At 71.5% G+C, this 56,750-nt stretch carries 49 protein-coding genes and 2 pseudogenes (2 of these 51 cut by a window edge); 37 read left to right on the top strand and 14 right to left on the bottom strand.

Features of this window, described 5'->3' with window-relative positions:
• On the top strand, positions 1-6 hold the 3' portion of the coding sequence (locus tag ACCP09_RS06880) for a hypothetical protein (protein WP_433744125.1). It extends 543 nt beyond the left edge of the window; the window shows 6 of its 549 coding nt (coding positions 544-549); its start codon lies beyond the left edge, outside the window; it ends in the stop codon at positions 4-6.
• Between the two features lie 379 nt (positions 7-385).
• On the opposite strand, the gene ACCP09_RS06875 is transcribed toward ACCP09_RS06880, so the two are convergent.
• The 5 genes from ACCP09_RS06875 to ACCP09_RS06855 all read right to left on the bottom strand — a co-directional run bounded on the left by ACCP09_RS06875 (position 386) and on the right by ACCP09_RS06855 (position 7,216).
• A complete protein-coding gene (locus ACCP09_RS06875) occupies positions 386-952 on the bottom strand; it encodes an RNA polymerase sigma factor (protein WP_433744122.1) in 567 nt (188 codons plus the stop codon).
• Positions 953-1,008: 56 nt separating this feature from the next.
• Positions 1,009-2,427 carry a phytoene desaturase family protein gene (locus ACCP09_RS06870; protein ID WP_433744119.1) on the bottom strand — a complete coding sequence of 473 codons (1,419 nt, stop codon included), beginning with the start codon at positions 2,425-2,427 and terminating at the stop codon, positions 1,009-1,011.
• Between the two features lie 47 nt (positions 2,428-2,474).
• The gene (locus ACCP09_RS06865; protein ID WP_433744116.1) at positions 2,475-4,289 is read right to left on the bottom strand and encodes a DUF3556 domain-containing protein; all 1,815 of its coding nucleotides are present in this window, start codon (positions 4,287-4,289) and stop codon (positions 2,475-2,477) included.
• Between the two features lie 105 nt (positions 4,290-4,394).
• On the bottom strand, positions 4,395-5,867 hold the full coding sequence (locus ACCP09_RS06860; protein ID WP_433744113.1) for a class I adenylate-forming enzyme family protein: 1,473 nt from the start codon (positions 5,865-5,867) through the stop codon (positions 4,395-4,397).
• 137 nt (positions 5,868-6,004) lie between these two features.
• On the bottom strand, positions 6,005-7,216 hold the full coding sequence (locus tag ACCP09_RS06855) for a helix-turn-helix domain-containing protein (RefSeq protein WP_433744110.1): 1,212 nt from the start codon (positions 7,214-7,216) through the stop codon (positions 6,005-6,007).
• Between the two features lie 160 nt (positions 7,217-7,376).
• Between ACCP09_RS06855 and ACCP09_RS06850 the strand changes: the two genes are divergently transcribed.
• On the top strand, positions 7,377-7,625 hold the full coding sequence (locus ACCP09_RS06850; protein ID WP_378337300.1) for an RHS repeat-associated core domain-containing protein: 249 nt from the start codon (positions 7,377-7,379) through the stop codon (positions 7,623-7,625).
• A 429-nt stretch (positions 7,626-8,054) separates the two neighbouring features.
• Here the strand turns inward: ACCP09_RS06850 and ACCP09_RS06845 are convergent.
• A pseudogene (locus tag ACCP09_RS06845) lies at positions 8,055-8,502 on the bottom strand (Lrp/AsnC family transcriptional regulator); the annotation flags it as partial.
• A gap of 311 nt (positions 8,503-8,813) precedes the next feature.
• On the opposite strand from ACCP09_RS06845, the pseudogene ACCP09_RS06840 reads away from it, so the two are divergent.
• Together ACCP09_RS06840 and ACCP09_RS06835 are read left to right on the top strand one after the other, a co-directional pair.
• Positions 8,814-9,538 (top strand): annotated as a pseudogene (locus ACCP09_RS06840) (DUF6537 domain-containing protein); the annotation flags it as partial.
• Positions 9,539-9,560: 22 nt separating this feature from the next.
• Positions 9,561-10,598, top strand: a complete 1,038-nt coding sequence (locus ACCP09_RS06835; protein WP_433744105.1) for a Glu/Leu/Phe/Val dehydrogenase dimerization domain-containing protein — start codon at positions 9,561-9,563, stop codon at positions 10,596-10,598.
• Here the strand turns inward: ACCP09_RS06835 and ACCP09_RS06830 are convergent.
• Positions 10,586-11,230, bottom strand: a complete 645-nt coding sequence (locus ACCP09_RS06830) for a TetR/AcrR family transcriptional regulator C-terminal domain-containing protein (RefSeq protein WP_378336827.1) — start codon at positions 11,228-11,230, stop codon at positions 10,586-10,588. The two genes, ACCP09_RS06835 and ACCP09_RS06830, sit on opposite strands and share 13 nt — an antisense overlap.
• Positions 11,231-11,301: 71 nt before the next feature.
• Here ACCP09_RS06830 and ACCP09_RS06825 point away from each other — a divergent pair, with 71 nt between their 5' ends.
• From ACCP09_RS06825 to ACCP09_RS06760, 14 genes are all read left to right on the top strand, one after another.
• On the top strand, positions 11,302-12,243 hold the full coding sequence (locus ACCP09_RS06825) for a PDR/VanB family oxidoreductase (protein WP_378336826.1): 942 nt from the start codon (positions 11,302-11,304) through the stop codon (positions 12,241-12,243).
• A gap of 15 nt (positions 12,244-12,258) precedes the next feature.
• Positions 12,259-12,933, top strand: coding sequence for an MSMEG_1061 family FMN-dependent PPOX-type flavoprotein (locus ACCP09_RS06820; RefSeq protein WP_378336825.1), 675 nt, complete (start codon positions 12,259-12,261; stop codon positions 12,931-12,933).
• Positions 12,934-13,070: 137 nt separating this feature from the next.
• Entirely contained in the window at positions 13,071-14,078 is a 1,008-nt protein-coding gene (locus tag ACCP09_RS06815; RefSeq protein WP_433744100.1) for an LLM class flavin-dependent oxidoreductase, read from the top strand.
• Between the two features lie 12 nt (positions 14,079-14,090).
• The gene (locus tag ACCP09_RS06810; RefSeq protein WP_433744097.1) at positions 14,091-14,528 is read left to right on the top strand and encodes a nuclear transport factor 2 family protein; all 438 of its coding nucleotides are present in this window, start codon (positions 14,091-14,093) and stop codon (positions 14,526-14,528) included.
• A gap of 2 nt (positions 14,529-14,530) precedes the next feature.
• On the top strand, positions 14,531-15,346 hold the full coding sequence (locus ACCP09_RS06805; protein WP_433744094.1) for an alpha/beta fold hydrolase: 816 nt from the start codon (positions 14,531-14,533) through the stop codon (positions 15,344-15,346).
• Positions 15,343-16,281 carry a DUF1028 domain-containing protein gene (locus ACCP09_RS06800; protein WP_433744091.1) on the top strand — a complete coding sequence of 313 codons (939 nt, stop codon included), beginning with the start codon at positions 15,343-15,345 and terminating at the stop codon, positions 16,279-16,281. The genes ACCP09_RS06805 and ACCP09_RS06800 overlap by 4 nt, the downstream gene beginning before the upstream one ends.
• Positions 16,282-16,729: 448 nt before the next feature.
• Positions 16,730-17,875 (top strand): M20 family metallopeptidase, encoded by a 1,146-nt coding sequence (locus ACCP09_RS06795; protein WP_433744088.1) that lies wholly within the window; start codon positions 16,730-16,732, stop codon positions 17,873-17,875.
• Positions 17,876-17,905: 30 nt separating this feature from the next.
• Positions 17,906-18,988: a DUF917 domain-containing protein gene (locus ACCP09_RS06790; RefSeq protein WP_433744085.1), complete on the top strand. Its 1,083-nt coding sequence runs from the start codon at positions 17,906-17,908 to the stop codon at positions 18,986-18,988.
• Complete coding sequence (locus ACCP09_RS06785) at positions 18,985-20,334, top strand: hydantoinase/oxoprolinase N-terminal domain-containing protein (protein WP_378336817.1); 1,350 nt, start codon at positions 18,985-18,987, stop codon at positions 20,332-20,334. Before ACCP09_RS06790 ends, ACCP09_RS06785 begins: the two co-directional genes overlap by 4 nt.
• A complete protein-coding gene (locus ACCP09_RS06780) occupies positions 20,331-21,935 on the top strand; it encodes a helix-turn-helix domain-containing protein (RefSeq protein WP_378336816.1) in 1,605 nt (534 codons plus the stop codon). Before ACCP09_RS06785 ends, ACCP09_RS06780 begins: the two co-directional genes overlap by 4 nt.
• Positions 21,936-22,015: 80 nt before the next feature.
• Positions 22,016-23,035 carry a glucose-6-phosphate dehydrogenase (coenzyme-F420) gene (fgd, locus tag ACCP09_RS06775; protein WP_433744081.1) on the top strand — a complete coding sequence of 340 codons (1,020 nt, stop codon included), beginning with the start codon at positions 22,016-22,018 and terminating at the stop codon, positions 23,033-23,035.
• Positions 23,036-23,152: 117 nt separating this feature from the next.
• Positions 23,153-24,724, top strand: a complete 1,572-nt coding sequence (locus ACCP09_RS06770) for a PucR family transcriptional regulator (RefSeq protein ID WP_433744078.1) — start codon at positions 23,153-23,155, stop codon at positions 24,722-24,724.
• 578 nt (positions 24,725-25,302) lie between these two features.
• Entirely contained in the window at positions 25,303-26,649 is a 1,347-nt protein-coding gene (locus ACCP09_RS06765; RefSeq protein WP_433744075.1) for a CoA transferase, read from the top strand.
• A gap of 13 nt (positions 26,650-26,662) precedes the next feature.
• A complete protein-coding gene (locus ACCP09_RS06760; protein ID WP_433744072.1) occupies positions 26,663-27,976 on the top strand; it encodes an amidohydrolase family protein in 1,314 nt (437 codons plus the stop codon).
• On the opposite strand, the gene ACCP09_RS06755 is transcribed toward ACCP09_RS06760, so the two are convergent.
• The 3 genes from ACCP09_RS06755 to ACCP09_RS06745 are packed head-to-tail and all read right to left on the bottom strand — an operon-like array spanning position 27,894 to position 30,865.
• Positions 27,894-29,225: an MFS transporter gene (locus tag ACCP09_RS06755; RefSeq protein ID WP_433744069.1), complete on the bottom strand. Its 1,332-nt coding sequence runs from the start codon at positions 29,223-29,225 to the stop codon at positions 27,894-27,896. The two genes, ACCP09_RS06760 and ACCP09_RS06755, sit on opposite strands and share 83 nt — an antisense overlap.
• 28 nt (positions 29,226-29,253) lie before the next feature.
• The gene (locus ACCP09_RS06750) at positions 29,254-29,859 is read right to left on the bottom strand and encodes a TetR/AcrR family transcriptional regulator (protein ID WP_123686430.1); all 606 of its coding nucleotides are present in this window, start codon (positions 29,857-29,859) and stop codon (positions 29,254-29,256) included.
• 46 nt (positions 29,860-29,905) lie between these two features.
• Positions 29,906-30,865 (bottom strand): PDR/VanB family oxidoreductase, encoded by a 960-nt coding sequence (locus ACCP09_RS06745; RefSeq protein ID WP_433744065.1) that lies wholly within the window; start codon positions 30,863-30,865, stop codon positions 29,906-29,908.
• A gap of 154 nt (positions 30,866-31,019) precedes the next feature.
• Here ACCP09_RS06745 and ACCP09_RS06740 point away from each other — a divergent pair, with 154 nt between their 5' ends.
• The 15 genes from ACCP09_RS06740 to ACCP09_RS06670 are packed head-to-tail and all read left to right on the top strand — an operon-like array spanning position 31,020 to position 48,595.
• A complete protein-coding gene (locus ACCP09_RS06740; RefSeq protein WP_433744062.1) occupies positions 31,020-32,522 on the top strand; it encodes an aldehyde dehydrogenase family protein in 1,503 nt (500 codons plus the stop codon).
• A gap of 23 nt (positions 32,523-32,545) precedes the next feature.
• Complete coding sequence (locus tag ACCP09_RS06735) at positions 32,546-33,439, top strand: SDR family NAD(P)-dependent oxidoreductase (protein ID WP_027929302.1); 894 nt, start codon at positions 32,546-32,548, stop codon at positions 33,437-33,439.
• Positions 33,440-33,444: 5 nt separating this feature from the next.
• The gene (locus ACCP09_RS06730; RefSeq protein ID WP_433744059.1) at positions 33,445-34,677 is read left to right on the top strand and encodes a cytochrome P450; all 1,233 of its coding nucleotides are present in this window, start codon (positions 33,445-33,447) and stop codon (positions 34,675-34,677) included.
• 23 nt (positions 34,678-34,700) lie between these two features.
• Positions 34,701-35,471, top strand: coding sequence for a crotonase/enoyl-CoA hydratase family protein (locus ACCP09_RS06725; RefSeq protein WP_017987863.1), 771 nt, complete (start codon positions 34,701-34,703; stop codon positions 35,469-35,471).
• A complete protein-coding gene (locus ACCP09_RS06720; RefSeq protein WP_433744055.1) occupies positions 35,468-36,955 on the top strand; it encodes an acetyl-CoA acetyltransferase in 1,488 nt (495 codons plus the stop codon). Before ACCP09_RS06725 ends, ACCP09_RS06720 begins: the two co-directional genes overlap by 4 nt.
• Positions 36,952-38,583 carry an AMP-binding protein gene (locus tag ACCP09_RS06715; protein WP_433744052.1) on the top strand — a complete coding sequence of 544 codons (1,632 nt, stop codon included), beginning with the start codon at positions 36,952-36,954 and terminating at the stop codon, positions 38,581-38,583. The genes ACCP09_RS06720 and ACCP09_RS06715 overlap by 4 nt, the downstream gene beginning before the upstream one ends.
• A complete protein-coding gene (locus tag ACCP09_RS06710; RefSeq protein WP_433744049.1) occupies positions 38,583-38,891 on the top strand; it encodes a hypothetical protein in 309 nt (102 codons plus the stop codon). Before ACCP09_RS06715 ends, ACCP09_RS06710 begins: the two co-directional genes overlap by 1 nt.
• A 19-nt stretch (positions 38,892-38,910) precedes the next feature.
• Complete coding sequence (locus ACCP09_RS06705; RefSeq protein ID WP_433744046.1) at positions 38,911-40,362, top strand: aldehyde dehydrogenase; 1,452 nt, start codon at positions 38,911-38,913, stop codon at positions 40,360-40,362.
• Positions 40,359-41,186 carry a mycofactocin-coupled SDR family oxidoreductase gene (locus tag ACCP09_RS06700; protein ID WP_027929307.1) on the top strand — a complete coding sequence of 276 codons (828 nt, stop codon included), beginning with the start codon at positions 40,359-40,361 and terminating at the stop codon, positions 41,184-41,186. The genes ACCP09_RS06705 and ACCP09_RS06700 overlap by 4 nt, the downstream gene beginning before the upstream one ends.
• A gap of 21 nt (positions 41,187-41,207) precedes the next feature.
• Positions 41,208-42,359, top strand: a complete 1,152-nt coding sequence (locus ACCP09_RS06695) for an acyl-CoA dehydrogenase family protein (protein ID WP_027929308.1) — start codon at positions 41,208-41,210, stop codon at positions 42,357-42,359.
• Entirely contained in the window at positions 42,356-43,315 is a 960-nt protein-coding gene (locus ACCP09_RS06690; RefSeq protein ID WP_433744042.1) for an acyl-CoA dehydrogenase family protein, read from the top strand. Before ACCP09_RS06695 ends, ACCP09_RS06690 begins: the two co-directional genes overlap by 4 nt.
• A complete protein-coding gene (locus tag ACCP09_RS06685; protein WP_378336803.1) occupies positions 43,312-43,731 on the top strand; it encodes a Zn-ribbon domain-containing OB-fold protein in 420 nt (139 codons plus the stop codon). The genes ACCP09_RS06690 and ACCP09_RS06685 overlap by 4 nt, the downstream gene beginning before the upstream one ends.
• Complete coding sequence (locus tag ACCP09_RS06680) at positions 43,732-44,901, top strand: thiolase C-terminal domain-containing protein (protein ID WP_433744038.1); 1,170 nt, start codon at positions 43,732-43,734, stop codon at positions 44,899-44,901. It begins immediately after the preceding gene.
• A gap of 2 nt (positions 44,902-44,903) precedes the next feature.
• The gene (locus tag ACCP09_RS06675) at positions 44,904-47,120 is read left to right on the top strand and encodes a CoA transferase (RefSeq protein WP_433744035.1); all 2,217 of its coding nucleotides are present in this window, start codon (positions 44,904-44,906) and stop codon (positions 47,118-47,120) included.
• On the top strand, positions 47,117-48,595 hold the full coding sequence (locus ACCP09_RS06670; RefSeq protein ID WP_433744032.1) for a class I adenylate-forming enzyme family protein: 1,479 nt from the start codon (positions 47,117-47,119) through the stop codon (positions 48,593-48,595). Before ACCP09_RS06675 ends, ACCP09_RS06670 begins: the two co-directional genes overlap by 4 nt.
• Positions 48,596-48,605: 10 nt before the next feature.
• Here the strand turns inward: ACCP09_RS06670 and ACCP09_RS06665 are convergent, their stop codons facing one another.
• Complete coding sequence (locus ACCP09_RS06665) at positions 48,606-49,373, bottom strand: SDR family NAD(P)-dependent oxidoreductase (RefSeq protein ID WP_378336798.1); 768 nt, start codon at positions 49,371-49,373, stop codon at positions 48,606-48,608.
• An 81-nt stretch (positions 49,374-49,454) separates the two neighbouring features.
• On the opposite strand from ACCP09_RS06665, the gene ACCP09_RS06660 reads away from it, so the two are divergent.
• From ACCP09_RS06660 to ACCP09_RS06650, 3 genes are read left to right on the top strand one after another with little or no spacing between them, the layout of a single operon-like run.
• Positions 49,455-50,285 carry an enoyl-CoA hydratase/isomerase family protein gene (locus tag ACCP09_RS06660; protein WP_433744028.1) on the top strand — a complete coding sequence of 277 codons (831 nt, stop codon included), beginning with the start codon at positions 49,455-49,457 and terminating at the stop codon, positions 50,283-50,285.
• Positions 50,282-51,205: an acyl-CoA dehydrogenase family protein gene (locus tag ACCP09_RS06655; protein ID WP_433744025.1), complete on the top strand. Its 924-nt coding sequence runs from the start codon at positions 50,282-50,284 to the stop codon at positions 51,203-51,205. Before ACCP09_RS06660 ends, ACCP09_RS06655 begins: the two co-directional genes overlap by 4 nt.
• On the top strand, positions 51,202-52,311 hold the full coding sequence (locus ACCP09_RS06650; protein ID WP_433744022.1) for an acyl-CoA dehydrogenase family protein: 1,110 nt from the start codon (positions 51,202-51,204) through the stop codon (positions 52,309-52,311). The genes ACCP09_RS06655 and ACCP09_RS06650 overlap by 4 nt, the downstream gene beginning before the upstream one ends.
• Before the next feature lie 32 nt (positions 52,312-52,343).
• Here ACCP09_RS06650 and ACCP09_RS06645 read toward each other — a convergent pair whose 3' ends face one another.
• On the bottom strand, positions 52,344-53,186 hold the full coding sequence (locus tag ACCP09_RS06645) for a FadR/GntR family transcriptional regulator (protein WP_433744019.1): 843 nt from the start codon (positions 53,184-53,186) through the stop codon (positions 52,344-52,346).
• A 135-nt stretch (positions 53,187-53,321) separates the two neighbouring features.
• On the bottom strand, positions 53,322-54,554 hold the full coding sequence (locus ACCP09_RS06640) for a cytochrome P450 (protein ID WP_433744015.1): 1,233 nt from the start codon (positions 54,552-54,554) through the stop codon (positions 53,322-53,324).
• Between the two features lie 107 nt (positions 54,555-54,661).
• On the opposite strand from ACCP09_RS06640, the gene ACCP09_RS06635 reads away from it, so the two are divergent.
• Positions 54,662-56,320 (top strand): FAD-dependent oxidoreductase, encoded by a 1,659-nt coding sequence (locus ACCP09_RS06635; protein WP_433744012.1) that lies wholly within the window; start codon positions 54,662-54,664, stop codon positions 56,318-56,320.
• Between the two features lie 56 nt (positions 56,321-56,376).
• Here ACCP09_RS06635 and ACCP09_RS06630 read toward each other — a convergent pair whose 3' ends face one another.
• A protein-coding gene (locus ACCP09_RS06630; RefSeq protein ID WP_433744009.1) for a Vgb family protein crosses the window boundary here: on the bottom strand, positions 56,377-56,750 show its 3' portion. Its footprint extends 787 nt past the window's final position; only the last 374 of its 1,161 coding nucleotides appear in the window; its start codon lies off the right edge, out of view; its stop codon occupies positions 56,377-56,379.

The raw sequence follows: 56,750 nt of genomic DNA, 5'->3' as shown, positions 1-56,750 counted from the left end.
TGCTGAGCAGCTCTCGCGGTTGGCCGTCGCCGTGGCCGAAGTGGCGGTCAGCTCGGGCAATAAGACTTCCAAAATAACGATCAACGCTCATCGGACCGAAAACGATCTAATATGACGCCGATGAGGGTGCCGAGCAGTGGCAGCCAGATCGGGCATAACATCAAGACGAGAAGTGGTGCCATGAACTTTACGATCACCATAAAATCGTGCATATTATTCCAATTCTTGGCTCGCACTATCGGCGCACATGGGCAGGAATTTCAGGCGTACGCAGTCGTTCGAGTAGTCCATTAAGAGGTTGAATATCGCACTTCATGCAATATTCAACGGCATGTCACATGCGGCGAGTTCGTGAGCCATTAGCCGTGCAAGCGAACGCGTGGCTCTATGCTGCAGGGCGCGAATACTGTTGGTATTTCTTGTTCATCATCGTAGCCACCTCTGCGACCGAGAGTCCTGCGAAGAACCGTAGAAGCAGGCACTCTCGCTGAAGGTCACTGAGCTCGCCGAGGTATCGACGAAGAGTGCCGGCTTCGATCCGGGACAACGCGAGCAGATCGACCTCCTGGGCTGGATCAGGCCTGTCGTGGTGCTCGCCGTCGAGTAATTCACGGCGATAGCCGGAAGACTTGCGGTGGTCGCGAACGAGGTTATTCGCAATGGTGTACAGCCAGCCCGTGAAAGAACCTAATTCCGGGCGGAAATCCGGCAGTTTTCGCCATGCCCTCAGAAAAGTTTCACTGGTGAAGTCCTCGGCTGTCGCAGTGTTCGCTAGGCGGATTCGAAGGTAACGAAATATTGACGAGGCGTTGCTGCTTGTATATGGCAGCAAAGGCGGCTGGGTTGCCGGAACGAGCTTGTTCAAGTACATCGTCGAGTGGCGGCATTGCCTCTCTCTTCCCGCCTGATGCCCGGCGTGAAAAACACGAGCTTCTTCGGGTGAACTGTTCATCGGTTCTGCAAAGTCAATGTCGCAGTGAGCCGGTCGCGGCCGACGGATTGGAGTCGTCAGATCTGTCGAAGGTGGCGAAGAGCGCGTTGGGCGGCGTGCGCACCACACATGCCGTGCGCGCCTGGGCCGGGCGGGGTCGCGGCGGAGCAGAGGAAGTGGCCTGGCAGGCCGGTGTCGTAGGGCCGCAGCGTCGCGCGGGGTCCGAAGACGAGTTGTCTCCAGTCCTTGGCTCCGGTGAGGATGTTTCCGTCGGTGAAGTTGGAGTTGTCCGCCGCGAATTGCGCGGGGGACGTGCTGTTGCTGGCCACGATGCGGTCGCGGAACCCGGGGGCGAACCGCTCGATCTGGGCCGTGATCGCTTCGGTGGCATCACCGGTCCAGCCGCGAGGAACGTGGGCGTAGGCATAGACCGGATGGATGTTCCCGGCGGAACGGGAGGGGTCGGCGAGGTACTGTTGTCCGACCAGGACGAACGGGCGTTCCGGCATGCGTCCGGTGTGGACGTCTCGCTCGACCTTCGCAACCTCGCTCGCGCTGCCTGCCACGTGGACTGTGCCGGCTTTGCGCGCCTCGGGTGCGGTCCACGGAACGCCGTCTTCAACGGCGTAGTCGACTTTGAAAGCTGCTGGACCAGAACGGAAGCGCCGGTAGGCGCGGGCGACGCGCGGGGGTAACTGGTCTCCCAGGATGTCGGCCAGGGCCGTCGGGGCGAGGTCCCAGACGACGATGTCGCTGGGCGGCAGCTGGGCCGCCGACCGGATCCGCACGCCGGTCTCGATCTTGGCTCCCAAGTCGAGGAGGAGAGCAGCCAGCGCGTCCGTGATCGACCGTGATCCGCCCTGGGCGACGGCCCATCCGTACCGGTGGCCGGCGGTGAGGATACCCAGGCCGATGGCCGAGGACAGGGGCAGGTCCAGGGGCCGGAACGCATGTGCGGCGGTGCCCATCCACAGAGCTCGTGCCTGTTCGGTGTGAAACGCCCGCGCGAGGACAACAGCCGGCGCGAGCGTCGGAACACCGAAGTGGGCCAGGCGCACCGGGTGACGAGGCACGCGCAGCAGCGGTCCCATGATGTCGTCGCTGAGCTGGTCGTAGCCGGCCGCACTCCGCTCGAACAGCGCCCGCCAACGACCGCCGTCGCCGTGGAGTCCTGCCGCAGTCTGCTCGACCGAGCGGTGGAGGACGCCGGCGGATCCGTCGTCGAGAGGGTGGACGCAGTCGATCTCGGGCAGCATCCAGCGCAGCCCGTACCGATCGAGGCCCAGATCGCTGAGGATCGGCGAGCCTGCCGCCATGGGATGGACCGCCGCACAGTGGTCGTGCAACAGACCCGGGACGAGAGCCTCCACCGTTCTGGTACCTCCGCCGATCGTCTCGGCCGCCTCCAGGACGGTGACCTCGAGCCCGGCGCGTGCCAGGATGGCCGCGGCGACCATCCCGTTGGGTCCGCTGCCGACAATCGTGGCGGTCGTCATCCGATCTTCTCCTTCGACATGACTGGATCCCCGACCTCGCGTGCTCGTCAGGAGGTAGCCGCGGGAGTGGCACCGGCCGAGGTCCCCGGGCGCTTCGGGCTCGCCGCCGCGGCGAAGGCGGTGTTTCCGGCTTCGGTGCGGTGCACGTCGTGCACGGGGTAGTTACGTCCGTCGGTAGGCCACGGCTGGCGTGCGCGCATCTCCGCGACGGTGACAGTGCCCGTCTCCAGCAGCCCGAGCGCGGCATCGTGGATCTCGTAGTGCTGGTCCTGACGCTGGATGGGCTGCCCCTCGAGCGTCACGATCCGCACGTCACCGGGGAGGAACCCGCAGCGCTCCTGGATGGCGCGCAAGAGCTGGTCGTCGTGGAGGTGAGCTTCGCCGAAGTTCCAGCCGATCGCAAAACCGGCGATCAGCTCGCCGTCGATGACGATCACGTCCGGGTCATCGCCGGCCACCCGGTCGACGAGCCCGTTGTGGGCACGGCCGTGCGAGTGCATCGCCCGCCAGCTCTGCACCTTGCCCGCCATGAGGGCGGCCGTACGCGCGTCGTAAAGACGAGCCAGCTGCTCGGTTGGGAGGGCGCAGCTGGTGGTGAGAACCTCGGCCATACGGGCCAGAGCTGCAGGCCGGAACATCCACGAGCTCGTTGCCCAGTTGCCGGCGTAGTACCGCATCGCCGGCAAGAACGACACCAGGTCGGGCCGCACGTTGCCCAGCAGCGGCAGCACCACCAGGCTCGGGAGCAGCACCGCCAGCAGCCACGGGTTCTGCAGCTGCCACACGGTGTGGGTGCCGTGGGCGCCGAACAGGTAGAACAGCGAGAAGATGAAGAAGACGTTCCACTCCAGCGGCACGCCCATCGGGATGGTCGAGAGGATGTGGAGGTGGAAGAGGACCATGTAGATCAGCGCCACCCACGTCAGGATGCCGCCATCGCCAAAGAAGACCAGGAACAGCGGCACGCCGTACTCGGTAGCCGTACCGAGGTGCGCCAGCATCGTCGGCACCCAGGACGGCCGCAGGTCCTTCGGGTAATCGCGGTACATCAGGCGCTTGATCGCGCGGAACCGAATGAGGGGCGCATTGCTCATCATCACGGCCACCACGTACGGGAAGTGGTGGTTGAGTTTGGACGTGGCCGCACCCCACCACAGCGCGAGCATCACCAGCTTGAAGCCGATGAGCTGATCGCCATAGGCGAAGAAGAAGATGAACAGGGACAGCCAGTACTGCTCACCCCGCGCCGCGAGGAAGATCGTCTTGTCGCGCAACCCCAGCACGGCCAGCGCGACGATGAGCGGAACGACGGTCAGCGGATCGAGCAGCCCGGCGCCCTCCGCACCGGCCACCGCCATGCCCCCGGGCTGAAGGAGGGCGTACATGGCTCCGAGCAGCACGACCAAGTACAACGCGACGTCGACGATCGTGCGCCGGCTGCCCTTCGTCAGCGGAACACGCGTCGGCCACGGTGGAAGCCGGATCGTGCCCGGCCGCAGCCAGTAGAGGATCGAGCCGATTGGCGGGAAGAACCGCGAGGTCAGCGGGCCGGAGCCGCAGCCAAGACCGATCACCTCGTACAGCAACGTCCACACGATGAGCTTCTGGTAGACGATGCCCTGATCCCACCACGATGCGATGTCTCCGACGCCACCGATGCCGGGGGTGGCGGCCACGAACGTCAGCGCGCCGCCTACATAGATGACGAGCTTGAGCAGGTAGAAGCTGTACACCAGCACCGGGCTGCCGAAGCCGTGGTCGACCCAGTGGCGAGTCAGGACCTGCAGGCGCTCGCTGCGGGAGCGTTGCTGCCACTCTGTGATGTCGGGGACGTCGGGCAAGGTGGGTTTCAGCAATGCCATGGGAACAACCTCGTTGTTGTGCGGTGTGGACGAGCGCCGCGGGTGCGTCGTCGCCGGGACGCGCAGGGCGGGGATCACCGCGGCAGGGGGAATGTGCCGCCAGGATCAGGCAGTGACAGGTGTCGCGCGAGCGCGCAGAACCGGCTTGTCGATCTTCCCGACCGAATTCTTCGGCATCTCGGCCACGACATCGATGCGGGCGGGGACTTTGTAGGCGGCGAGCCTTGTCCGCAGGAATGCGGCCAGTTCCTCGACTGAGGCGGTGCCGTCACGGCGCAGGGACACGACCGCGACCGGAACCTCACCCAGCACTGGATCGGGAACCCCGATCACGGCGGCTTCCAGCACGTCCGGGTGATCGTGCAGGACGGTCTCGATCTCCTTGGGGTAGATGTTTTCCCCGCCCCGGATGATCATGTCCTTGATCCGGTCGACCAGCACGAGGTAGCCGTCTTCGTCGAACCGGCCGACGTCTCCGGTGTGCAGCCAACCCCCGCGCAGTGTCTCCGCGGTCGCCTCCGGCCGGTTGAGGTAGCCCTTCATCACCGTGGGGCCCGACACCACGACCTCACCGGTTTCGTTCTTCCCGAGCAGCGACCCGTCTTCGGCCATGATCGCCACCCGCTGGCCGGGCATCGGCAGGCCGACGGTGCCGGGCTTGCGCGGACCGTGCACGGGGTTGAGGGTCGACGCGCAGGTGGCTTCCGACAGCCCGTATCCCTCGACGAGGCTGACGCTGTAGCGTTGCTCGACCGCCTTGATGAGCGGCGCCGGCATCGGCGCGGCCCCGCAGATGACGAAACGCAATGAGGACGTGTCGGGCACCTGGTCGGCGGGCAGGTTCACCAGCATCGCGAAGATCGCCGGCACCCCGGAGAAATACGTCGGCCGTGCCCGCTCCACCGACGCGAAGAAGCTGCGTGCGCTGAACTTGCCGACGATCGTGGTGCGTCCACCGGCGCGCAGTGGCGTCAGGATGCTGACCACGATGCCGTTGACGTGGAACAGCGGCAAGATCAACAGGCAGTGGTCGTCGGCATCGATGCCGGTTGCCTCGATCGCCGAGGCCGTCATGGCGTCGAGGTTGGCGTGCGTGAGCAACACTCCCTTCGGACGACCGGTGGTGCCGCTGGTGTAGATGATCAAGGCGATGTCACCGGACTCGGCGCGCGCCGGAGCTACCGAGTCGTCCGGGATGCCTGCGGTGAGCTCGTCGACCGGCACGACCACCGGCCCGTCCGCCGGCACATCGTCGAGGTGATCGGTGACCAGCACCGCCGCGCCGGAGTCGGCCAGCTGGTAGGCGGTCTCGGCGGCCGTGAGCACAGGATTGACCGGAGTGAGCGCCGCGCCGAGTCGCCACGCGGCGAACATCGCCACCACCAGTTCGACTCGGTTCGTGAGCTTCACCGCGACGACGCCCCCAGCGCGGAGCCCGGCATCGTGCAACCGGCTGGCTGCGCTGCTGACCATGGCTGCGAAGTCGCTGTTGGTGACGGCCGGATGTCCATCGTCGGCGAGGATGAGGCCGTCGGGCGCGGTACGGCGACGCTCCTCGGGGAGTAAAGCGAAGTGCATGAGACCCGTCCTCGTTGTCGGGGCGACCCACCTGGGCGGCAGGTGACAGGACCGTACGAGGAGGACTGTGGCGCGCACTATGGCACCGGCTCCGAACTTGACCGGCAGCTTTGTGCGAATTGCACGAAGGAGGCTCGTCAATCGAGAACAGCGGCTCCAAGCCACCCCGCGGCGTGCAAAGCGACCTGCAGATCGTAGGTCGGCTCGGGCAGCGTCTGCCCGGGTAGCAGCTCCACCGCCCGCTCGACGCGGTATTGAACCGAATTGCGGTGCATCGTCAACGTCGCGGCCGCCGCCGACACGCTGCTGCGTGCGCATAGGTAGGTCCAGAGTGTCTGACGGAGGACCTCGATACGGGCATCCGGGCGGGCCAGATCGCCCAGCTGCCTGCGCACGAACGCCCTCAGCTCCTCGACGTCGTGCACCATCAGCGCGACGGGGGTCATCTCACTGAAGCGGGCCCAGCCGGACCGACCGTCGATCCCGGCGGGCGGTTTGCCATCGCCTGAGGTGAGCACGACGCGCACCCGCTCGGCCTGGCGGTAGGAGCGGCGGAAGCCGTCCACGCCGTGTGCGGCCGCGCCGATGGCGACCAAGGCCGCCGGCTCGACGTCGGCGGTGATGCGCGACTCGGCCGTGTCGGACACGGTCAACCACAACGCGGTGACGCCGTCACCGAGCTCGACGGCGAGATGCGCTCGTGCCCGCAACGCCAGGCGAAGGACCTCCACGACTGTGTCAGCGGCACGTGGAGCGGCAGTCTGGATCAACACGCATCGGTGAATACCGTCGAAGCCGTAGCCGAGAACTCGTTCCGCCTGGTCGGCGGTGATGGGCCGGTGCTCCAGCAGATCGGTGACCACCCGGCGGCGGAGCCCCTGACTACCCGACAGCCACGCCTCACGCTCCACCTCATAGGCGCGGGCCACCTGCGAGGTCACCTCGTCGAGCCAGAACGTGCTTCGCCGGACCAACAGCGCCAGTACGTCGGCTCGAACCTCGTCGGGGATCCGCGCCCCGAACCGGAAGACCAAGTCGATGAAGCGTGAGTGACCGACCCGGTAGGCGCGGATGAGCGCGGACAACGGCACCCCGTTGCGCGCCAGTGCTCGGGCGTACGCCAAAGCGGAATCCGGCGCGTCGATCGATCCCGCGTCCTCATCGTGAATGAGCGAGTTCACTCCGCCGACGACGTTCTCGGAGACGCTGGCCTCCAGCAACCGGACGATCGCGGCGTCGTGGTCAAGCTCGGGGATCCGCGCCCGCATTTCGCCGATCAGCTCCGCGATGAATCCCTCGCGGGCCTCGAGGAGACGCCCGACGATCGCGGCCGCATGGTCATCGCTCACCGACTCACCGTACCTTCCGAAACACGCGTGCTCGATTCTCACACCAGGAAGACCCACGACGGGGGTGACTATGGCAGTCCTGATCCCCTCGTGACGGTGAGCCAGCTCGCTGCGGTAGTGCAAGACCTGCCCGATCGCGCCCCTGACCTGCCGCGCTTCGTTGGCCACGACATCGGACCGAGCCACAGGCACGGTCACCGGGTCGCGCGCATACAGCCCGTTCGGCGAGTTCACCGCCACCGACGGCACCCGGACAGCACTCGGATATCAGCACCAATACGCCGACCCGGTCACCGGTAACACCAACATGGGTGCACGGTGGTACGACCCCACCACCGGTGGTTTCACCTCGCGCGACAATGCGGACCTCGACCCGCGCGACTTTGTCAACGGCAGGTGCCAGTTGTGAAAGGAAATCGTGGGTTGTCGGTCTACGGGTGCTGGTAGACGAGGTCGATTGGTCTTCTCGAGTAGTTGTGATCATCCAATTTCCATCGCAATGCAGTGGGGTGGTGTCGAGGGGGAAGGTTCCGGGTGAGCACCCGATAAGACTGGTGGTGCTGTTACACCAGGATTTCGCTCTGTTTCGAGTAGTGCGAGACCGACGGTTGGCGTGGACAGCTTCGCGGAGTGGAGAGATTTGTGTGGTTCGTCAAGCGCCAGTGCAAGAGCGGTCGCTCTGAAGATGATGCCCGTTGGCGCGGCACCACCATTGTGCCGGAACGACCACGGTGGACCGTGGTGCCGCGAGCCACGCCGGACCCGAAGGTGATCCTCCCTCGGGAGGACCCAGATCTTGTCGACACAGGTCCGGTGAGGTCGGGGTTTCGGTGGGCCGTTGCTGCCCGCGCGTCCACGAGTCGAGCACGATCAGGATTTTCGTGCTGGTGATGCGGCGGCTGCGGCGCAGCTCGTCGATCGTATGTTGGAGGTGCTTGCATGTCGCGCACGCGCAGCCACACCAGGGCGCCCGGGTCGCCGGCGATGGTGAACACCGCTTGTGCCTCCGGCATCCGCGTGGTGGTTTGGCGGATTTCCTCGACGTTCGTGGTGCTGAAGAACCGCAGCTGGGTGAACGCTTCGATGCTCCACCCGAGCTTGGTGTGATCGACCTGCACCGTGAAACCGGTGATCACCCCCGATTCCTGCAGGCGGTCGACGCGGCGCTTCACCGCGGCCGTCGACAGCGCGACGCGGGAGGCGATGTCGGCCAGTGTCCGGCGCGCGTCCTCGCGCAGCAGGGCCAGGATCTCGCGGTCGGTCGCGTCCTGGAGTTCATCCGCCATGACGCGCATCGTGCGCAATAGATGCGGCCGGCCCCGTCGTTGTGCGCCGGATTTTTGCGTCCTGTCCCAGAGATAGCTGCCCGTTGTTGCGCGGACTGCTCCGCGGCCGCTGAAGTGATCCACGTCCCACCGGCGCGACGTGGAAAGGCGCGGCATGACCACCTTCACCCTGGACGAGCGGTACGTGCGTGAGGCGGGACCGGTCTACCTGACCGGTGTACAGGCCCTGGTCCGCGCGGTGCTCGACCGCGTCCGCCACGACCGTCGGTCGGGCGCGGACCACGCCGCCTTCGTCTCCGGTTACGAGGGCTCAGCTCGTGGCCGACCCGGACGCGCTCGCCACCGAACCGGCCCCCGCCGTGCCCGCGGCGCCGGAAGCCGCGCGCCGCGTGCGAGCACTCGTCCGCCCCGGCGACGACGAACTGGCGCGCATCCTCGACATCCGGGTCACCGAGCTGATCGCCTACCAGAACGAGGACTACGCCCGCACCACGCCGAGTTTGTCGAGCAGGTGCGCACCCGGGCCGGTGACGGCCCGCTCAACCGGGCGGTCGCGCACAACCTCCACAAACTCATGGCCTACAAGGACTAATACGAGGTCGCCCGCCTGTCACTGGACCCGGCGCTGACCGAGGGGATCGCGGCCGAGTTCGGGGACGGCGCCCGCTACGCCTACCAGCTCCACCCGCCCGTGCTGCGCGCGCTCGGCCTCAAGCGCAAGATCGCGCTCGGCCCGTGGTCGCGTCCCGTGCTGCGCCTGCTGCGGGCCGGCCGGCGGCTGCGCGGAACCCCGCCTCGACCTCTTCGGCTACGCCCGGGTTCGGCGGGTTGAACGCGAGCTCGTCACCGAGTACCGCGAGGCGATCACCCACGCGCTCGCGGGACCCGAAGACGTGGCGCTCGAAATCGCCGAACTGCCCGACCTGGTGCGCGGCTACGAGGAATCAAGCTCGCCAACGTCGACACCTACCGCCGTCGCCTTGCCGAACTGCGGGACGCGGGGAACCGGGACCGCACACCCCGGATCAGCGCCTGATCCCCTGAACGAGGAGAACGTGATGTCCTTCGAACACGAACACCTACGCGTCGCCCGCGGCCCGCGCTCGGGTCTGCCGATCGCGGTCGCCGTGCACTCCACCCGGCTCGGGCCCGCGCTGGGCGGCTGCCGTCTCTGGGAGTACCCGTCCTGGGAGGACGGGATTCGCGACGTGCTCCGCCTGGCCGCGGCGATGACCGTCAAATGCGCCGTGGCCGGCCTCCCCACCGGCGGTGGCAAGAGCGTCATCGCGGTGCCGCCGGGGCACCGCCTGGACGCGGGGCGACGTCGCGCCGCTCTGCTCGACCTCGGTGACCTGGTCGACTCACTGGGCGGTCGCTACCGCACGGCCGAGGACGTCGGGACCAGCACCGCCGACATGGCCGTGGTCCGCGAACGGACCCCGCACGTGCTCGGCCTGGCCGGAGAACCCGCGGAGGCGACCGCGCGAGGGGTGTTCGCAGCACTCGAAGCCACCGTCGAGCGGGTGGCCGCCGGCACTGGCCTCGCCGGGCTGCGCTTCGCGGTTTCGGGGCTGGGACAGGTCGGCTCGCGCCTGGCCCGGATGCTCGCCGCCCGAGGTGCGCGGGTCACCGCCACCGACGTCGACCCGGCGAAGCAGGCGGTCGCGGCCGAGGTGGGGGCCATCTGGGCCGGGCCTCGCGAGGTGCTCACCGCTCCCACGGACGTGTTCGTGCCGGCCGGTGTCGGCGGACTGCTCACCGCCGAGGTGATCGCCGGGCTCCGGTGCCGCGCGGTCGTCGGGCCCGCCAACAACCAGCTCGCCACCGACGACGCGGACCTCCGGCTGGCCGAGCGGGGAATCCTGTGGGCGCCGGACTTCGTCGCCAATGCGGGCGGCGCGCTGTACGCGATCTTGCGCGAGGGGGACGGCGTGGACGCCGACACCCTCGACGCGCGGGTCCGCGGGATCGGAGACACCGTGGCAGAGTTGTTCGCGCGCGCGGAGCGCGACGGAACCACCCCGTTGGCGGCGGCCAGGGCGCTCGCGGCCGAGCGGCTGGGGACGGAACCGGCCGTCGCGGCTCAGGCGGTGTAGCGCCGCACGCCACCCAGGAGCAGCTCCAGCCCGAAGGCGAACCGCGCGTCGAAGTCGAACAGGTGCTGGACCGGGCTGGCGGCCAGGTGGTGGTACCCGCCCGCCGAAACGGCGTCCAGCAGGACGCCGACCTCGTCGCCGCTCGCACCCTGTTGCTCGAGGGCTTCGCCCAGCACGAAGCAGAAGACCGTGCTAGCCGCCCACAATGCCGGCTCCCCGGGAAGGCCCGAGTCCCGCATGCAGCCGACGAGAGTGTCCACGAAGGACAGGTTGTTCCGCTTCGCCGCGTAGTTCCCGCCGACGATGCGTGCGCCGTCGCGTTGCGCGAGCAACGCCGCGCGCAGTCCGGTGGCCAGCCGCCGGGTTCGGGCATCCCAGTCCGTGTCGGCCGGGTCCCGCGACGCCAGAGCGCGCGCCAGGATCGCTTCGGCCATGTCGTCCAGTAGCGCGTCCTTGTCGGCGTAGAGCCGGTAGATCGTCGGCAGGTGGGTGCCGAGCCGCTCGGCCAGCCGTCGCATCGTCAGCGACTCCAGCCCCCCGTCGTTGACCTGGTCGAGCGCCGCCCGCACCAGTTTTCCGCCACGCAGGGCGGCGAGGGTGCCCCGGTCGCTGTCCTTTGGCTTCGTTGACACGTTAACAACGTTATCACTACACTCCCGGGCCAGGTCAGTAACATTGTTAACGAGGAGTGGGTCGGATGGGCGTGGCCGAGCAAGAGGTGATCGTCCGGCAGCTGCGGTGGGAAGCGGACGGCGTGGTGTCGCTGGAACTGCGGTCACGCGCCGGGGATCCGCTGCCGCCGTGGGAACCGGGCGCGCACGTGGATCTGGTGCTGCCGACCGGGATCGAACGGCAGTACTCGCTGTGCGGCCCGCTCGCCGACCGGTCGTGTTACCGGATCGGCATCCGGCGGGAGCGCAGGAGCCGTGGCGGCTCGGAGTACGTGCACGCGTTCCTGCGCCCCGGTCAGCGGCTGCGCATCAAGGGCCCGCGCAACAACTTCGGTTTCCGCCGCGCCGGGTCCTACCTGTTCGTCGCGGGCGGGATCGGGATCACGCCGATCCTGCCGATGGTCCGCCAGGCTGACGCCTGGGGTGCGGACTGGACACTGCTCTACGGCGGGCACACCGAAGCGTCCATGCCCTTCCGAGACGAGTTGCGCGACCACGGCGGGCGCGTGCACTGCTACCCCGCGGACAAGGTCGGCCGCATGCCACTGGCCGAGGCCCTTGCGGAGGTCCGTCCCGGGCTGGAGGCCTACGCGTGCGGCCCCGAACCGCTGATCGCCGGTGTGCGGGAGGCGGCGGCCCACTGGCCGGACGGCACCGTCCACATCGAACGCTTCAAGCCGCGGGCGCGTGCGTCGATCGCGGCGGACGCGCCGGTCGACGTGGTGTGCGCGGCGTCCGGCAAGACGGTCACGGTGCCCGCGGGCCGGAGCATCCTCACCGCACTCGAGGAGGCCGGCGTCGCCACGGCGTCGTCCTGCCGTTCCGGTGTCTGCGGGTCCTGCGAGACCCGGGTGCTCGACGGAGTGCCCGACCACCGCGACGAGATCCTCGGCGAGGCCGGCCGCGCCGCCGGGGACCGGATGTTCATCTGCGTGTCCCGCGCGCACACCCCGAAGCTCACCCTCGACCTCTAGACCAGGAGTGCCGGCATGACCGCAGTCCCTCGAACCGCCGCCGACGACTACCAGCCGATCACCATGGAACGCGTCCGGGAGGTCATCGGGTTCCCGGAACCGTTCATCGCCGACAAGAAGGAACCGCGACTGGGCGAGTTCGCCGCGCGGTTCATCGCCCACAGCCCCTTCTTCTGCCTGTCCACGGTCGGCGCCGACGGCCAGCTCGACACCAGCCCGAAGGGGGACCCGCCCGGCTCCGTGCGTGTCCTGGACCCGTGGACGCTGGCAATCCCGGACCGCCCCGGGAACAAGCTCGCCGACACCTTCGAAAACCTCAGCCGGAACCCGGCCGTCGGTCTGGTCTTCTTCGTGCCCGGGCTGCGGGAAGTGTTGCGTGTCAACGGTGACGCGTTCGTCACCGACGACCCGGAGCTGCTCGGCATGCTCGGCGCGGACGGCAAACCCGCCGTGCTCGCCACAATCGTCCGGATCCGCGAGGTGTTCGGGCAGTGCGGCAAGGCGATCATCCGGTCGAAACTGTGGGAAGGCGACCAGCGGGGACTGGCAGAAGCCGTGCTCCTGGGCGGGGACTACTACACCATGACCATCGCCGAGAACGCCAGGAAGATGAACGACAACCTCGGCGAGTTGGTGGGCGGCGGCCTGCACGCCGTCATCGACGACCACTACAAGCACACGTTGTACTAACGCGAAACCGTGCGCGTCGTGCACCGCGCACAATCCCGCGCTCCCCGGTTCATCACCGCGCACGAAGCGCGGACACCGGCCTGGTTCGTAAGTTCTGCCACAACGTTGTGATCCGGTCCGCACGACAGGAGCCGTCGATGACCCACCCCGTTCGCAGCAGGCTGGGAGTGCTGCTGGGCAGCACCACCCCGCCGGAACAGATCGGCAAGCACGCCGCGGCCGCGGAATCAGCCGGCTTCGGGGAGTTGTGGCTCCCGGAGGACTACTTCTTCCTCGGCGGTGTGGCCGGCGCCGCGCTCGCTCTCGGCGCCACGTCGCACATCCCCGTCGGCATCGGCGTCGTGTCCTCGGTGGTCCGCCATCCGGCGCTGCTCGCCATGGAGATCGGCACCCTCGCCCGCGCCTACCCGGGCAGGCTGATCCCCGGGATCGGGCACGGCGTCCCCGCCTGGACCACGCAGATGGGCCTGACCCAGCAGTCACCGATGAGCGCCCTGCGCGAAACGCTCACCGGGGTCCGGGCGTTGCTCAGCGGGGAGACAGTCGACGCCGAGGGGCGGTTCGCCACCTTCCGCGGTGTCACGCTCACCCACCCGGTCCCCGAACCCGTGCCGCTGTTCACCGGAGTGCTCGGCGACAAGGGACTCGAACTGACCGGGCGCCTGGCCGACGGCTTGCTCGTCAGCGCTCTCGCGCCGGTCGAGTACGTGCGGGCCGCGCGGCGCAAGCTCGACGCCGCGGCCGAGGCCGCCGGACGCGACGAGCGCATCACGATCAGCGTCCTGGCCGCCACCAACGTCACGCGCGACCCGGGCCAGGTGGCCGCCACGCGCGAGGCGCTCAAAGCCGTCCTCGCTTTCTACCTCGCCGCAACGGGTCCCGGCCCGCTCTTCGGCGCGGTCGGCGTCAACGAACACCTCGCGGACATGCTCGCGCGGGGCGGTCCCGAGGTGGTCGCCGCGGAGATGCCGGAGGCGTGGATCGACGTCTTCGGAATCGTCGGCGGCCAGGACACCGCGCGGGCGCGCATCGGGGAGTACCTCGACGCCGGCGCGGACAACGTCGCCATCGCGACCGTCGTCGCGGACGGAGCGGAAGAAACCCTCGCCGCCGTCGGTGAACTGACCGGCGAATTCACCCACTGAAAGGGCACGACCATGAGCAGTGACCTCGAACGGATCCTCGCGGTGCACCAGGGCTGGTACGAGGCCAACGTCGGCCTCGTCGCCGACCGGATGCTGGCCTACTTCCCGGAGGGCGACGGGTACCACCAATTCAACCTCAACGGCCACACCTACCACGGCGTCCTGGACAAGCACCGCCTGTGGGTCAACGCCGCGAAGATCGGGCTGGACATCACCGCGATCAAGGACACCGTGGGCCCCGACGTCCAGATCTTCGGCGACGTCGCGCTGCTCACCGCCGAAGGAGTCGCCGACGTCGTGGCACCGGGGCAGGCCGACGCGGTGCCCACCCCGTTCCGCACCACCGAGTTCTTCCGCCGCGACGACGGCACGGGCAACCCGGACTGGCGGATCTGGCACATGCACGTCAGCGTCCAGGACCCGCAGATGCCCAAGCACGGGACGGAGTGAGGATGGGCCTGGACCGCGTCAGCGTCGCGGGGCCGGCGGGCCGGTTGTCGGTGGTGCGCACCACCGGTGACCGGCCCGGGAACCCGCTCCTGCTCATCCACCCCATCAACTCCGCCGCCGTGGTCTGGGCAGACGTGGCCGCGCTGCTCGACCGGCCGGTCGTGGCGCTGGACCTGCGCGGGCACGGCGACTCCGGGCAGGCCGGGCCGTTCACCGTCGAGGAGGGCTACGTCCCGGACGTCCTGGCCGTGCTCGACACCCTCGGGCTGGACCGGGTGCACCTCGGCGGCGGTTCACTCGGCGGCACGATCTCCGTGGCGTTGGCGGCGCTGCACCCGCGCCGGGTCGCCAGCGTCACGACGTTCGGCTCGACGCTGGGCACCGGAGTGCCGGCCGAGGCGATCGGCGCGATGGTGACCGAACTCGAGGCCAAGGGCACCGCCGGGTACTTCGCCGACCTGGTGCCCGCCATCGTGGGCCGGGCGCACCGGGACTCCGCCCGGATCCGGGAGGTGATGGCGGAGGCGGTCGGGACCCGGCCGGAAACGGTGGTCGCCGACATCCTGCACGGGGCCTTCGGCGCGGACATCCGGCACCTGGCCGGCAAGGTCGCCGCCGCCGGGATTCCCGTGCTGGCGGTGGCGGGCGACGAGGACCCGACGTGCCCGCCCGCCATGTCGCGCGAACTGGCCGAGGCCACCGGCGGCACCGCGGCGGAACTGGCCGGGACCGGCCACCTGCCGATGCTGGAGGAGACCGAGCGGGTGGCGGACCTCCTCCGGCAGCACATCGCGAGCGCCGGGGAAGGACAGCCGTGACGTACTCGATCGTGGCGCGCGATCCGGCCACCGGTCAGCTCGGCGTCGGCGCCCAGACCCACTTCTTCGGTGTCGGCGCGTTGCTGCCCTGGGCCGAGGCGGGCGTCGGCGCGGTGGCCACCCAGGCGTTCGTCAACGTCGGCTACGGCCCGCGCGGCCTGGAGTTGCTGCGGGCCGGTGTTCCCGCGGCGACCACTGTGGACCTCCTGGTGGCCGAGGACCCGGACGTCGCCTACCGCCAGGTGGGCGTGGTCGACGCGCGGGGCTCGGTGGGCCTGCACACCGGCGGGTCCTGCGCGCCGCACGCCGCGTTCGCCCGGGGACACCAAGTCGCGGTGCTGGGGAACATGCTGGCCGAGCCCGGGGTGTGTCAGGCCGCGCTGGCCGCCTTCGAGTCCGCTGACGGGGACCTCGCCGACCGCATCCTCGCCGGGCTCCGGGCCGCGGAGGCGGCCGGGGGAGACGTGCGCGGTTCGCAGTCGGCCGCGCTGCAGGTGGTGTCGGGCCGCCGCGGTCCGGCGCCGTGGGACGAAGTGGTCGTCGACCTGCGCGTCGACGACCATCCCGACCCGCTGGCCGAGTTGTCGCGGCTGCTGCCCCGGTCGCGGGCGTTCGGTGCCGTCGGCGGCGTGATGTTCACGCGCGGGCTGACGCTCGGGCCGTTCGAGGGGGTCGAACCGGACGAGCTGGAGGAACGCCTGCGAGCCCTGGCCTCGGCGGCGGAGGTCATCGGGCCGGACAACCGCGAAGCCGACTTCTGGCGCGCGGTGCTGCTCGCCCGCGCCGGGCGGCACCGGGAGGCCGCCGACCTGTTCGCCGACGTCGTGGCGTTCCGGCCGGCGTTGCTGCGGTTCGCCGAAGGGCTGGCCCCGCTCGGGTTTCTCGACAGCGAAGCGCTCGCCGCGATCACCGCGCGCGCCGGGGAGGCGGCCTGATGTTGGTGTCGAGCGGCTGTGATCGTGTTGGCGGCAAAGTCGGCCTGGTAGGGCTGGCGGGTGCGCAGGATCGCGTGCGGGACGTTGATCCGTCGTCGGGCGGGTGCGATGAGGGCTTGGTGGTGTCGTTTGCCCTCGGCGCGTTTGCGCCGGTAGAAGGCTGTGCCGGCGGGGTCGCACTGTTGCGGGACCGGTGCGAGACCAGCGGCGGGAGCGAGCGGGTCGGACTTGGCCGCACCACCCTTGGTGGCGCGTCGCGGCCGGTTCACGACCGAGCCGGGCACGTGGACCAGCCGGATCGCGGCCTCCCGCAACATCGCGGCCAGCAGGGCGGCCACGCCGCCCACCGCGTTCGTGCGGCGCGTCCCTGTTCCGCCGTCAACCCTGCCGTGCCCGCGCACCGCGATCATTCCGGACAATCAGGGGCACACCTGGAAGGAAGGGCCGCATGAACGCCGCGGCCGCCGTGCGCGCCGACCGGGTGACCGACCTGGCCGCGGAGCTGATCCGGTGCGACACGCGGAATCCGCCCGGCGGCGAACGGCCGGTGGTCGAACCGCTGTCGGCCGTGCTGCGCGAGCTGGGTGCGGAGGTCGAGATCTTCGAGCCGGAGCCGGGCCGCCCGTCCGTGCTCGCCCGCATCGGCTCCGGTGACGGCCCCACGCTGCTGGTCAACGGACACGTGGACGTCGTTCCCGTGTCCGAAGCGGACTGGTCCGTGCCGCCGTTCCGCGGGCAGGTGCGCGACGGCCTGCTCTACGGTCGCGGCGCCTGCGACATGAAGGGCGGGATCGCCGCGGCGCTGGAAGGGATGCGCGCCTGCCGGGACGCGGGCGTCGTCCCGCCGGCCACCATCGCCTTCCACTTCGTGGCCGACGAGGAGACCGGTGGCCGCGCCGGCACCGGGGCGCTGGTCGCCGCCGGGCTCGTGCACGCCGACGCCGCCGTTGTCCCCGAACCCAGCGAGCTGCGAGTCGGGGTGGCCGAGCGGGGTTCGTTGATGGCGGAGATCGTCGTGCGCGGCCGGGCGGCGCACGGCAGCGATCCGGCGGCCTGGCACTCGGCGGTCGCCGACGCGGCGCGGATCGCCACCGCGCTCCACCTCGCCGACTTCGGCACCGACGCGCACCCGTTCCTGGGTTCGCCCACCTGCAACGTGGGGACGATCGAGGGCGGCACCGCGGCCAACATCGTGGCCGCGCAGTGCCGGCTGCGCGTCGACCGGCGGGTGCTGCCCGGCCAGACCCGCGAGCAGGCGCTGGCGACCCTGACCGGGTTGATCGACGCCACCGGCGAATTCGACTATCAGGTCGAGGTCCTCGCCTTCGCCGAGGGGTCCGAGGTGGACGTCGGGCACCCCTTCGTCGCCGAAGTCCGGCGGGCGGCCGGGGACGCACCGGTCCGGGGACTGAAACTCGGTACGGACGCGCGCTTCCTGCGCAACCAGCTCGGTATCCCGTCCGTGGTGTACGGGCCCGGTTCGATGAGCGTCGCGCACACCGCCGACGAGTACGTCCCGGTCCGCGACCTGGTCACCGCCGCCCGCACGTTCGCCGGGCTGTACGCGACCTTCCGGGGTGTCACAGCCTCGTGAGCAGGCGCGATGGCGGTTAGGGTCTCCCGTATGGACCAGGTGGCCGAAACCGCGATCGACGACGTCGTGCACGGGGCCGTGCACTTCGGCAGCGGTGGCGGCGGCGATCCGTACCTGGGGCAGCAACTGCTGACCGCGACCATCCGGCGGCACGGGCCGGTGCCGCTCGTGCGGGCGGACGAACTCGCGCCGGACGCCCTCGTGCTGCCGGTGGTGTCCGGGGGAACCCCGCACGCCCTCATCGAGAAGGCGCACAGCGCCGCCGAAGCGGAGATCCTCCGGTCGGCGGTGGAAACCCGCGCCGGCCGGAAGTGCGCGGCCGTCCTGCCGGTCCAGCTCGGCAGCGTCAACGTCGCCGTTCCCCTGGCCGTCGCGGCCGAACTCGGGCTGCCGTGCCTGGACGTCGACCTCATGCGCCGCACCCTGCCCTCGATCGACATGACGCTGCTGCGGCTGGCCGGGCTGCCCGTGCCGCCCATCACCGTCGTCGGGGGCGCCGGGGTCGTGGCGGAGTTCAGCAGCGGCGCCGACACCGTGCTCAGCGAACTCGTGCGCGCGGTCATGCCCGCGCTGGGCCTCGTCGCGCTGATCAGCGCGTACCGGGTGACCGCAGGCGACTGCGCCCGGCTCGGCGTGGCCGGCTCGATCAGCGAGTGCGCCCGGATCGGTGCGGGTCTCGCCGATGTTTCCCCGGCACACCCGGACGGGTACGAGCCGTACCTGCGTGCCTGCGGCGGACGTCTGGTGTGCACCGGAACGGTCGCCGAGATCGTGCAGCATTCCGCCGACGGGTGGCCCCGTGGCGTCGTTTCCGTGCGGACACCCGAGGGCTTCGTCCGGATCGACTTCCAGAACGAGAACCTGGTCCTCAGCCGGGAGGGCACGGTGCTCGCCACAGTGCCCGACCTGATCGGCCTGGCCGACGCGGAGACCGGCGCCCTGACGCAGACCGTCGACCTCGCCGTCGGTCAGGACGTGCACGTGATCACCAGCCCGGTCGACGACCGGTGGCACACGCCCGAGGGACTCGCGGTGGTGGGTCCCCGCGCCTTCGGCTACGCCGTCGACCCGGTTCGGTTCGACGGTGCGATCCCCGCGGTGGGCACGCGATGACGACGCCGGCGCGACCTCGGCTGCGGGTGGGCGTAGACGCCGTCACCGCCCGCGCGGTGGCGGTGGACGAGCGGAACCGGATCGTGTCGTCCCACCGCGGACGTCCCGGCGACTCGCCGGGGCGGCTGCACGACGCGCTGATCGCCGGGGGGCTCGACACCGCGGCGATCGACCGGGTCGTGGCGATCCTGCCCGAGCCGACGGTCGCCGACGTGATCGCCGGGTCCCGCGTCGGCGTCCTGCGCATCGGTGCTCCGGCCGCGACCGCGCTCCCGCCGCTCGCGGGGTGGCCCGTCCGCCTCTCCGCGGCGCTCGCGGGACCGGTGGCGATGGTGCGCGGCGGGCACGAGTACGACGGCCGGGCCTCCGCACCCCTGGACCTCGCGGCCGTGGCCGGGTTCGCCCGCAGGTGCGCCGGGAACGTCGGTGCCGTCGCGGTGGCCGGAATCCACGGGCTGGAGAACCCCGAGCACGAACAGCGCGCCGCGGCCGTGATCGCCGACGAACTCGGGCCGGACGCGCCGGTGATCCAGGGGGGTGCGACGGAGGCGCTCGGCCTCCTGGAGCGGGAGCACACCGCCGTGCTCGACGCCGCACTGGTCGCGACCGCGCGCGCCCGGATCGGCGAACTGGGCACGGCGGTGCGGGCGCGGAACCCGGGTGTGGAGCTGTACGTCGTCCGCGGCGACGGGACAGTACTGCCCGCGCTCGACGCGCTCCGCCGGGCCACGGCTGCCACCGGGGCGGCGCGGGCGGCGCTGATCCACGGCGCGGCCCGGCTGGCGGGCCTGACCTCGGCCACGGTGGTGGAGGTGAGCGCCGACCGCGCGATCGTCGGCGCGACACACGCCGGGTTGCTCCCGGAATCGGGGCTGCGCCGCGAAATCGGCGGTGTCCGGACGGGCTTGCGCACCCCGTCGACGACCACGGTGCACCGCGATGACGCCTTCCCGTCCCGGCTGCTCGCGGCGCTCGCCCGGGCGCGGCACGGGTTCGACGAAATGCCGGTCGTGATCGTCGGCGAGCGGGCGGACGTCCTGCCCGATCCACCGGACGTCCCCGTGGTCCGGCCGCCCGACGGAGATCTCGCGGCGGCGGTGGGTGCCGCGACCGCCGAGGCGGCGGGTTCGATCGACCGCATCTTCTGGCAGGGCAGCGGTGGGCGGGCGGACTCGGTGGCTCGTGCCCGGCGGCTCGCCCGGGACGCTGCGGTCCGGGCGGGCGCCGATCCCCGTGCACTGCGGGAAACACCGGTGACGGAGGCGTTGATGACCTACGTCCCGGTTCCCGCCGCGCGCCTGCGGGTGACCGCCGTCGGGCCGCTCCTGGAACCGGTGTCACCGTGACCACGTCCGCGACGGTCACCCTCGGCCAGCTGCTGGACCTCGACCTGCTCCCGGACCACGAGGTGCTCGGCGGGGAAGACGGGCTGCGGCGGCCCGTCGGCCGGGTCGTCGCCGGCTCCACCGTCGGCGAGATCTCCGAGCTCGCGCCGCGCAGTGTCGTGGTGTTCGGCCGTGAGCAGCTCACCCTCGACGACCTCGCGGCGGATCTCGCGATCCGGCTGGCCGGCAGCGCGGGGCTGTCCGGGATCATCGCCGCGCGCCCGCCCCGGCCGATCCCCTTCGCCACCCGCCGCCTCGCCGACCGGCTGGCGCTGCCGCTCATCGGTGTCGAGGACATCGTCCCCGCCCGGGTGATCACCGCGTTCGACCCCTACGTCCGTGCCCCCGAGATCGCGGGCCTGCGCGTGCTGGGCGATGCCGCGCGCCGCTTCCAGCGCCCGCCCGCCACCGCGAACGCACTCACTTCGCAGCTCGCGGCGATGCTCGCGGAACCGGTCGCCCTCCTCGACGCCGAATCCCGTTTCGTGGCAGGCGATCCGGCGGTGCACGCGCTGCTCGCCGCCGGTGCCGGAACCGCGGAGCTGGGCGATCCGCGTCCGGTGGCCGTGATCGTCGAGACCGCCCGTGGTGACGTGATGCTGCAACCGGTCCAGGTCGACGCGGCGGGGCCGGCGGTCTACTGGATCGCCGTGCGGCGGCCCCGCTCGGCCGCCGGGGTGCTGCTCGAACCGGTCCGCCGCGCGATCGCGATCGCATCCCTGTCCTTCGCGGTCCACGTGGCGGGGGAGGCCATCCGGATCGAACGGGAACACCGGCGGCGGTCATTGCTGCTCAACGAAATCCTCGAACAGCCGGAGGAGCCGGGACGGCGCACGGTCGAGCGGGCAGGCGCACTGGGCTGGCGGCTCGCCGGCTGGCACACCGCGGTGCAGGTCCAGGTCTCGGCCGCGCCCGCCGCGGTCCGGATGTCCGCACTGGGCGTGGAACTGGAAGAACACCTCACCCGGCACGGCCTCGGCGCGACGCTCGTCGAACGCGCCGAAGGCTGGGTGTTCTGGTCGACCACCGAGGCGGAGGCCGACGCGGCGGACCCCGGTCCGCTGGTGGAACGGCTCACGAGGACGCTCACCGCCGTCGAGGCGGAGCACCCGGGGCTGCGCCTGTGCGCGGGGGTGGGCCGTGCGCACGAGGGCACGGCCGGCATCGGCCGCTCCGCCGACCAGGCTCGCCGGGCGGCCCTGCTCGCCCACACCGCGCACCGTCCCGCGGCTGTCGAGCACATCGACGCCGGCAGCACGCGGAGGCTGATCGCCGGGTGGTACGGCTCGGCGCCCCTGCGCGGTGCCGCGGCCGACCTGCTCGCTCCGCTCGCCGAGGCCGACCCGACCGGGGAACTGGTCCGCACCCTGCGGTGCTACCTGGACTGCCAGTCGTCGGCGAAGGCGGCCGGAGCGGCCCTCGGGGTCCACCGCAACACGGTCATGCAGCGCATGGAGCGGATCGCCGGGCTGCTGGCCGCCGACCTCGGCGATCCCGACGACCGCCTGGCCGTGCACCTGGCCACGCGCGCCGTCGACGTCGACTGGGACGACCCGGACTGACGGCGCGCACAGAACGGCGGGCCGAGGTTCGGCCACCGTGCACCATGACCTGGCCGCGTCCGGCCGGTTGACTCTCCGGAATGGACACACACACCGCGGGAATCACCGTCGGTTACAAGGCGTCGGCCGAGCAGTTCGGGCCGCGTGAACTGGTCGAGCTGGCCGTGCTGGCCGAAGCGCGGGGGTTCGACTCCGTGATGGTCAGCGACCACTACCAGCCCTGGCGGCACCGCGGTGGGCACGCACCGTTTTCGATGGCCTGGCTGGCCGCGGTGGGGGAGCGCACCGAACGGGTCCGGCTCGGGACCAGCGTGCTCACCGCGACGTTCCGGTACAACCCGGCCGTGGTGGCCCAGGCCTTCGGGACCCTGGGCGCGCTCTACCCCGGGCGGATCGTGCTCGGTCTCGGTACCGGCGAAGCGCTCAACGAGGTCTCGGTCGGCCGCGAGGAGTGGCCCGGGTTCCGCGAACGGTTCGCGCGCCTGCGCGAGGCGATCGACCTCATCCGTCGATTGTGGACCGAGGACCGGGTGAGTTTCGACGGCGAGTACTACCGGACGGAGAACGCGACCGTCTACGACCGGCCGCCGCGACCGGTTCCGCTCTACGTCGCGGCGGGCGGTCCGGTGGTGGCGAAGTTCGCCGGCCGGGTGGCGGACGGCTTCATCTGCACCAGCGGCAAGGGCATGGAGCTCTACACGGAGAAGTTGCAGCCCGCTGTCGACGCCGGTGCCGAGCAGGCCGGCCGCAAGCCCGCGGACGTGGTGCGTTCCATCGAGATCAAGGTTTCCTACGACACCGACGCCAGTGCCGCGGTCGCGAACACCAGGTTCTGGGCGCCGCTGTCCCTGACCGCCGAGCAGAAACACGGCATCTCCGATCCCGTCGACATGGAGCGCGTCGCCGACGAGCTGCCGATGACCCAGGTCGCGTCCCGGTGGATCGTCTCCGCCGACCCGGACGACGTCGTGGCGCGGATCCGGCCGTACGTCGACGCCGGTTTCACCGATCTGGTGCTCCACGCTCCCGGTGGCGACCAGGCCCGGTTCCTCGAGCTGGCCCGCAAGGACCTCCTGCCCAGGTTGCGAGCCTTGGCCTGAGGGGTGCTCATCGCCCTGCCGAGCGGTCCGGGCAGGGCGATGAGCACACTGACGGCCTTCCGCTCGGTCCTTAGCCTTACGCCAACGCGACCCGGCGTGGACGGAAGGAGCGGTCCGATGACGACGGTTGAGGATCGGCCGGCAGCACCGGTTACCCCCGTGGAAGCGGTGATCCGGTTGCCGCTCCTCGTCGGCGCGCGGCGTGGCTGGTTCAGCGTGCTGGCGCCGGCTTCGGGGCTGGACCGGCCGCTGAAGGGGGTCACGAGGTGGGACGCCACCCCGGCACCGGGCCGGGATCAGCTGGTGCTGCTGCCCCGTCGAACCGGGCCCGAGTTCGCCGCGGCAGTGGCCGAGGCCGGTCGTGCGGGCGCCGCCGCGGTGGTCGTGCGCGAAGGCTGCCTGCCTCCGGAGTGCGACGTCACGGCGGCCGCCGCACGGGCCGGGGTGCCGGTGCTCGCGGCGGACGACCGGGTCAGCTGGGCGGAGATCGGCACACTCGTGCGGTCCCTGCTGCACGGCACCCGGTTCGGCGCGCGCGGTGCCACGCCCACCGCAGGCGGGCTCTACGAACTCGCCGAGAGCGCGGCTCTCGCCTTGGACGGCGCGGTCGTGGTCACCGACGCCGCCCTGCGCGTGCTCGCCTTCGGGTGCCGGGACGCGGTCGACGACCTTACCGGCGAGACGATCCTCGCCCGGCGCGTCCCGGCGGCGTTGCGGACCCAGCTCGCGCGGGTGCGCGGCGTGGCACGCCTCGACGTACCCGGGGCGGGACCGCGGTGGGCCGCTCCGATCCGCGTCGGCGGGGTGGTCGGGGGGTACGTGCTGTTCGCGCCCGGTCCGGACACGCCCGGGGCCGCGCCGCGGGTGCTGAGCGAGTTGTCGGTGGCCGCCGCGGCCTGGTTCATCGACGAGCCCACCGGGCGCGATGACGAAGACGCTATTCGCGCCGAGCTGTTGCGCGGGCTGCTCACCGGCACGGGGTCGCTGGAAGCGCTGTCCGAGCGGCTCGGTATGCCTGCCACCCAGGGGTGGCACCTCACGAGCCTCGGCGCCCATGCAGGCGCACTCGCGGTCACCCCGGACCTCGAAGGAGCGCTGGCACGCTGCGCGCGCATGTTGAACCCCGGCACGGCGACCGTGGTACTGGGCCACCTCGTGTTCGTGTTGTTCCCCGCGGCGCCCGGCCCGGGCCCGGCCGGCTTCGCCGAGCGCCTGCGGCGGCGTGCTTCCACGAGCGCCGGGGTGCCCTTGGTGGCCTGCGTCAGCCGGCCGTGCGGCAGCAGTGAAGAGGTCCGTACCGAACGCGGGGCTCTCGGGCACGCCGTAGCCGTGCTGGCCGCGCGGCCCGCGCCGGTCACCGCCGATCTGGCCGACCTGCGCCCGCACGTGCTGATGACCGAGCTGGCGGACCTGGCCGGTGAGCATCCCGGCCTGCTCACCGGCGCACTCGACGTGTTGCGCCGCGACCGGTCGCCGCGCGGCGCTGAATACCTGGACACACTGCGGTGCTGGTTCGACGCCGGCGGCGACGCCACCCGCGCCGCCGCCGAGCTCCAGGTGCACCGCAACACCTTCCGCTACCGGCTCCAGCGCATCGAAGCGCTGTGCGGGGTCGACCTCGACGACCCCGTGCAGCGCTTCACGCTCGAGCTGCAGACCCGTCTGCTCGCGCTGCGCGGCGGCTGGTGAGCGCCACCGGAGGACATTCCGGCTCGCGGCCGTTTCGCCCGCGTGCCCTCGTCATCAGGAGCTCCTGTGCTCCACGGCAGCCTCATCCAACTCGACACCCGCGCGGCGTCTACACGCGGCCCCTGTGCGGCATCTACGCCGTCCTCGCCCTGGCCGCGCTCGTCCGCAACCGCCGGCACATCCTGCCCACCCTCGCCGCACCGTTCCGGCGGCACCGGGATCAAAGCCCGGCCGACGAGCAGCAGAGGCTTACCCCGTCGCGATGAGCGAGGATGAGGCCATGAATTGGCGGGATGAGCTTGTGCAGGGAGTTGACGACGTGCTCAACGAGGCCGGCCAGCGACACGGTTGCCCATCACTGAGGTGGGATCTCGACGCAGGGGGCGGGTAGGCCAGTAACGGGAGTAGGATGACCGACTATTGGACATATGAGTATCTGCGATCCAGCTCACTCTGCTCATGGGTCGCATCCCCGGGTCTGAACGAGCGTTTCCCATGCGTGGTGAATCCCTTCGCAAGCGGACGGAGGACCGCACGGAACACCGGTGGCGCTGCGACATGTGTGTGACGATGTCCCGGTGCGAGGACTTCTTCCCCTGGCGGGTATGCGCCTGCGCGTGCCCGGCACCGGGGCGGCGGCATGGCATGCGGCGCGGATGCTGGGCGGGCTGGGAGCGTCCGTGGTCTGCGAGGCGGAGAACCAGGGCTCGGCAGCGGATTGGGCGGCCTCCGGCGTCACGGCGCTGACCGGGACCCGGGACGGCGATCCGGTGCTGCCGCCGGGCCAGGCGGCCAGCGCGGTGCGTGGGGCGTTGCTGGCGCTCGAGTCGCTCTGCGCGCAGGCGGGACGCCCGGTGGCGCTGCCGGGCGTGGGCGTGTTGTCGGAGCGGGCCGCGATCATGGGGTTGCGCCGCGACGCGCCACGAGCGCCGCGCGGGGCGTTCCGGGTGTTGCGGGCTGCTGACTCCTGGGTGGGGCTGAACCTGGCCCGGCCATCGGATGAGGAGTTGCTCCCGGCGTGGCTGGAGGATGCGGACCCGGTGCTGGAGGAGGTGGTCGCGCGGCGAACGGCGAGCGAGCTGGCCGAGCGGGCCCGGTTGCTGGGGTTGCCGTTCGCGGTGCTGCCTTCGGGGCCTGACGAGCAGTTGATCGCGCGTGGGCAGGTGCCGGAGGTGCGGCCGTTCGTGCTCACTGGCGGGCCGGGGACGCGGCGGGGATTTCTGCCGCCGACCTTGGTGGTGGATCTGTCGGCGTTGTGGGCGGGGCCGTTGTGCGGGCACCTGCTGACCCTGGCGGGGGCGCGGGTGGTCAAGGTCGAGAGCCTGTCCCGTCCGGACGGTGCCCGCTCGGGGGAACGGGAGTTCTACGACCTGCTGCACGCGGGGCAGGAGTCGGTGGCGCTGAACTTCGGGTCGCCGGAGGGGCGGGCGTCGCTGGCGCGGTTGGTCGAGGCGGCGGATGTGGTGATCGAGGGGTCGCGGCCGCGGGCGTTGCGGCAGCTGGGCATCGACGCCGACGAGGTGCTGGCGCGGGCGCGGGACAAAGTGTGGATCAGCATCACCGCATACGGGCGGACGGGGCCGTGGGCGAACGTGCCGGGGTTCGGAGACGACGCGGCACTGGCGGCGGGGTTGCTGGCGTTCGATCCGGTGACCGGGGTGCCGTCGCCGGTCGGGGACGCGATCGCGGATCCGGTGACGGGGGTGAACGCGGCGCTGGTCGCGGTGGCCTGCCGGATGGCCGGCGGGACGTGGCTGGCGGACCTGGCGTTGCGGGAGCAGATCGCGGCCACCCTGGAGTTGCCGGGGGAGCCGGGACCGCCGGGAGAGGTGGCCGCTCCGGTGGCGCGCACCCCGGCCGGGCGGGCGCCGGAGCTGGGTGCGGACACCGGACGGGTGCTGGCCGAGCTGGGGGCGCGGTGCTGATTCAGCGCGCGGCGTGCGCGGGCGACGAGCGGGCGGCGTCGTGCTGATCCGGCGGGCCGAGGTCGAGGGGCGCCTGACCGACGTCCGCGTCCGGGTGGAGCAGGTGGCGGAGCTGGGCGACCTGCGGCCCGAGCCGGGGGAGGAGGTCGTCGAGGCGCGGGGCGGGGCGCTGTTGCCGGGGCTGCACGATCACCACCTCCACCTGCTGTCCCTCGCGGCCGCGGCGTCGTCGGTGCGCTGCGGCCCGCCGGAGGTGCGTGATCTCGACGGGCTCGCCCGGGTGCTGCGCGCGGCCGAGGGACCGGTCCGGGGGATCGGCTACCACGAAAGCGTGGCCGGGATTCTCGACCGGCATGCGCTGGATCGGCTCGTGCCGGACCGGCCGGTGCGGGTGCAGCACCGTGGCGGGGCGTTGTGGATGCTCAACACCCCTGCGCTGGCCGAGGCGGGGCTGACCGAACGGTTCCCGGACGGGCGGCTCTGGCGTGCCGACGAGGAGCTGCGAGGGTCGCAGCCGCCGCCGGATCTCGCGGTGGTCGGCAGGCGGTTGGCCGCGGTGGGCATCACCGGGGTCACCGACGCGACGCCGCGGCTGTCCGAGGACACGGTGCGCCTGCTGACGGCGTTGCCGCAGCGGGTGCGCCTTCTGGGGGTTCCCACCGGTGCCCGGCTACCGCCGGGGTTCGAGGTGGGGCCGTGGAAGATCCTGCGCCCCGACCACGAGCCACCGGACTGGGAGGCCCTGCGGGACGAAGTCGCGCGGGTGCACGCCGAGGCCCGGGCGGTCGCGATCCACGCCGTCACCCGCGAGTCGTTGGTCGTCACGCTGGGCGTGCTGAGCGAGGTGGGCACGATCCCCGGCGACCGGATCGAGCACGCCGCGATCGTGGGTGCGGAGGCGATCCCGCTGCTCGCCGAGATCAATCCCGTGGTGGTGACCCAGCCGGGGTTCGTCACCGAGCGCGAACCCGAGTACCGGCGGGACATCCCCGCCGACGAGCACGCCGACCTCTACCGCTATGCCAGCCTGCTCGACGCCGGCCTCCGGGTGGCGCCCAGCAGTGACGCGCCCTTCGCGGACGTGGACCCGTGGCGCACCATCGCAGCTGCCGCCCGTCGCGAACTGGGCCAATTCGAACGGGTGTCTGCGCAGCGCGCGCTGGAGGGCTACCTGGCCCCGCTGTCCGACCCCGGCGGCGCGCCCCGGCGCGTCACCGCCGGGGCGCCCGCCGATCTGTGCCTGCTCAGCGTTCCGCTGAGGGAAGCGCTGACCTGTCCCGACTCGGGGTTCGTGGCTGCGACGTGGTGTCGTGGCCGGCGCGCGTGATCGCCACCCCGGTCAGGCCGACCAGGGCGAGCACGACGAGCATGACGCTGAGCGCCGTCGTCTCCCCGTCCACACCGGCCAGTTGCACGGCGAGCAGCGGGATGCAGGCCGCGCCGAGCATGTTGCCGAATTCGCGCGCCAGGCCCATCCCGCTGTAGCGGTACTGGGTCGAGAACAGCTCGGTCACCAGCGTGCCGGCCGGAGCGACGATCGCCGAGGCCGCGACACCGTTGCCCAGGAACATCGCCAGCCACAGCCCGAACGGCCAGTCCGGCTGCAGCAAGACGAAGAACGGGAACGCCAGCACGCCCGAAGCCACCATGCCGAAGGTGATGACCGGACGGCGGCCGACCACATCGGACAGCCAGCCGAACACCGGGATCAGCAGGCCGCATGAAATCTGCGCGACGAGGAGTCCGGTGAACGTCTCGGTGCGGGAGAACCCGACGTGCGTGCCGGCGTAGGAGACCACGAACACGAGGTAGAAGTAGCCGAACCCGGTCTGCGCGGTCACGATCGCGATGATCGCGAGCACCGATCGGGCCTGGTGGCGCAGGATGTGCCGGATCGGGGTGCGCGCGGTGCGGCCTTCCTGGTCGGCTTCGCGGAAGCTGGGCGTCTCCGGCAGCCGCAGCCGGACCCACAGCCCGTAGGCGACGAGCACGGCGCTGAGCAGGAAGGGAATCCGCCAGCCCCAGGCGAAGAACTGCTCGCCGGTGGTCGCCGACGACGCGGCGAGCAGCGCGAGCGTCCCGAGCATGCCGCCGAACGACGCCCCGGCCGCGGGAAGAGAACCCAGCAACCCGCGCCGCCGGTCCGGGGCGAACTCGACGGCCACCAGCGTGGCACCGCCGAACTCGCCGCTGGCGCCGATGCCCTGCAGGATGCGCAGCACGACGAGCAGGACCGGGGCCAGCCAGCCGATCGTGCCGTGGCCGGGCACGAGTCCGATGCAGACGGTCGCGAACCCCATGAGCAGCAGGGTGAAGACGAGGACGCGCCGGCGGCCGAAGCGGTCTCCGATGCTGCCGAGGATCGAACCGCCGATCGGGCGGACGAGGAAGGCGACGGCGAAGGTCGCCACGGACTGCATGGTGGCCAGGAACGGGGACGCGCCGGGGAAGAAGACCCTCGGGAAAACGGTCGCGGCCGCCGAGGCGTACAGGCTGAAGTCGTAGTACTCCAGCACCGAGCCGGCGAATGCGGCGGTGCTCGCGCGCCTGCGCGCGCCGGACTGCTCAGTGTGCATCGTTGCTCCACTTCGGGGGACGGGGAACTCATCGGGCGATCAGGTAGGGGGGAAGCACGTCGCGGAGGCGGACGGCCAGCGCCTCGGCGCTCACCGGGCGGCCGTCGCGCAGCCATTGCGCGATCACGCCCATCACGCCGGCGGCGACGTAGCGCGCCGTCACGTCCACGTCCACTTCGGGCGGAAGATCGCGAACGCCCCGCAGGGTGTGGCGGTTCCGCTCGGTGAACGCGTCCTCGACGGCGGTGAAGAACGGTGTGGCGCCGGAGCCCAGCAGTCGCTCGTAGACGGTGGCCCGCTCGGCGAGATACTCGATCACCGCGCGGAGCGAATCCAGACTGGCTTGTGCGGGGTCGCCCGGGCGGCTCGCCGCGTCGGCCACCGCGACCACGTCGAACAGGTCGGAGGTGGCAGCCACGGCCAGCGCGTCGAGGTCCGGGAAATGGGCGTAGAACGACGTTCTGTTCACGCCCGCCCGCGTCACGATCTCCTTGACCGTGACATCGGCACCTCCTTCGGCTGCGAGCTCCTGGAACGCGTTGACCAGGCGTTTCCTGGTCCGCTGGGCGCGTGCGTCGGTGCTGCCGCGCATCCGGCCGCGCAATTCGTCCTGAGGTTGCCTGCCCTGGGCCATTGCGCGAGCCTACAACTTAACGGACACTGTCCGTTAGACAGAGTCGTCAGAGATCGAGGACCAGGCGAGCACACTTCGCGCGCGACACGCAGATCATCATGGTCTCGTTCGCCTCCTGCTCCTCGGGTGTGAGCAAGGAGTCGCGGTGATCAGGTTCGCCGCCGAGCACGACGGTTTCGCACGTGCCGCAGGTGCCTTCCTGGCACGAGGACGGCACGTCCAGGCCGGCGTCCTCGAGGACTTCCAGGATGGACCTCTCCGGGGGCACGGTCAGCACCTGTCCGGACTGGGCCAGCTCGACTTCGAAGGAGTCCCTGCGCACCGGTTCGCCCATCTCCTTCGGCGCGAAGCGCTCGACGTGCAGGGTGCCCGACGGCCACCGCTCGCACGCCTGCTCCACCGCCTGCAGGAGTGGCTCCGGCCCGCAGCAGTAGACCGCCGTGTCCGGCCGTGGCTCGCCGAGGAACGCGGCGAGGTCGAGCAGTCCGGTCTCGTCCTGCGGGCGGATGCTCACCCGGTCGCCGAGCGCCGCCAGTTCGTCGCGGAACGCCATCGACCCGCGCGTCCGCCCGCCGTAGAGCAGGCGCCAGTTCGCGCCGGCGCGTTCGGCCTCGCGGACCATCGGAACCAGTGGTGTGATGCCGATGCCGCCGCCGATGAACAGGTAGTTCGCGGCCGGCGCGAGCTCGAAGTGGTTGCGCGGCCCGCGAACCCCGATCTGCGTGCCCTCGGTGAGGTGCTCATGGGCGAACGCGGACCCGCCGCGGCTGTCCGGCTCGCGCAGGATGGCGACCTGCCACGTGCCGGTGTCGTCCGGGTCGCCGCACAGCGAGTACTGCCGGACGAGGTCCTCGCCGAACTGCAGGTCGATGTGCGACCCCGGGGTCCACGTCGGCAACGCCGCGCCGCCGGGGTCGGTCAGGTGGAGGCGGACGACGCCTTCGGCAAGCGTCTCCTTGCGGCTCACCAGGAGCTTCAGGTCCACCTCGTCGTGTGTGCTCTGCACTGGATCCTCCGCCGATCGACAGTCCTGCGGGCACCTTAATCCTTGCAATCTTATACGTCTATAGCAGCTCGGTCGAATACTTCTAATCCTTGATAAGATTGCATAGTTGTGTCAGGATCGGGCACCGAGTCGACGAGGACGAAGGGAAACGCCCGTGGATGTGCTCAACTTCGTGAGCAACTCGTGGACCCCGGCGCAGGCCGGCCGGACCACACCGTTCTTCGATCCGTCCACCGGGTTGCGGCTGGGCGAGCTGGCCGACAGCTCCACCGGGGACGTCGACGCCGCGGTCGCCGCGGCCGTCGAAGCCGGGCGGACCTGGCGCGAGACGCCGCTGGCCGAGCGGGTCGCGCTGATGCACCGCGCCGCCGACATCGTCGACCGGCGCGCCGAGGAGTTCACCGGGCTGCTCGCCGCGGACACCGGGTGCGCGGTCCGCATGTCGGCCGCCCTGCAGGTCGCCGGCACCGCGATGCTGTTCCGGGAGTGGCCCAAGCTGGCGCCCTACCTCGAACGCCCCGCGGCCGCACCGATCGACGCGTCGGTGTTCCTCGGCCAGTGGGAGGTGCACCGCGAACCGCTCGGCGTGATCGCCGCGCTGACCCCGTTCAACGTGCCGATGTACGTGGTGGGGCAGAAGGCGATCCCGGCACTGCTGGCAGGCAACACGGTGGTCGTGAAGCCCTCGCCCCTGGCGCCGGTCGGGGCGCGGTTGTTCGCCGAGGTGATGGCCGAGGCCGGCCTGCCCGCCGGGTCGCTGAACATCGTCAACGGCGGGGTGACGCCGTCGCAGCACCTTGTCGCGCACCCGGACGTCGCCGGGATCTCGTTCACCGGCAGCACCGAGACCGGCAGCAAGGTCATGGCCACCGCGGCCGCCTCCCTCAAGCGCCTCCAGCTGGAACTGGGCGGCAAGTCGCCCGCGGTGATCCTGGAGGACGCCGACTTCGAGCTCGCCCTGCCCGGCGCGGTGTTCGGCTCCGTGCTGCACGCCGGCCAGATCTGCGTCGCGACCAGCAGGCTGATCGTGCCGCGCAGCCGCTACGACGAGGCCTGCGACCGCCTGGCCGCGCTGGTCGGCGCGCTGCGCGTCGGACCGGCCACGGACCCGGACACCGACGTCGGCCCGGTCGTGTCGGCCGCCTCCGCCAAGCGAGTGCACGACATGATCGCCCGGGCGCAGGACCAGGGCGCGAAGATCGCCGGACGGGCGCGGACGCTGGGCGAGCTGCCCGAGGGCGGCTACTACGTGGTGCCCACGGTGTTGCGCGACGTCACCTCCGACATGGAGATCGCCCAGGAGGAGACCTTCGGCCCGGTGATCACCGTGCTGGCCGCGGATTCGGTCGATCACGCCGTGGAGATCGCGAACTCCACCCGCTACGGGCTGGCGGCCTCGGTGTGGGGCTCCGACCTCGTCGCGGCGCGCGCGATCGGCGCCCGGATCGAGTCGGGCACCGTCTGGATCAACGAGTACGGCATGGCGAGCGTGTCGGACTCGCCGATGCAGGGCTGGAAGGCCAGCGGCATCGGCGCCCAGTACGGCACCGCCGCCCTGGACGACCTGACCCGCACCAAGAGTTTCTACACAGCACTGGACCCCGACCCGGCGCGGCGGCCCTACGGGCTGCTCGGCGCGCAGTGGACCCGCAACTGAGAACCCCAGGAAGGACAGCAACGATGCGTCTGGCGAACAAGGTGGCGATGATCACCGGTGCGGGCTCCGGCCTCGGCCGGGTCTCGGCTCAGCTCTTCGCGCAGGAGGGGGCGAAGGTCGTCGTCACCGACATCCAGGAGTCCCGGGCGAAGGAGACGGTCGCGCTGGTGACGGAGGCCGGCGGGGACGCGATCGCGGTCAAGGCCGACGTCACCGTCGAGTCCGAAGTGGAAGCCGCGGTCAACGCTACCGTCGAGCAGTACGGGAAGCTCGACGTGATGTTCGCGAACGCGGGCATCCCGGCGAAGGGCTTCGGGCTCACCCCGTTCGAGGACATCACCGAACAGGAGTGGGACGAGACCCACGACGTCGTGCTCAAGGGCGTGTTCTTCGCCGTCAAGCACGCCGTGCGCGCGATGAAGAACAACCCGGACGGCCCGGCGGGCAGCTCGATCATCTGCACCTCCTCGGCGGCCTCGCTGGTCGGCTACCCCGGCTTCCCGCAGTACGGTGCGGCCAAGGGCGGCATCAACGCGCTGGTCCGCATCTGCGCGGCGTGGGAGATCGGCAAGTACGGGATCCGGATCAACGCGATCTGCCCGACGCACGGCATGTCGGCGAACTTCATCCTGCCGCCGGAGGCGCCGGTGCTGGGCAAGTCGCACGAGGAGATGGCGCCGGAGTGGATCCCGGAGCACTCGCCGATCCCGCTCAAGCTGCCGCGCCCGCCGCGGATCCTGGACAACGCCTATCCCGCGTTGTTCCTGGCCTCCGACGAGTCGATGTACATGTCGGGCGTGAGCATCCCGGTGACCGACGGCGGCACGCTCGCCCAGGTCGCGATCCCGTTCGGCGACAACTGGCGGGAAACGATGACCGAACAGGCGGCCAAGGGCATCATGGGCGAAGGGCAGTGACCACAATGGACAAGACCATCGAGCAGCTGCGCGAGCAGCACCGCCGCGACTACGACGTCTACGCGCAGACCACCATCGCCGAGCACCTGGCCGAACTGGCCGACCGCCGGGAGAAGTGCCCGGTGAGCTTCTCCGCCGACGGCGGCTTCTGGGTGCTCTCCAGCTACGACGACATGAGCAGCGTGCTGCGGCGCAACAACCGCGGCTTCATCAGCTTCCCCAACATGCCCGACGGTTCGCAGGCGTTCGGGCAGAAGCGGATGATCCCGCTGGAGATCGACGGCTCGCTGCACCGGCAGTACCGCCAGATCCTCGAACCGTTCTTCTCCCCGGACGCGGTCGCCAAGCTGGAGCCGCGGATCCGGCGGGTGGCCAACGACCTGATCGACAACTTCATCGAGAGGGGCCGCTGCGACTTCGATCCCGAGTTCGCCTTCCCATACCCGGGCACCACGTTCATGGCGCTGATGGGCTGGCCGCTCGAGGACGCGGCGAAGCTCACCAAGTGGGTCGACATCTTCCTGCACGGCATCCCCGGCGCGCCGCAGGAGGAGACCGACAAGGCCCGCGCCGAGGCGAGCGCAGGCGTGCACGGCTACGTCATGGAGCTGATCGAGAAACGCAGGACCAACCGGACCGACGACATCACCAGTCACCTGCTGGAAGCGGAGATCGACGGCGCGCCGATCCCGTTGGAAGACCTGTTCGACCTGTTCCTGGTCATGATGCTGGCCGGGCTGGACACGGTGCAGAGCGTGCTCGGCCAGAGCATGGCCTACCTCGGCCGCAACCCGGACAAGTGGGCGGAGATGTTCTCCTCGCCGGAGAAGCTGGAGCCGGCGGTGGAGGAGCTGCTGCGGTGGTCCTCACCCGCTGTGCCGACCCGCAATGTCGCCGCCGAATCGGCGAAGGTGGGCGACCTGGAGCTGCCGAAGGGGGAGCGGGTGCACTGCCCGCTCGGCGCGGCCAACCGCGACCCGAAGTACTTCGAGGACCCGGACGAGGTCAAGTTCGACCGGCAGCCCAAGCCGCACCTCACGTTCGGGCTCGGCGCGCACCGCTGCATCGGCGTCCACCTTGCCCGGCTCGAGCTGAAGATCGCCTTCACCGAGCTGCACCGGCGGATCCCGGAGTTCCGGCTGGCCGACGGCGTGGAGATCACCGAGCACCTCGGGCTGACCTGGGGCGTGGAGAACGTCGAGCTGGTCTTCGAGCCGGGCCGCCGGGAAAACGCCTGATCTCTTCGAAAGGTACGCACATCATGGGAGTCCTGTACGAGGCCGATCCGCGCACGCACGTCGCGCTGATCACCATCGACCGCCCGGAGGCCCGCAACGCCGTCAACGGCGAGGTGGCCACGGGGATCGAGGAGGCACTCGACCGGATCGAGGCGGACGACGACATCTGGGTGTCGATCCTCACCGGCACGCCACCGGTGTTCTCGGCGGGCGCCGACCTGAAGGTGGTAGGCGCAGGCAAGGACCGGGAGATGCGGACCCGCAAGGGCGGCTTCGCCGGCCTGATCCGCCGGGAGCGGACCAAGCCGTTGATCGCCGCTGTCGACGGGCCCGCGCTCGCCGGCGGCACCGAGATCATCCTGGCGTGCGATCTGGTCGTGGCCTCCACGGCGGCCACCTTCGGGCTGCCCGAGGTGCGCCGGGCGCTGGTCGCCGGCGGTGGCGGGCTGTTCCGGCTGGGCCGGAAGATCCCGATCACCATCGCGATGGAATGGGCGCTTACCGGCGAGGCCTACTCCGCGACCAGGGCGTACGAACTGGGCCTGGTCAACGAGCTGTGCGAACCGGGCGAAGCGGTGGCGGTGGCGCGCAAGCTCGCCGAGCGGATCACCGTCAACGCGCCACTGGCCGTGCAGTACTCCCGTCAGGTCGTGCTCACCGCCACCTCGCTGCCGGACAGCGAGGCCTGGCAGATCTCGAACGAGGCGACCCGGAAGGTCGGCAAGACCAACGACGTCAAGGAAGGCGTCCGGGCCTTCATCGAGAAGCGCCCGCCGAAGTGGACGGCCTCATGAGCGCCCGGGACGTGGTGATCATCGGCGTCGGCCAGCTCCGCAACAACCGGGAGCGCGACCTGGCCCAGGCCGCCGAACCGCTCGACCTGATCGAGCGGGCCGCCCGTGCGAGTGCGGACGACGCCGGGATCGGCGCGGACCACCTCGCCCGGGTCGACGCGGTCGCGGCGGTGCAGATCGTGTCGTGGTCCTACGCCGACGACGCGAAGGCGGTCGCCGACCGGCTCGGCGCCACCGGGGCGCGGTGTGTCACCTCCGGTGCCGGCGGGCACCAGCCGGTCGAGATGCTCACGCGCCTCGCCGAGCAGGTGGCCGCCGGGGAAGCCGACCTCGCTCTGCTGTGCGGCGGGGAGGCGCAGTCCTCGCTGGAGCTGTTCCAGCGGGCGGAGGCCGACATCCCGTGGTCGCGCGAGCCGGGCGGTCCGGGCAAGTTCAGCCGGGACGTCGGCGGCACCGAGCGGATGTGGGACCTGGGGCTGGTCGGGCCGATCCGGATCTACCCGCTGTTCGAGAACCGGCTGCGGTACGAGCTGGGCCAGTCCTTCGCGCAGGCGCAGGAGTGGTCGGCCCGGATGTACTCGGAGTTCAGCGCGGTCGCGGCACGCAACGACGCGGCGTGGCACCCCACGCCGCGCACGCCGGACGAGATCGCGACGGTGGGCCCGAAGAACCGGATGATCTGCTTCCCGTACCCGCTGCTGATGAACGCCACCGCGAAGGTCGACCAGGCCGCGGCGATCCTCGTCGCCAGCGCCGAGGAGGCGGACCGGCTGGGCGTGCCGGAATCCAAGCGCATCCATCTGTGGTCGGCCGCCTCCGACCGCGACTGCGAGGACGTGCTGGAACGGCCGGCCTTCGGGGCCTCGGCCGGCCTGGCGAAGGCCCTCGACCAGGCGCTGGACGGCGCCGGGCTCGCCGCGGGCGACGTGGACGTGCTGGACCTGTACAGCTGCTTCCCGGTGGTGCCCAAGCTCGCCGCGCTGCACCTTAAGGTCACGGACCGGCCGTTGTCGGCGACGGGCGGGCTGACGTCCTTCGGCGGGGCGCACAACAACTACTCCTCGCACGCGCTGGTCGCGGTGACCCGCGAGCTGCGCCGGACCGGCGGCACCGGCCTGGTGTACGCCAACGGCGAGTACGTCACCCGGCACTCCGTCGTCGTGCTGTCCGGCCGGGCCCGGCCCGAAGGTTTCGTGTCCGCGGCGGCCACCGGGGAGCCCGAGACGGTCACGGTGGTCGACGACTACACCGGCGAAGCCGTGGTGGAGACGTTCACCGTCGAGTACGACCGGGAGGCCAATCCCGCGCGCGGGTACGTCGTGGCCAGCCTGCCCGGCGGCCGCCGGACCGGGGTGCGCGTGTCCAAGAAGGACACCTACACGCTGGGCGAGCTGGTCCGCGAAGACACCGAACCCATCGGGCGAAGGGGCCGGATCACCGAATCGGGCGGCCGCCGCACCTTCGCCCTGGAGGGATCCGCATGACCGCCACCGTGGAAGCGCAGACCGGCACGTTCGGCTACCTCGCGCTGTGGGACGCCATCGCCGGGGTGGTGGGCGAGCGCGACTGCCTCGTGCAGAACGGGCGACGGCAGAGCTGGGCGCAAACCCGGGAGCGCACGCTCGCACTGGGCTGGTGGCTCACCGCGCGCACCGAAGGCCGTCGCGCGGGTGAGCACCAGCCGTGGGAGTCGCCCAACGATCTCGTCGGCGTCTACGTGCGCAACCGGCCGGAGTTCCTGGAGACCGTTCTGGGCTGCTACCGCGCCCGGTGCGCCCCGTTCAACGTCAACTACCGGTACCGCGCCGCCGAGCTGGCCTACCTGCTGCGTGACGCCGCCCCGGCGGTGCTGGTGTACCAGCAGGAGTTCGCGCCCGTGCTGCGCGAGGCTCTGGCCGGTCGGCCCGCGGCGCCGGTGCTGGTGTGCGTGGCCGACGACTCGGGCGAGCAGCCGGTCGCCGGGTCGGTGGACTACGAGCAGGTGATCGCCACCGCGGTGGCGCCCCCGGTGGAGCGGGTTCCCTCGGGCGACGACGTGCACGTGCTCTACACGGGCGGTACCACCGGCATGCCCAAGGGCGTGATCTGGCGCCAGCGCGACGCGATCCCCGGCCCGTGCGGGATCACCGTCGGCTCGATCGCGCAGGCGGTCGAGGGCGCGCCCCGCCGGGAGTGGCTGCGGGCCCTGCCCGCGCCGCCGCTGATGCACGGCACCGCGCTGTGGTACGCGTTCAACGCCTGGTCCAGCGGCGGCACGGTGGTGCTGGGGGACAACCCGGTGCACTTCGACGCCGCCGAGATGGTGGGCACGCTGCGGCGGGAGCGGATTTCGTCGCTGGCGATCGTCGGGGACGTCTTCGCGCGGCCGTTGCTCGACGCGCTGGCCGCCACGCCGGAGCCGCCGGAGCACCTGCGGTTCGTGTTCTCCAGCGGCGCGGTGCTCTCACAGCGGTCGTGGGCCGGGTTCCGCGAGCGCTTCCCGCGAGCGACGATCATCAACGCGCTCGGCTCGTCCGAGACCGGCCCGCAGGCCAACCAGACCGGCGGGGACGCGACCTTCACGGCCGGCCCGAACACGTTCGTGCTCGACGAGAAGACCGGCGTCCTGCGCGACCGGACCCGGCCCGGGCAGGGCCTGCTGGCCAACGGAGGGTTCCTGCCGCGGGGCTACCTCGGCGATCCGGAGCGCACCCGCATGACGTTCCGCACCATCGGCGGCCGCTACCTGGCGGTGTCCGGCGACCGCGCGGAGATCGACGCGGACGGCGCGGTGACGTTCCTCGGCCGGGACGCCACCGTCATCAACACCGGCGGCGAGAAGGTCTACGCCGAGGAGGTCGAGTCCGTCCTGCTGGCCCACCCCGGCGTCGCCGACGCCCTCGTGCTGGGCCGCCCCAGCGAACGCTGGGGAAGCGAGGTGGTCGCGCTGCTGGTCGCCGACGGCAGCGACGACACCGTGTCCGATGCCGCCTTGACCGCCGCCGTGAAGGCGCAGCTGGCCGGCTACAAGGCACCCAAGACGTTCCTGCGCGTGGAGAAGATCCGGCGGTACGACAACGGAAAGCCCGACTACGCCTGGGCTCGCGCGCAACTCGAGCGAGGAGACGAATGATGTTGGTCAGGGTTGGCGACCGGCTGGCGAGCGCGGTGTGCGGCACGCAGGTCATCGTGGTGCGCCCGCCCCGCAAGGCGGTCACGATCACCTGCGGCGGCGAGCCGATGCGCCCGCTCGCCGAGGCGCCCGCCGAAGGGCAGGGCACCCCGGTGGACACCGAACGCGGCACCCAGCTCGGCAAGCGCTACATCCACCCCGAGTACGGGCTGGAACTGCTGTGCACCAAGCCCGGCGACGGAACGCTGCGGGCCGACGGCGTGATCCTCGAGATCAAGGAAGCCAAGTCGCTCCCGTCCTCGGACTGAAGCGCGGAGGGAGGGAGACATGAGCACCGTCATCGAGCACCTGCTGGTCGACGGCCGTCCGGTCCCGGCGACCGGCGCGGAACGGGTCACGCTGGTCAACCCGGCCACCGAGGAGGTCCTCGGGTCGGTCCCGGTCGCCTCGGCGTCCGATGTGGACACCGCGGTGCGGTCGGCGTCGGCGGCGCTGGCTTCGGCGCAGTGGCGCAAGCTCGGCCCGGCCGACCGGGCCGCGCTGCTGCGGCGGCTCGCGGAACTCATCGAATCGCGGGCCGGTGAACTGGCCGCGCTGATCTCGCGGCAGAACGGCATGCCGGTCAAGATGGCCCGCTGGGGCAACGCGTTCGGCGCCGCCGCGGCCTACCGCTACTACGCCGACCTCGTCGAGGGGATCGCCGAGGAGGAGGACCGGCCCGGACAGCCCGCGCACGCCGTCGTCCGCCGCGAACCGGTCGGCGTGGTCGGCATCATCGCGCCGTGGAACGGCCCGCAGATCCTGGTCGCCTGGAAGCTCGCCCCGGCACTGGCCGCGGGCTGCACCGCGGTGCTCAAACCGGCCCCGGAGACCAGCCTCGACGCGCACTGGCTCGCCGAGGCGGTGCTGGAGGCCGGGTTCCCGCCGGGCGTGCTCAACGTGGTCACCGGCGGCCGCGACACCGGCATGGCGCTGGTGGAACACCCGCTGGTCGCGAAGGTCGCCTTCACCGGGTCCACCGCGGCCGGACGGGAGATCGCCGCGGCCTGCGGGGCGGCACTCAAGCCGGTGACGCTGGAGCTGGGCGGCAAGAGCGCGGCGATCCTGCTCGACGACGCCGACCTCGACGCGTTCAGCGGCCAGGCGGCGCGGCTGTGCGCCCCCAACTCCGGGCAGGTCTGCTACTCCTGCACCCGGGTGCTTGCGCCCGAAGACCGCTACGACTCGGTGGTCGACGCCGTGGTCGCCGGGATGCGTGCCGCGCGGCTGGGTGACCCGGCCGACCGCGGCACCGACTTCGGCCCGCTGGTGAGCGCACGGCAGCTGGACCGGGTCGCCGGATACGTGGAGACCGGCCGTCGCGAAGGCGCCGAGGTGGTGCTGGGCGGGTCACGGCCGTCGGGGTTCCCGCGCGGGTTCTTCTACGCGCCGACGGTGTTCCGCGGGGTGCACAACCGGATGACGATCGCCCGCGAGGAGATCTTCGGCCCGGTGGTCGTCGTGATCCCCTACCGCGGCGAGGACGAGGCCGTCGAGATCGCCAACGACTCCGAGTACGGCCTCGGCGGCTCGGTGTTCACCGCCGACCCCGGGCGCGGCATGGACGTGGCCCGGCGCGTGGAGACCGGCACCATCGGCATCAACGGCTACGACCTCAGCATGGCGGCGCCGTTCGGCGGGTACAAGGCCAGCGGGCTGGGCCGGGAGCTCGGCCCCGAGGGCCTCACCCCGTATTACGCGGTCAAGTCCATCTACAACGCACCCCGGGTGGGCTCATGACCGACCTCACCGGCAAAGTCGCCTTCATCACCGGCGCCGCGCGCGGGCAGGGCCGGTCACACGCCCTCGCGCTGGCGCGCGCCGGCGCGGCGGTCGTCGCCACCGACTGCTGCGCGCAGATCCCGACCGTGCCCTACCCGATGTCCACTCCGGACGACCTCGCCGAAACCGTCGCGGGTGTGGAGGAAGCCGGCGGGCGCGGGATCGGCGTGGTCGCCGACGTGCGGTCCCGCGACCAGCTGGACGACGCGGTGCGCCAAGGCGTGGACGCCTTCGGTCGCATCGACGTCGTGATCGCCAACGCGGGCGTCGCGCAGGGTTTCCCCGAAGAAGAGACCCACTCGCCCGGTCAGATCTGGGACGACTACCTCGCGGTGAACCTGACCGGCGCCTGGAACACCATCCAGGCCACCGCCCCGGTGCTCGTCGAGGGCGGCCGCGGCGGCAGCGTCATCCTCATCAACTCCACCTCGGGCCTGAAGGGCATGTCCCGGGGCGACGCCCGCAGCGACGCCTACACCGCGGCCAAGCACGGCCAGCTGGGCCTGATGAAGGCCTACGCGCTCGAACTCGGCCCGCACGGGATCCGCGTCAACTGCGTCCACCCCACCGCGGTGGCGACGCCGATGATCGAGAACCCGGCGATGAAGGCCTGGGTCGAGCACAACCTGCCACGCGTGCCGAGCCGCTTCGGCGACGCGATGCACGCCGGGCGCCTGCAACCCGAAGAGATCAGCGCGGCCGTCCTGTGGCTCGCGTCCGACGCCGCGAAGCACGTCACCGGTGTGAGCCTGCCGGTCGACGCGGGCTTCGCCGTCGTGTGAATTCCCGATACGGAGGATCGTGTGGATTTCCAAGATTCCGAGCGCGGCGCGGCTTTGCGCCGCGAGCTGCGCGACCTGGTGCGCTCGGCGATGCCGCGCGAGTACCTCGGCGCCTTCACCACTGACCCGCGCGATCTGGAGCTGGCGCAGAACTTCTGCAAGCTGCTCGCGGACAAGGGCCAGCTGACGCCGGCCTGGCCGGTCGAGTACGGCGGCGCCGCGTCCAGCCCGTGGGAACAGGCGATCATGCGCGAGGAGATGTGGGCGCACTTCGAACCCCGCGGCGCGCAGTACATGGGCGTCAACTGGGTGGGCCCGGCGATCATGCGCTTCGGCACCGAGGCCCAGCGCGCCGAGCACCTCGAGCGCATCGCCCGCGGCCAGGTCATCTGGTGCCAGGGCTTCTCCGAGCCGGAGGCCGGTTCGGATCTGGCGTCACTGCGCACCGCGGCCGTGGCCGACGGCGACGGCTGGCGGGTGCGCGGCCAGAAGATCTGGACCTCCTACGCGACGATGGCCGACTGGTGCTTCCTGCTCGCCCGCACCAGCCGGGGCGACAAGAAGCACCACGGCATCACGGTGTTCCTGGTGCCGATGGACCGCCCGGGGATCCGGGTCGTGCCGATCAAGGCGATGGTCGGCCCGCACCACCTCAACGAGGTCTACTTCGACGACGTCGTGGTGACGCGCGAGGACGTGCTCGGCGAGGTCGACCAGGGCTGGTCGATCGTGCGGGAGGCGCTGGCGTTCGAGCGCGTCGGAATCGCGCGGTACGCGCGGTGCGACCGGCTGCTCAACCTCGCGCCGGTGATGCTCGCCGACCGGTGGGACGCGCTGCCCGCCGAGCTGAAGCAGCGGTGGGCCAAGGCGCTCGTGCACACCCGGCAGGCGCGGCTGCTGGCCTACCGGGTGATCGAGAAGCAGGAGACCGGGACGGTCGACCCGGCGGACGCGGCCGCCTACCGCATCGTCGCGACCCAGGTGGATCAGGAAGTGGCAGAGGTGCTGATGGACATGATCGAGGAACGAGCCGTGGGCGCGGGCGACGCGGCCCGGCTGTTCGAGCGCGCGGTGGACGACCACTGGCGCTATGCCCAGGCCGCGACCGTGGCCTCGGGCAGCATCGAGGTGCAGCGGATGCTGCTCTCGCGCACGCTGCTGGGGGCGAAGTGAAGACCGAACTGAGCGCCGAGGCGCTCGAACTGGAGCAGGTGGTCGAGGCAGCGCTGCGCAAGGCGGGCGGGTTCGAGCTGGTGCGGCAGGCCGAGGCGGGCGAGCCGTCCGGCACGGTGCGGACCCTGCTCGCCGAGATCGGGGTGTGGGAGCTGCGGCCCCGGGAGTCCGCGGTGGACGGTGAAGCGGCGGCGGCCGTCTGCCGCGCCGCCGGGCGTTTCGCGTTGCCGTACCCGGTCGCGCAGCGGCTCGCCGGGGACCCGGAGTCCGGAGTGGACGCGGTGGCCGTGGTGCCGCTGCCGTCCCCGCGGATCAACCTGGCCGACGTGGACCCCGCGCTGAGCTGGTTCGCCCTGGACGGCCGGGGCCGCCGGGCCCCGGTGGTGTCCACCGGGGCGCGGGTGGGCTCGAAGCTGGGTGCCCTGGCGTGCCCGGTGGAGCTGGGGGAGTGGTCCGGCGACGGCGGGCTCACCCCGCTCGCGCTGACGCTGCCCTGCTGGGTCCTGCTCGGCATGGTCGACGAGGCGCTGCGGATGACCCGGCGCCACCTGCTCGACCGGCAGCAGTTCGGCCGCCCGCTGGCCACGTTCCAGGCCCTGCAGTTCCAGCTGGCCGACACCGCGGCGCAGCTGCAGGGATTCGAGGAGCTGGCGAAGTACACGCTGTGGTCGGTGCTGTCCGGGCAGCCGGGCGCCGCCACCGACGCGGTGGCGCTGCGGATGTCCGCGCTGGAGACGGCCGAGACGGTGTTCCGCACCGGGCACCAGATGTTCGGCGCGATGGGCTTCTGCGACGAGACGGACCTGTCCTGGCTGTCGCGCCACAGCCAGCCGATCCGCCGCCTGCCGTGGGGCCGTTCGCAGACCCAGGCGCGCCTGCTGGAGACCGTCGAGTCGGCGCCGCTGGCGAGCCTGTTCACCGACACCGGCGAAGACCTGCTGGTGACCGGCACATGACCGGGGAACGCAACGCGGCGGTCGAGTTCGGCCGGCGGGTCGACGCGCCGTACTGGTCGGGCCTGGCCGATGGCGAGCTGCGGATCCAGCGCTGCACGTCCTGCCGGCGCTGGGCCTGGCCCGCGGACTGGCGCTGCCCCGGCTGCGGGTCGTACGACCTCGGCTGGGAGGCCGTGGAGCCGGTGGGCACCGTGTTCAGCCGCATCCGCACGCACTACCCGTTCGTCCCGGCCTACGCCGACCTCGTGCCCTACGACAACGTGCTGGTGGAGCTGCCGCAGGCGGGCGGTGCCCGGCTCATCGGACTGCTCACCGGCGGCGGCGCGCGCATCGGCGACCGGGTGCGCGGCACGTTCGTGGCCGCCTCGGAGCGCACCGCCGGACTGCCGGTGCTGACCTGGACGAAGGAGTCCTGAATGGGCAAGCGACCCACCGGCGTGGCCGTCGCGGGAATCGGGATCACGCCGTACCACAAGCGCGGCGCGTCCCCGGACGCCGAACGCAAGCTGCTGCTCAAGGCCATCGACGCGGCCGCGGCCGACGCCGGGATCCCGGCGAGCGAGATCGACGGCTTCTGCTCCTACGGCGCCGACGTGCAGGAGGGCACCCGGCTCGCCGGACCGCTGGGCACCCGCGAGCTGCGCTGGAGCAGCCTCGTGTGGGGCGGTGGCGGCGGGGGCAGCGCCGGGGCGATCGCGATGGCCGAGGCGGCGATCCTGTCCGGGCACGCCGAAACGGTCGTCGTCTACCGCGCCACCGCGGAGTCCTCCAGCGGGCGGCTGCTGCGCGCGGTCAGCCAGGGCGTGTTCGGGCCGCACTACGCCGCGCACGGTGTGGATTCGCCCGCACAGGCGCTCGGGTTGCGCACGCAGCGGCTCATCGAGCACAACGGCATCCCGCCGTCGGCGCTGCGCGCGATCGCCCAGGCCTGCTACCACCACGCGGGCAAGAACCCGGACGCGGTCGGGCACGGGGTGGACCTCACCGACGAGAAGTACGAGTCGTCGCGCTGGATCGTGGAACCGTTGCGGCTGTTCGACTCCTCCCGCGAGAACGACGCGGCGGCGGCGATCATCCTGACCTCCGCCGAGCGCGCTCGCGACCTCACCGACAAGCCGGTGTACCTGCTGGCGTCGGCCATCGGCGCGGACGGGCCGAAGTGGGGCGAGCTGGACGAGAACCACGAGCCGTACACGTCCTCGTCGCAGGTCTCGGCGGGCCGCCGGGTGTGGGAGCGGTCGGGCGCCACGCCCGCCGACGTCGACGCCGTGCAGCTGTACGTCAACTTCACCGGTCCCGCCGTCTCGGCCCTGATCGACCTCGGGTTCTGCACCGCGGAGAACGCGGGGGAGTTCCTCACGTTCGAGAACCTGATCGCGCCGGACGGCAAACTGCCGATCTGCACCGGGGGCGGCGACCTCGCCGAAGGCTTCCTGCACGGCATGGGCAACGCCGTGGAGGCGGTCCGGCTGCTGCGGGGCGAGTCGAGCAACCCCGTGCCGGGCGCGCGCCTGTGCCTGGTGTCCGGCGGCCCCATCTCCGAGCTGAGCAGCGCCGCGCTGTTCGCCACGACGGACGGGAGGTGATCATGTCCGAGGCGGTTCTCGCCGGCCTGCGGGTCGTCGACCTCGCCGAGGGGATTCCCGGTCCCTTCGCCACGCGCCTGCTGGCCGAGGCCGGTGCGGACGTGGTGAAGGTGGAGCGCCCCGGTGGTGACCCGGCGCGGCGGCTGTGGCCGGCCGGGTTCGCCACCTGGAACCGAAGCAAGCGCGGGGTGGTGCTGGACCTCGCCGGGCAGTGGGGGCAGCTGGACGAGCTGCTGGCTCGCGCCGACGTGCTGGTCCACTCGCTGCCGATCGCACGGGCGCGGGAGCTCGGCCTCGACGAGGCGAGCCTGGCCGCCCGCCACCCGCACCTGGTGCTCGGCTCGGTCCCGGCCTATCCGGCGGGGCATCCGCGGGAGAACTGGGACGCGCCGGACTCGCTCGTCCAGGCCGCCGAGGGGTTCATGGACGAGCAGCAGGGCAACCGCGAGGGCCCCATCTTCGTGCGGATGCCGTTCCCCAGCTGGTGCGCGGCCTATCTGCTCGCCGCCGGCGTGCTGGCGCGGCTCGTGCAGCGCGAGCGGACCGGGGTGGTCCGGGCCATGCACACCAGCGTCTTCCAGGGCGCGCTCGCCCCGGCCGCGTTGTACTGGCAGCGGTCCGAGCGCCTGCCCGCCGGGCTGAACGGGCACACGCTGCCCAAGATCTGGCCGGACGCGGCGCTGAGCATCTTCGAGTGCGCGGACGGCGAATGGATCCAGCTGGCCGGGGCCATGGGCGGCTGGCTGGAGTCCCCGCCGGTGATCGAGACGCTCGCCGTGCTGGACAAGGTCGACTTGTGCGAGACCGGCGTGACCCCGGCCAACCGGGACGAGTGGCAGCAGGTCTTCCGGCAGCACGACTCGGCGCACTGGATCCGCGAGTTCGGTGAGGCGGACGTGCCGTGCATGCGTATCCGCGACCTCGGCGACTGCTTCACCGACGAACAGGCGCGGGTCAACGGCTACGTCGTCGAGGTCGACGATCCGGTCATCGGGCGTTGCCTGCAGGTCGGACCGCCGATCCGCACCACCCCGGACAGCGTGGTGCGCGGCCCGCTCGCGGAGAGCGCGTTCGAGGAGGTTCTCGCCGCGTTCGGCGAGCCCCGGCCCGCTCCGCGGGGAGAGTCTTCCGGCGCGCTGCCGCTGGCGGGCATCCGCGCCCTGGACTTCGGCGGCGTGGTCGCCGGCCCGTACGGCGCGCAGTGCCTGGCCGAGCTCGGCGCCGACGTGATCAAGGTCGAGCCGCTCTCCGGTGACCGCGGCCGCGGGCTGACGCAGTTCGCCGGGTCGAACCGGGGCAAGCGCTCGATCGCGCTGGACCTCAAGGACGACTCGGCGCGGGAACCGCTGCGCCGCCTGGTCGAGCGCGCCGACATCGTCCTGCACAACATGCGGCTGCGCGCCGCCAAGCGGCTGGGCATCGACGCCGACGGGCTGCGCGCGGTCAACCCGCGGGTGGTGTTCAGCCACGTCAGCGCCAACGGGCAGCACGGCCCGCTCGCGGCCTACCCGGGCTACGACCCGACGGCGCAGGCGCTGACCGGCTGGGAGCGCGCCAACGCCGGCGCGGGCCGGCCGCCGATGTGGCTGCGCAACTCGATCCTGGACGTGCAGGCCGGGCTCGCGGCGTGTGTCGGGGCGCTGCTGCAGCTGTTCCGGCGGGAGCGGACCGGGCTGGCGGGGGAGGCGGCGACCTCCCTGCTGGCGGTCGGCATGACCATGGCCGGCGAGGTGGCCCTGCCGGTGTCCGGCGAGCGGCTGCGGGTGGACCGCGTCGACGCGGACCAGACGGGCGTGTCACCCGCGCACCGGATCCTCCAGGTCCGCGACGGTTGGGTCGCGATCGCCGCACGCACCGACGAGGAGCTGGCGCGGCTCTACCGCCTCACCGGCACGGCGTCCCCGGCCGAAACCTTCCGCGGACTCGGCACCGACGAGTTGCTGGCCCGGCTCGCGGAAGCCGGCGTGCCGGCGACCCGCGTCGCGTTCGACCGGATGAACGCCTTCTTCGACGATCCGCACCACCGCGCGTTGGGCTTCAGTCGCACGCTGGACACCAGCGGCTACGGGCGCCTCGACGTTGTCGGGGGCTTCTGGAGCGCCGGGCGCACCGGCGAGTCGGTGCCCGCCCTCGGCGAGCACACAGCCGAAGTGCTGCGCGAACTCGATTCCCATTCAGGAGTGACACCGATGATGACCCGTGAGGCGGTGGCCCGATGAACATCGCGATGCTGCTGGACATGGTGGCCGACGCGGCCGGCGACCGGCGTGCCGTCGGGAAGGCCACCTACGCCGAGTTGCGGGACCAGGCGCGCGCCGTGGCCGCCCACCTGACCGGGCGGGACGCCCGCCGGCTGGTGCTCGCCGGGCTCAACACCGACGCCATCCCGGCCATGGTGTTCGGCGCCGCGCAGGCGCGGGTCCCGTTCACCGCGGTGAACTACCGCCTGGCCGACGACCGGCTGCGCGACGTCCTGGGCCGCGCCGCGCCGGCCGTCGTGGTCGCCGACGAACAGACGCGGCCGCGCGTCGAGGGCGTCGCCGGGCTGGATTTCGCGACCGAGGCGGAGCTGCTGGCCCCGACGGCGGCCGAGCCCGGCGACGGTGGCTCGGACGTGGCGATCGCGTTGTTCACCAGCGGCACCACCGGGACGCCGAAGCTGGTGCTGCTGCGCCATCACAACCTGGTGTCCTACATCCTGTCCACTGTGGACTTCCTGTCCGCGGGCGAGGACGAGGCGGCGCTGGTGAGCGTGCCGCAGTACCACATCGCCGGCATGGCGGCGGTGCTGTCCAACGTGTACCTCGGGCGGCGGCTGGTGTACCTGCCGCAGTTCGACGCGCGCAGGTGGGTCGAACTGGCCGAGGCCGAGCGCATCACCCACGCGATGATCGTGCCGACGATGCTCGGCCGGATCCTCGATGTGCTGGCCGAGACCGGGACCACGCTGCCGCACCTGCGGCACCTGTCCTACGGCGGCGGGCGGATGCCGACCCCCGTGGTGGAGCGCGCCATGCGGCTGTTGCCCGAGGTCGGGTTCGTCAACGCGTACGGGTTGACCGAGACGAGCTCCACGATCGCGTTGCTCGGCCCGGACGACCACCGGGCCGCGGCGGCGAGCGCGGATGCGGCGGTCCGCGCGCGGCTGGGTTCGGTGGGCCGCGCGGTGCCGGGCGTGGAGATCGAGATCCGGGACGCCGACGGCGCGGTGCTCCCCGCCGGCGAGGTCGGCGAGGTCTTCGTCCGCGGCGACCAGGTGGCGGGGGAGTACGAGGGCGCCGACGCGCGGGACGCGCAGGGCTGGTTCCGCACCAACGACAACGGCCGCTTGGACGCCGACGGCTACCTGTTCATCGAGGGCCGGGCCGACGACGTGATCGTGCGGGGCGGGGAGAACATGTCGCCGGGCGAGATCGAGGACGTCCTGTTCCGGCACCCTGCCGTGGCCGAGGTCGCGGTGGTCGGCGTGCCGGATGTCGAATGGGGTGAGACGGTCGCGGCCGCGGTGGTCTTCCACAAGGGGCGCAAGGCGGAGCCCGACGAGTTGCGGGCCTGGGTGAAGGAGCGCCTGCGTTCCTCGCGCGCACCGTCCATTGTGGTCGAAAGGGACGCGCTGCCCTACAGCGAGACCGGCAAGTTGTTGCGCCGCGTGCTGCGGGCCGAGCTCGCCGCGGTCCCCGCGGACCGCGGCTGAGCCGGTGATCTCAGTGCGCGGTCCAGCCGCCGTCGACGACGAGGGTCTGCCCGGTGACGTAGCCGCTGGCATCGCTGGCGAGGTACAGCAGGGCGCCGTCGAAGTCGGCGGCGGTGCCGTGCCGGGGGATCAGCGTGTTGTCCAGGATCCAGTTCTGGACCTTCTCGTGGTGGATGACCTGGCTGGTCATCTCGCTTTCGAAGAACCCGGGCGCGATCGCATTGACCCGGATGCCGTGGCGCGCCCACTGTGCCGCCCACTCGCGGGTGATGGCCTCGAGCCCGCCCTTGGAGGCGGCGTAGGTGGCCTGCGGGAAGCGGGCGATGCCGGCCCTGGCGACGATCGAGGTGACGTTGATGATGGAACCGCGGCCGCGTTCCTTCATCGCCGGGAACACCGCCTGCGCCAGGCGGATCGGCGAGACGAGGTTGACGTTGAGGGTGGTGTCGATGTCGTCCGGCGTCTCGTCCTCGGCGCGCACGCCGCCTGCGATGTAGGCGGCGTTGTTGACGAGCACGTCGATGGCGCCGACCGCATCGGTGGCCCGCGCGACGACGTCCGGCACGATCGACGGCTGGGCGAGGTCGGCCTGGACCGGGACGCAGCCGGGGTTCTTCTCGGCGATCTCCGCCAGCAGCGCGGCCCGTCGGCCGACGATCGCGACCTTCGCGCCCGCCTCGCTCAGGGTCTCGGCGAACCGGCGTCCCAGCCCCGCCGTCGCCCCGGTGAGGAGCACCGACTTTCCTTGCAGCGAAAAGAGATCCTGCGCGATGGGCATGACGTTGGGCTCCTGTCCTCGACGACGAGCGGGGATTCTTATACTGTTAAAGATATAGAAGTTAAGCTACCGTATCAAGCCGTGTTGAAAGACGAGGGTTCCATGACCGGGCACCCCTACCAGACCATCCTGCTGGAGCGGACCGACACCGGAGTCGCGGTCGTCACGCTCAACCGCCCCGAGGTGCTGAACGCGTTCAACGAAGCCATGCGCGCCGACTTCGCTCGCTTGTGGACGGAGGTGCGCGAGGATCCGGGGATCCGCGCCGTGGTGCTGCGCGCCGCCGGGGACCGCGCGTTCTCCACCGGGCTGGACGTCACCGAGCGCACCGGCTCCTCCGACAGCCCCTGGCTGGACACGGCCGAGCCGTGGGCGGAGACCGAGGATCCCGGGCACCAGCTGAGCCCGAAGCGCAACGGGGTGTGGAAGCCGGTGGTCGCCGCCGTGCACGGGATGTGCGCGGGCGGCGCGTTCTACTGGATCACCGAGTGCGACATCGTGATCTGCAGCCCGGAGGCGACGTTCTTCGACCCGCACGTCACCTACGGCATGGTGGCGGCGCTGGAGCCGATCGCGTTGTCCTACCGCATGCACTTCTCCGAGACCCTGCGGATGGCGCTGCTCGGCCTGTACGAGCGCATGACCGCGGAGACGGCGCGGTCCGCGGGGCTGGTCACCGAAATCGTCGACCGGGACGAGTTGCACGCCCGTGCGCTGCAGCTGGCCGAGGCGATCGCGGCGCAACCGCCGGCGGCGGTGCAGGGCACGGTCAAGGCGATGTGGCAGTCGCTGGACCGCACCCGCGCGCAGGCGCTCGACACGGCCCTGATGTACACGCAGATCGGCAACCCGATCGGCGCCGACGGGCTGGACAGGACGGCGGCGAAACCGGCGAAGTGGTGGACACGATGAGCGAAGACACCCTGCTGCGGGAAACGGCCGCGGAGATCGCGGAGCAGTGCCGTCCCGAGCAGCACGACGACTGCTGGAAAGCCCTCACCGAGACCGGTTTCAGCGCGTTGCGCGACGCCGACGGGGACGCTCCGGCGGCCACTGCGGCGCAGACCGTCGTCGTGGTCGAGGAGATGGCGAAGGTGGTGTGCGGGGCGCCGCTGGTCGGCGCGCTGCTGGCCGGCGAGGCGCTCCGGCTGGCCGGCGTCGCGCTCGATGAGCCCCTCACGGTGGTGCTGGCCGACGACTTGGGTTCGCTCGGTGCGGGGCTCGCCTGGGACTCCACGGCGGTGTCCCGTGGCCTCGCCCTCGACCAGGGCGAGCTGGTGACGGTCGCGCTCGGCGCCGGGGAGCCCTCCGCCGACCTCACCCGGGGCGTGTCCCGGGTCGGCGAGATCGTCGGCCGGTGTGGCGCGGCTCTCGGCGAGGCGGAGGCGCGGCGGTTCGCCGGCTTCGCGCGCGTGCTGCTCACCGCGGATCTGCTCGGCGCGGCCGGGGGCTTGTTCGGCAAGGCGGTCGAGTACGCCGAGCAGCGTGTGCAGTTCGGCAGGCCGATCGGTTCGTTCCAGGCCGTCCAGCACCTGCTGGCCCGGTCGTTCGCCGACCTGGAGGCGATGCGCAGCACACTGGCGCACGCCGCCCACGCGATCGACACCGGGGACGACGCCCACGCCTGCGCCCTGGTCGCGAAGGCCTACGCGAACGAGGCCGCGGTCTCGGTGGTGGAGACCGCCATCCAGGTGTTCGGCGGCGTGGCGATCACCTGGGAGTTCCCCGCGCACCTGCACCTGCGGCGCGTGGTGGCGGACGCGCAGGTCTTCGGGACCGCGGACGCCCTGTACGGACTGCTGCACGACGAGGTGGAAGGAGTGGCGCGATGACCGAGGACGTCGCCGCGTTCCGGGCGCGGTTCCGCGAGTGGCTGCGCGACAACGTGATCAAGCCCGAGCCGGATGAGCCGCACGCGTTGTTCCTCAAGCGCTGGCACCAGACGCTGTACCAGGGCGGCTGGGTCGGGCTGTCCTGGCCGCGCGAATACGGCGGCCAGGAGCTGGGCAACGTCTACGACGTCGTGCTCAACGAGGAGATCGGCGCGTCCGGAGCGCCGGACGCGCCGCGCATCGGTTACCTCGGACGCGCGTTGCTGCAGTGGGGCACCGAGGAGCAGCGGCGGAAGTACCTGCCGGGCCTGCTCAGCGGCGCGGACTACTGGTGCCAGGGGTTCTCCGAGCCGGGGGCGGGCTCCGATCTGGCGGGGATCGCCGCCAGGGCGGTGCGGGATGGCGACGTGTACCGGATCAGCGGCCAGAAGGTCTGGACGACCTATGGCGACTACGCCGACTACTGCCTTCTGCTGGCCCGCACCGGGCCGCCGGACGGACGGCACAAGGGGATTTCCGCGTTCGTGGTCCCGATGCGGCTGCCGGGTGTCGAGGTGCGGCCGATCCGGGCGATCACCGACGAGTCGGAGTTCTCGGAGATCTTCCTCGACGGGGTCGAGGTGCCCGCGGAGAACCGGGTGGGCGCCGAGGGTGACGGCTGGGCGATCGCGATGATGACGGTCGCCTACGAGCGCGGGGCCGCCGACGTGGGGTATCTGTCCAAGTTCGGGGCGGCGCTGCAGGAGCTGCGTGCGGAGCTGGCCACCTCCCGGCCGGGCGATCCGCTGGTCCGCCGCGAGCTGGGGCGGCTGGAGGTGCTGTACCGGGTGCTGGGCCAGCATGTCGCCCGCCGGCTGCGCGAGCGGGATGGCTCGGACGCCCCGCCTGGTCCGGAGATGTCGGTGGACAAGCTGCTGATGACCCAGGTGGACCAGGAGCTGCACGCCGGTGCGGTGCGGCTGCTGGGCCCGTCGGCCCTGCTCGGTGAGGCGACCTCACCGTGGCTTCGCCGCTACCTGTACTCCCGGGCGGCCTCCATCTACGGCGGATCCGAGCAGATCCAGCTCAACATCCTGGCTCAGCGGGTCCTGGGCCTGCCGCGATGAAGAAGGGGTGGCGGCCTGGCGGCCGCCACCCCTCAGTCCTGCTGGTAGAGGTTGAGATCCGAATGCCGTGCCGTGACCTCGCGCAACCCGCGCAGCGCGCGGGGCGAGGACGCGTCCACGACGCGGTCGCCGAACTCCGCGAGCACCCGCTTCTGCGAAGCCTTGGTGTGCGAGCGCGCCGCGCGTTCGGCGCCCTCGGCATCGCCATCGAGGATGCGGGCCGCGATGCGTTTGTGCGCGTCCAGGGCGCTGCGCTGCTCCCGGCGGTTCGGGTAGCGGCCGGCCTCGGTGACCTCGTGCGCCCAGGTCTCCTCCTGCGCCGTCCACACCGCCACCACGCTGCGCACCACGAGCCGCATCGTCATCTGGGGCACGTGGGCGACGATCAGGTCGTGGAACAGCCGGGCCCGGTGGGTGAACACCGGCCCGTCGCCGATGGCCTCCTCCGTCTCGGCGAGGTTGGCCTCGATCAGCGGCCCGAGCAGTCTCGCCCGGTCGGGCAGGCGCGCGCACCCGGCGGCGCACATCGGCTCGAGCTGCAGCACCGAGTCCGCGAGGTCCCGCAGCGGCACCTGCTCGCCCTGCAGCGTCATGCCCAGCGCGTGCGACACCGAACCGCCGTCCGGCCGGTGGATGACCGCGCCGCCGACCTTGCCCCGGCGCACCGTGATCAGACCGTCGACCTCCAGGATGCGCAGCGCTTCGCGCATGGGCGGCGCGCTGACGCCGAACTGCGCGATCAGGTCCTCCTGCTTGGGCAGCATCCCGTCGGTGTAGACGCCGTTGAGGATCTGTTCGCGCAGCTCGGAGGCGATCATCTCGGCGAGGCGGGGCTGCACGCGGGCCCTGCGCGGCCGGTCCAGATGATCGAGCATGAAGGGCTCCCCTCACGGCTGGTCAACAACGTCTTAGTGTTTATAAGTTTACACAGATTCGGATCGATCCGGTGGCATGCTCACCATCCGGGCGTGCCTGGTCGTCAGGGACCGCCCAGCGTAGTGCATGCGCTCTCACCCGCGGGGGCGGACGATCAGTTTCGCCCACCCGTTGTTCACGCCCAGCCGCTCGAACCGCCGGGAGGCCGTCCGGTCGACCGCGTAGTCCGGCATCTGGTCCAGCAGGCCTTCCACCGCGAGGCGGAGTTCCATCTTGGCGAGCCAGATACCCATGCAGAAGTGGATCCCGGCGCCGAAGGTCAGCGGCGGGCCGTCCCGCCGGTCCGGGTCGATGCGGTCCGCCGCGGGGAACACCTCGTCGTCGAGGTTCGCCGACGGGATGACCGCGGCGATCCGGTCGCCCTCGCGGATGCACACCCCGTCGAGTTCGACATCGCGGACCGCCGTCCGCGCGACCACCGGCGTCGCCGGGTAGAACCGCACCAGCTCATCGACGGCGCGCGGGATCCGGGCGCGGTCGGCCTGCAGCTCACGGCGCAGATCGCGGTCGGCGTCCAGGTGCCACACCACGTTCTCCAGCGTCGCCGCCGTGGTACGTACCCCGCCGAGCACGAGCGACAGGGTCAGCGAGACGATCTCCGGCACGGTCAGGGCCGGCTCGGCCGCGACCATGCGCCCGATGAGGTCGTCACCCGGGTCCGCGGCCGCGCGGCGGGTCTCCACGATCCGCGTGACCAGTGCCTCCGCCGCCAGGAACTGCGTGGAGGTGACCTCGGCCAGCTTGTCGCGCTCGGAACCGGCCTCCGGGTCGATGGCGAAGGCGTCTTCGAGCATGCGGATGAACCGGGCTTTGTCCGGCACATCCCGGTCGAGACCGACGAACTTGAAGATGGTCCGCACGGTCAGCTCGAAGCTGAACTCGGCGGCGAAGTCGAACTCCGCGCGCTCGCGCAGGCTGCTCGCCAGCTCGTGGACGATCCCGGCGACCTCGCCTGCCATCCGGCTCTCCACGTAGGGGCGGAGGAAGTAGCGCCGCAACGGGTCGCGCAGCCGGTCGTGCTCCGCGCCGTCCAGCGCGCCGGGGAGGATCAGCGGCGCGTGCGGCGCGGTGGGGATGAGCTTGCCGCCGCGGAGCCCGTCCGCGCTGCGCTCGACGGTGAAGTTCTCCGGCTCGCTGAGCACCCGGCGCGCGTTGGCGTAGGTCGTCGCGACCCAGTAGCCGTCGTGGCTGGCGGTGTAGCCGAGCGGGCACCGGCGGCGGAGTTCCGCGAGCTCCGGCACCGGGTCGCGGTTGAACTCCGGCGAGTGGTGGTCGAACTCGACCGCCAGGTTCTGCTTCGCGTCCATCCGAGCCGTTTCCTTCCCGTCCGCACCGACGTTGCTCCGCCATTGTATCTCATCTTATTAAAGATTACGATGATGCGGCCGTGGAGAGTGCGAGGAGGCACAATCGGATGACGTTCGTCATTTCCCCAGGCTGCTGTCGCGACGCCTCGTGCGTGAGCGTCTGCCCGGTCCAATGCATCCGGCCCCGCCCGGGGGATCCGGAGTTCGAGACCGCGGAGCAGCTCTACATCGACCCCGACGTGTGCATCGACTGCGGCGCGTGCGTCGAGGAATGCCCGGTGGATGCGATCCACCCGGGACACGACCTCCCCGCCGAGCTGGCCGGCTACCTGGACGTCAACGCCGGGTACTTCAGCGATCTGTCGGGCTACGACCGCGTTCCGGTCCGCCGTCCGCGGCCACGGCTGGACGACGCGCCGGAGGAGCTGCGGGTCGCGGTGGTCGGCACCGGGCCCGCCGCGTGCTACGCGATCACCGAGCTGGCGACCATGCGCGGCACGCGGGTCAGCGTGTTCGAGCGCCAGCCCGCGCCCTTCGGGTTGGTGCGGTCCGGCGTCGCGCCGGACCACCCGCACACCCGGCTGATCGGCGACCGGTTCGGCCCGGTGCTGGCCCGGCCGAACGTCGACTGCTTCTTCGGTGTCGACGTCGGCGCCGACATCACGGTGGACGAGCTGCTCGAGCACCACCACGCGGTCGTCGTCGCGACCGGCGCGCAGGAGGACCGGCGGCTGGGCATCCCCGGCGAGGACCTGCCCGGCGCCTTCGGTGCGAACGCCTTCGTGGGCTGGTACAACGGCCGTCCCGAGCACGCCGCGGACCGGATGGACTTCTCGGGTGAGCGCGCGGTGGTCATCGGCAACGGCAACGTGGCACTGGACATCGCCCGGATCCTGGTCCGCGACCGGGAGACCCTGGCGCGTACCGACATCGCCGACCACGCGCTGGAGGCGTTACGGCGCAGCACGATCCGGGAGGTCGTCATCGCCGGCCGTCGCGGACCGGATTCGCTCGCCTGCAGCGCGGGGGAGCTGGGCGAGCTGGCCCGGCTGCAGGACGTGGACCTGACGGTGACCTGCTCGCGCGAGGAACTCGAGCACCTGGAGTCCACTTCGCACACCGGCGACACCCCGCGCCGCCGGGCGAACCTCGTGCTCGAAGCCGCGCGGCGCCCCCAGCGGCCAGGGGCGAAGCGGATCGACTTCCGTTTCCTGTCCGTGCCCGTCGCGATCGAGGGAACGGACCGGGTGGAGGGGATCACCTTCGCCGAGCAGCGCATCGACCGCTCCAGCGGGTCTCCGCTGCTGGTGGAGACCGGGCGGCGAGAAACCCTGCCCGCCTCCGTAGTCGTGAAGGCGATCGGCTATTCGTCGCGGCCGCCGGCCGGTGTGCCCGTCGATCCGGCGAAGGGAGTCATCCCGAACCGGGCGGGCCGGGTGATCGAGGACGGTGAGCCGCTGGCCGGGCTCTACTGCGCCGGTTGGGCCAAGCGCGGGCCGTCCGGTGTCATCGGCAGCAACAAGGTCTGCTCGGAGGAAACCGTCGCCGGCTTGCTGGAGGACTTCACCGCCGGCCGTCTGGCGAAGCCGGTCAAGACCCGCGCGGACCTGGACGCCCTGGTCCGCGCCCGGGTGCCGGGTGTGCTAGGGGCGGCCGGCTGGCAGCGCATCGACGCGGCCGAGCGGGACGTCGGCCGGGCCGCGGGGCGGCCGCGGGTCAAGTTCGTGTCCGTCGAGGAGATGCTGTCCGTCGCGCGGGGCCGCTGAGCACGAAGACGGGGCCGGTCCACTCAGGACCGGCCCCGTCTCGTTGTCCGCGACGATCAGCCGAACACCGGGAAGGTGTTGCTGATGTCCTCGGTGACCGGGATGTCGAAGTAGGCGATCCGGTTGCCGGTGAACTCGGCGAAGAAGATCTTGCCAGGCACCGTGTTGTTCAGGTCGCAGGGCGAGGAGTACGGCGTCGGCGTGCGGAGCTCGTTGTACTCCAGGGTCTTCGGGTCGAACTGGCCGACCTGGTTGCCCATGGTGAACGTGCCCTGCATGATGTAGAGCTTGCCGTCGCTGCCGAAGCGCATCTGCCCGGGGTTGGGCAGGGGGTTGCCGGTGAGCAGGTTGCTGGGCAGCCCCTTGCGCAGGGCGAGCAGGTCGAACTCCTCGATCTTGCCTGTGGCGTACTCGATGCGGCCGATCTTGT

Source organism: Amycolatopsis sp. 3B14, from assembly GCF_050958625.1.
Taxonomy (GTDB): Bacteria; Actinomycetota; Actinomycetes; order Mycobacteriales; family Pseudonocardiaceae; genus Amycolatopsis_E; species Amycolatopsis_E thermoflava.
The sequence above is the reverse complement of the archived record's forward strand: the minus strand, read 5'-3'. Positions and strand labels throughout refer to the sequence as shown.

What these genes read in the sequence shown, in the direction of transcription:
- ACCP09_RS06720 (WP_433744055.1), top strand. Translation starts at nt 35,468, where the DNA reads ATGAGCGCCCGGGACGTGGTGATCATCGGCGTCGGCCAGCTCCGCAAC.
- ACCP09_RS06715 (WP_433744052.1), top strand. Translation starts at nt 36,952, where the DNA reads ATGACCGCCACCGTGGAAGCGCAGACCGGCACGTTCGGCTACCTCGCG.
- ACCP09_RS06685 (WP_378336803.1), top strand. Translation starts at nt 43,312, where the DNA reads ATGACCGGGGAACGCAACGCGGCGGTCGAGTTCGGCCGGCGGGTCGAC.
- ACCP09_RS06680 (WP_433744038.1), top strand. Translation starts at nt 43,732, where the DNA reads ATGGGCAAGCGACCCACCGGCGTGGCCGTCGCGGGAATCGGGATCACG.
- ACCP09_RS06785 (WP_378336817.1), top strand. Translation starts at nt 18,985, where the DNA reads ATGACGACGCCGGCGCGACCTCGGCTGCGGGTGGGCGTAGACGCCGTC.
- ACCP09_RS06795 (WP_433744088.1), top strand. Translation starts at nt 16,730, where the DNA reads ATGAACGCCGCGGCCGCCGTGCGCGCCGACCGGGTGACCGACCTGGCC.
- ACCP09_RS06645 (WP_433744019.1), bottom strand. Translation starts at nt 53,186, where the DNA reads ATGCTCGATCATCTGGACCGGCCGCGCAGGGCCCGCGTGCAGCCCCGC.
- ACCP09_RS06835 (WP_433744105.1), top strand. Translation starts at nt 9,561, where the DNA reads ATGTCCTTCGAACACGAACACCTACGCGTCGCCCGCGGCCCGCGCTCG.
- ACCP09_RS06810 (WP_433744097.1), top strand. Translation starts at nt 14,091, where the DNA reads ATGAGCAGTGACCTCGAACGGATCCTCGCGGTGCACCAGGGCTGGTAC.
- ACCP09_RS06710 (WP_433744049.1), top strand. Translation starts at nt 38,583, where the DNA reads ATGTTGGTCAGGGTTGGCGACCGGCTGGCGAGCGCGGTGTGCGGCACG.
- ACCP09_RS06870 (WP_433744119.1), bottom strand. Translation starts at nt 2,427, where the DNA reads ATGACGACCGCCACGATTGTCGGCAGCGGACCCAACGGGATGGTCGCC.
- ACCP09_RS06770 (WP_433744078.1), top strand. Translation starts at nt 23,153, where the DNA reads ATGACGACGGTTGAGGATCGGCCGGCAGCACCGGTTACCCCCGTGGAA.
- ACCP09_RS06875 (WP_433744122.1), bottom strand. Translation starts at nt 952, where the DNA reads ATGAACAGTTCACCCGAAGAAGCTCGTGTTTTTCACGCCGGGCATCAG.
- ACCP09_RS06735 (WP_027929302.1), top strand. Translation starts at nt 32,546, where the DNA reads ATGCGTCTGGCGAACAAGGTGGCGATGATCACCGGTGCGGGCTCCGGC.
- ACCP09_RS06675 (WP_433744035.1), top strand. Translation starts at nt 44,904, where the DNA reads ATGTCCGAGGCGGTTCTCGCCGGCCTGCGGGTCGTCGACCTCGCCGAG.
- ACCP09_RS06820 (WP_378336825.1), top strand. Translation starts at nt 12,259, where the DNA reads ATGACCGCAGTCCCTCGAACCGCCGCCGACGACTACCAGCCGATCACC.
- ACCP09_RS06670 (WP_433744032.1), top strand. Translation starts at nt 47,117, where the DNA reads ATGAACATCGCGATGCTGCTGGACATGGTGGCCGACGCGGCCGGCGAC.
- ACCP09_RS06635 (WP_433744012.1), top strand. Translation starts at nt 54,662, where the DNA reads ATGACGTTCGTCATTTCCCCAGGCTGCTGTCGCGACGCCTCGTGCGTG.
- ACCP09_RS06730 (WP_433744059.1), top strand. Translation starts at nt 33,445, where the DNA reads ATGGACAAGACCATCGAGCAGCTGCGCGAGCAGCACCGCCGCGACTAC.
- ACCP09_RS06865 (WP_433744116.1), bottom strand. Translation starts at nt 4,289, where the DNA reads ATGGCATTGCTGAAACCCACCTTGCCCGACGTCCCCGACATCACAGAG.
- ACCP09_RS06700 (WP_027929307.1), top strand. Translation starts at nt 40,359, where the DNA reads ATGACCGACCTCACCGGCAAAGTCGCCTTCATCACCGGCGCCGCGCGC.
- ACCP09_RS06750 (WP_123686430.1), bottom strand. Translation starts at nt 29,859, where the DNA reads ATGGCCCAGGGCAGGCAACCTCAGGACGAATTGCGCGGCCGGATGCGC.
- ACCP09_RS06705 (WP_433744046.1), top strand. Translation starts at nt 38,911, where the DNA reads ATGAGCACCGTCATCGAGCACCTGCTGGTCGACGGCCGTCCGGTCCCG.
- fgd (WP_433744081.1), top strand. Translation starts at nt 22,016, where the DNA reads ATGGACACACACACCGCGGGAATCACCGTCGGTTACAAGGCGTCGGCC.
- ACCP09_RS06640 (WP_433744015.1), bottom strand. Translation starts at nt 54,554, where the DNA reads ATGGACGCGAAGCAGAACCTGGCGGTCGAGTTCGACCACCACTCGCCG.
- ACCP09_RS06755 (WP_433744069.1), bottom strand. Translation starts at nt 29,225, where the DNA reads ATGCACACTGAGCAGTCCGGCGCGCGCAGGCGCGCGAGCACCGCCGCA.
- ACCP09_RS06725 (WP_017987863.1), top strand. Translation starts at nt 34,701, where the DNA reads ATGGGAGTCCTGTACGAGGCCGATCCGCGCACGCACGTCGCGCTGATC.
- ACCP09_RS06650 (WP_433744022.1), top strand. Translation starts at nt 51,202, where the DNA reads ATGACCGAGGACGTCGCCGCGTTCCGGGCGCGGTTCCGCGAGTGGCTG.
- ACCP09_RS06655 (WP_433744025.1), top strand. Translation starts at nt 50,282, where the DNA reads ATGAGCGAAGACACCCTGCTGCGGGAAACGGCCGCGGAGATCGCGGAG.
- ACCP09_RS06665 (WP_378336798.1), bottom strand. Translation starts at nt 49,373, where the DNA reads ATGCCCATCGCGCAGGATCTCTTTTCGCTGCAAGGAAAGTCGGTGCTC.
- ACCP09_RS06805 (WP_433744094.1), top strand. Translation starts at nt 14,531, where the DNA reads ATGGGCCTGGACCGCGTCAGCGTCGCGGGGCCGGCGGGCCGGTTGTCG.
- ACCP09_RS06860 (WP_433744113.1), bottom strand. Translation starts at nt 5,867, where the DNA reads ATGCACTTCGCTTTACTCCCCGAGGAGCGTCGCCGTACCGCGCCCGAC.
- ACCP09_RS06815 (WP_433744100.1), top strand. Translation starts at nt 13,071, where the DNA reads ATGACCCACCCCGTTCGCAGCAGGCTGGGAGTGCTGCTGGGCAGCACC.
- ACCP09_RS06790 (WP_433744085.1), top strand. Translation starts at nt 17,906, where the DNA reads ATGGACCAGGTGGCCGAAACCGCGATCGACGACGTCGTGCACGGGGCC.